This window comes from Halorubrum sp. GN12_10-3_MGM (genome assembly GCF_005435235.1).
In the GTDB taxonomy this organism is placed as follows: domain Archaea; phylum Halobacteriota; class Halobacteria; order Halobacteriales; family Haloferacaceae; genus Halorubrum; species Halorubrum ezzemoulense.
On the sequence record NZ_SGUB01000022.1, the window covers coordinates 1 to 53,016 of the forward strand.

Here is a 53,016-nt window from a genome sequence, read left to right on the forward strand (position 1 = left end):
GCTCTCGGCGTCGTCGATCACGTCCGCGTCCGATCGGAAGGCGGCCACGTTCACGTCGCCCAGCTCCCGGACCCGGCCGACGTCCCCCTCGTCGACGAGCACCCAGTCCGCGCCGGCCTCGATGGCGGCGGTGACCCGTCGCTTGCGCGCCTCCCAGTCGCCGACGGTGCCGTCGGCTTTGACCCAGACCGTGCGTGTCATTGTCGGAACCTCACGGCGCGGCGGCTTGAAAACTGCGAAAGGAACAGGGAGTCCGACCGGATCTCGCACGGTCGACCGCGGGCGCTCGGCCCGCCCTCAGGCCTCGACGAACCCGCCCGCCCGCAGCGCCTCGTCGACGCCGGCGTCGTCGTGGACGACCGCCGACACCGCTCTCGCGATCCCCTCCGGGTCGTCGTGCTGGAAGATCGACCGCCCCATCGACACCCCGGCGGCGGCGCCGTCCATCGCGCCGCGTACCATCTCGACCGTCTCCCGGTCGGTGCCCTTCGAGCCGCCGGCGATGACGACGGGGAGCCGCGTCGACTCCGTCACGCGGGCGAACGAGTCGCCGTCGCCCGAATACCCGGTCTTCACCACGTCGGCGCCGAGCTCCTCGGCGAGCCTGACGGCGTGTCCGAGGGCCTCCGGGTCGGACTCGTCGACGCCCGGGCCCCGGGCGTACGCCATCGCGAGGACGGGGAGCCCCAGCCGCTCCGCGTCGGCGGTCAGCTCCGCGAGGTCCTCGATCTGGTTCGGCTCGTACTCCGAGCCGACGTTGATGTGGAAGGAGACGGCGTCGGCGCCGGCCCGGACCGCGTCCGCCGCCGTGCCGGTGACGCGCTTGTCGCTCTCGTCGGGGCCGATCGTCGTCGAGCCGTTGAGGTGGACGATGTACCCCGCGTCGTTCTTGTTCGGGTGGACGCGCTCCGCGATCCCGCGCTGGGTGAGCACCGCGTCCGCCCCGCCGCTGGTGACGCCGTCGATCGTCGACTCGATGTCGACGAGCCCCTCGACGGCGCCCATCGTGATCCCGTGGTCCATCGGGACGATCAGGTAGCGGTCGTTCGTGGAGATGCGGTCGAGTCGTGCCGAGAGTCCTGCTGTCATAGTGGGGTGGGTCGTTGTGTGAGAGTGTGGCAATCGTAGGTAAGTGGGTTTCGTTCGGGGACGTATTGGCTCCGAGGCGCCGGGATCAGACCGACTCTGTCGCCTCGGCCCGCGAGCGGCGGCCGCGCTCCGCGCCCTCGGTCAGTTCGCGGGAGAGCGCCTCCAGCCGGTCGGCGACCGCCGCGGTCGGGAGGTCCTCCGCGACGCCCTCGGCGACGATGTCGACCAGCGCGGAGCCGACGATGATCCCGTCGGCGCCGCCAGCGACGATCCGCTCGGCGTGCTCGCCGGACGAGATGCCGAACCCGACCGCCTTCGGCACGTCGTACTCGCGGAGCCGGTCGAGGCTCGCCGTGGTCTGGTCTGAGACGTCGTCTCGGGCGCCGGTCGTCCCGAGCCGGGCCTGGACGTACACGTAGCCCGAGACGCGCTCCATGAGCCGGTCGAGGCGGTCCGCGCGCGTCGTCGGCGCGACGATGAAGACGAGGTCGAGCCCGAACTCGTCGCAGGCCTCGCGCAACGGGTCCGCCTCCTCGGCCGGCAGGTCGGGGACGACGAGGCCCTGAATCCCGGCCGCGGCGGCGCGCTCGACGAAGGGCCGCGGTCCCTCGCCCTCACCGTACTGGTAAATGAGATTGTAGTACGTCATACAGACTAACGCGGCGTCCACGTCGAGGTCCTCCGCGAACGCGAAGAACCGCTCCGGCGTCATCCCCGCGTCGAGCGAGCGGACGAGCGCCTCCTGTATCGTCGACCCCTCCGCGATCGGCTCGGAGAAGGGGAGGCCGAGCTCGATCACGTCCGCGCCGCCGCGGTCGAGCGCCTCGACGTACGCCTTCGACGACTCGTAGTCCGGATCGCCGACGACGAGGTACGGGACGTAGGCCGGGCCGTCCGCGAACGCCGCGGCGATCGCCGAGGAGTTGGCGGGCTCCCCCATTCAGATTCCCTCCGTGAACATCGACATGTCCGGCGCGTTCGGCACGTCCCGCTGGTCGGTCTCCTCGATGGCGGCGTCGAGGTCCTTGTCGCCGCGCCCCGAGACGTTCACGATCACGCGCTCGCCGAGGTCCTCGTGGTGCTCCTCGAGGTAGCCGAACGCGTGCGCCGTCTCCAGCGCCGGGATGATCCCCTCCGTGTTCGAGAGCCGGTGGAACCCCTCCAAGGCGGCGTCGTCGTCGACCGCGACCGGGTCGACGCGGCCCTCGTCGACGAGGTACGCGAGCTCCGGACCGACGCCGGCGTAGTCGAGCCCGGAGGAGACGGAGTGGCTCTCCATGATCTGCCCGTCCGAGTCCTGGAGCAGCTTCGTCCGCGCCCCGTGGAGGACGCCCTCGTCGCCCGCGTACAGCGACGCGGAGTTCGGCGCGACGCCCTCCTCCTCGTCGACTTCGAGGGTGGAGCCGCCCGCCTCGACCGCGTGGAGGGCGACGGACTCGTCGTCGACGAAGTCGGCGAACGTGCCCATCGTGTTCGACCCGCCGCCCGCGCAGGCGACCACGTCGGTCGGGAGCCCGCCCGTCTTTTCGATCGCTTGCTCGCGCGCCTCCTCGGAGATGACCGCCTGGAAGTCGCGGACCATGACCGGGAACGGGTGCGGGCCGACGATCGACCCGATCACGTAGTGGGTGTCCTCGACGGTCTCCGCCCAGTCGCGCATCGTCTCGGAGATGGCCTCCTTGAGGGTGCCGCGCCCGGTGGTGACGGGCTTGACCTCCGACCCGTTGAGCTTCATCCGGAACACGTTGGGGCGCTGGCGGTTGATGTCGCGCTCGCCCATGTAGATCGTACAGGGCATGTCCAGGTGCGCGGCCGCCATGGCCGTCGCGGTGCCGTGCTGGCCGGCGCCCGTCTCCGCGATGATGCGCTCTTTGCCCATGTACTTCGCCAAGAGGACCTGCCCGAGCGCGTTGTTCAGCTTGTGGGCGCCGCCGTGGAGGAGGTCCTCGCGCTTGAGGAACACCTCCGTGTCGTAGCGCTCCGAGAGCCGGTCGGCGCGCTGGAGCGGCGTCGGCCGCCCGCCGAACGCCGCGAGCCGCTCGCGGAACTCGTCCATGAACCCGTCCTCGTTGTTCAGGACGTAGCGCTCGTACGCGTCGGCCAGCTCCTCGATGGCGGGCATCAGCGCCTCCGGGACGTACTGGCCGCCGTACCGGCCGAACTTCCCGTCGTCGCGCCCGCGCTCGCGGCCCGGTCGCCGCGAGGGCACCGCGCCGTCCGTTGCTTCCGTCGTCCGCGTGTCGGTCTCGCTCATGTGGGTGTCTCCGTTGTCTCCGTCGCGTCGTCGTCCGCGGCCGCCGCGTCATCGCCGTCCGCGGTCGCCTCGTCGCCGCCGGCCTCCGTCCGCACCAGTTCGCGGGTGTTCGCCGCCACGTCGCCGTCCATGATCGCGCTCCCGACGAGCAGCGCGTCGGCGCCCGCGGCCCGCATCCGGCGGACGTCGGCGGGCGATCCGATGCCGCTCTCGGCGATCAGCGTGACCTCGTCCGGGACGTGGGGCGCCACGGACTCGAAGGTTCCGAGGTCGACGACTAGCTCCGCGAGGTCGCGGTTGTTCACGCCGATCGTCGTCGCGCCCGCGTCGAGCGCGCGCTCCAGCTCCTCCCGGTCGTGGACCTCGACGAGGACCTGGAATCCCCGGTCTCGGGCGGCCTCGAGCAGTGTCGGGAGGTCGTCGCCGACGAAGCGGGCGATGAGCAGGACCACGTCGCTCTCGACGGCGTCGAGCTGCGCCTCCTCGACGACGAAGTCCTTCCGGAGGACCGGTACGTCTACCGCGTCGCGCACGCGTTCGAGGGTGTCGACGCTCCCGCCGAAGTGCCCCGGCTCGGTGAGCACGCTCAGCGCGGCCGCCCCGCCGGCGACCATCCCCTCCGCGAGCGCGACGGGGTCGTCCTCGCGGCTTCCCTCGGTCGTCGGGCTCGTGGGCTTCACCTCGGCGATAAGCGGGACGCGGTCCTCGGCGTCGGCCCGTTCGAACGCGGCCGAGAGGTCGCGCGGCGAGACCGAGATGTCCCCGTCGGCTCCCCGGGCCGCGCTCGCCCGCTCCCGGGCGCCGGACAGGATCGACCTGACCGCCGGCGCCAGCTCGTCTGGATCGTCCATTACTATACACTAATGTACGTATCTGTTCATAAGGCTTGCGGGGGCGGCCGGGACGCCGTAGCTTCTCACAGAGAAGCCGAACACGTTCCCGTGCCGATGACTTAAGTGATTCACCCTTCCAACGAAGGGTATGAGCCTGTCCGGTACGTCCGGCGTCTTCGCCCGGCAGTTCGACGAGATCGGTCGGACCGTCCAGATCGGGTTCGCCGGCGGTCGCGTCATCTCGGTGTCGTTCCCCGCCGAGCACCCCGGCGACGCCGACGGCGACCACGACCTGTTAGACAGGATCGACGCGTACCTCGGCGGCGAGCGCGACGAGTTCGCCGAGGTCGCGCTCGGCCTCACGGTCCCGACGGACCGGCGCGAGGCGCTGGAGGCGCTCCGGAGCGTCCCGTACGGCGAGGAGGTCTCCGTGAGCCGACTCGCGCGGCTCGGCGGGTTCGACCCCGACGACCCGGACGACCTGGAGGTCGTGACGGGAGCGCTCGCCGACAACCCGATCCCGGTCCTGCTGCCGGACCACCGGGTGAGCGGCGGGCCGTACGCGACGCCGAGCGACGTGCGGAGCGAGCTCCGGCGCGTCGAGGGAGTCTCTCGGTAACGGCACCCCGGCGTCAGCGCGCGCGACCGGCGTATCGCGTATAAGAATTCTTTGTTATCGTTCATTATAGATACACGACCGAGTCAGCTCTAATACCGCCGCGCCCGGGCCGTTACAACTGTCGTTGGTGATTCGATATGAACGGTGAGAAGCGAACGGGAGCGGAGACGGACGGACCGATGACTGCGATGTCGCGTCGGGGGGCGCTCGGCTTCCTCGGAGTTGCCGGGTTCGCCGGGTTGTCGAGCACGACCGCGAGCGCGAAGCAGAGGAAGGGTAACGGAAACGGCGGGAACGGAAACGGCGGGGGCGGCAACGGTGCCAGCGCGGAGATCAACGTCTTACCGAACCCGAACTTCATCACGAACGCAGCCGGGGAGGTCCCGCCGTTCGACCCGGACGTTGAACTGTTCGATCCGGCGCCGGTCTCGATCCCGCTCGACGAGATCATCGAGGGAAGCGAGGAGTACGACTCGACGCTCGGTCGCTCGCTGAACGACGGGAAGCATCAGGTCGTCCGACCGCCGGCGGGATACGACCGCGAGGAAGGGTACGACGGCTCGTGGGTCCCGGTGACGTGGGGCGAATACGGCGCGGTCGGCGGAACGGCGACCGTCGGCGGCGTGAAGCCGGACAACGGGAACGGCGGGAACGGCAATGGGAACGGCGGCGCGACCGGAACGCGCGTCAACATCAACGTCGAGAACGCGCTGCCGAACGGTCAGTACACGATCTGGGTCGTCAAGTTCGCCGCGCTCGCGGACGACGGCGACCTCGGCCCGAGCGACCCGTTCGTGACGCCCGCCGGGAACGGGCTGGTCGGCTTCCACAACCTCGGCCAGAAGTTCGGCGGCGACGGCGACTCGGAGAACGACTTCACGGTCGACGAGAACGGCGACGGCGGGATTCGCGTCTTCAACGAGGGCGGCGACCTGACCGGGATCCCCGGGTTCAACGAGCCGGGATACCCGTTCGTCGGCGAGGCCGACGACTACGGGCAGAGCGCGGACCGACTCAGCGAGATCGCGAACGACCTGCGAGAGGAGGACGAGATCCACTTCGTCGGCGCGTTCCACTACGACGACCAGGTGTGGGGCGTCTACCCAGGCCCCTGGCACGTGAACCAGTTCAGCGCGGTCTTCCAGTTCTGACCGCGACGGCAGCCCGGCCGACCGGCCGGCTCAGATCTCGAAGTCGGGCGTGTCGAACGCGCCCTCGTCGGCGTCGACGTCGTAGCGCTCGATCCCGGTGAGCGCGACGTCGAGCGTCGCCTCGGCGTCCCACCGCCCCGTGTTGATCGCGAGGTCGTAGATAGAGCGGTCGGACAGATCGATCCCGTAGTAGGACTTGTACCGCTGCTCCTCGATTACCTCTCGGACCTGCATCTCCGAGGTCATCTCCTCACGGTCGGCCGTGCGGTCCGCGCGGACCTCGTCGGGCGCGTCGAGCCAGATCCGGATGTCGGCGCGGTTGCCGGCGAGCCAGCCCGCCAGCCGCGACTCCAGCACGAACGCCTTGTTCGCGGTTCCCCACTTCTCGGCGATGCGACGGAGCCGCTGGTCGAGCGCCCGGTCGATCTCCTCGGACTCGCCGGTCTCGGCGATGAGCTGCGAGAGGCTCATGTCCCGCTCGGCCGCGATTTCGCGGAACAGCTCGCCCCCGGAGACGTAGCCGCAGTCGAGCGCGTCGGCGATCCCCTCGACGAGCGTCGTCGCCCCGCAGCCCGGCGGGCCGGAGACGGTGACGAACAGGTTCCGGTCGATCCGTCTGTCGGGCTCCGGCGAGGTGCCGCTCATGCGTGTTGCGCCACGGAAGGCCGTCGGATAAACGGGTCGGTTGCGGGAACGCCCGCCGGACCGGCCGGGCGGGCCGTCTCGCCGCCGGGCGGGCGACGCGGTTCGACGCAACCGATTTCCCGTCCGGAGCCCTCGTGATCGCCGTGAGCGAAACCACGGACCGCGGCGACGAGGCCGCCGCGCGGGCGCTCCTCCGCGACGCGGTCGAGCGCGGCGCGATCGCCGACCCCGACTTCGACCCGGAGTCGGTCCCGATCGCGGACGCCGACGTGCTCGCCCGGCTCTCGCCGCCGGTCCGCCGCTGGTGGGTCGAACGCTTCGGCGGGTACGTCGGCGAGAACGGCGGCTTCTTCACGCCGCCGCAGCGCGAGGCGATCCCCCACGTCGACGACGGCCGGAACTGCCTCGTCGCCGCCCCGACCGGCAGCGGGAAGACGCTCGCCTCCTTCCTCGCGGTCCTCGACGACCTCTTCGCCCGCGACCGCGACGGCGAACTCGAGAACTCCGTCTACTGCCTCTACGTCTCGCCGCTGAAGTCGCTCGCGAACGACATCGAGCGCAACCTCGAAACCCCGCTGGCGGGGATCGGCGAGGCGGTCGCCGCCGCGGAGGCGGAGAGCGCGACCCGCGACGGCGACGACGGGGCGGCCTCGGACGGCGCCTACGACCCCGGCGTCAGGCAGGCGATCCGCCACGGCGACACCTCGAAGGCGGACCGACAGGCGATGCTCTCGGAGACGCCGCACGTCCTCAACACCACGCCGGAGACGCTGGCGATCCTGCTCAACTCGCCGAAGTTCAAGGAGAAGCTCCGGACCGTCGAGTACGTGATCGTCGACGAGATCCACTCGCTGGCGGCGAACAAGCGCGGTACCCACCTCGCGGTGTCGCTGGAGCGACTGACGGAACTGGCGCGCAACGAGGGTTCGGACGCAGGGGAATCGGCCGGCGGCCCGGCGCCGCACGCGCCCGGCGACATCACCCGGATCGGCTGCTCGGCGACGGTCGAGCCGCTCGACGGGATCGCCTCGTTCCTCGTGGGGCGCGAGCGCGCCGCGGGCGCTGTCGGCGAGTTCGAGGGGTTCGAGACGCGCCCCTGCGAGGTGGTCGACGCGCGGTTCGCCCGCGAGTTCGACCTCGAACTCCGGACGCCGGCGGCCGACCTCATCCACACGCCGCGGTCGGCGGTGACCGACCGCTTCTACGAGTCGCTTCACGACCTCGTCGAGGCCCACAAGAACACGCTCGTGTTCACGAACTCACGGTCTGGCGCCGAGCGAACCCTTCAGGAGCTCCGCCAGCGGTTCGACTACGACGAGTCGGACTCGGGCGTCCACCACGGGAGCCTCGGCGAGACGCAGCGAACGCGGGTCGAGGAGGGGCTGAAGTCGGGCGATCTCGACGTGGTCACCACCTCGACGAGCCTCGAGCTCGGCATCGACATGCCGCACCTCGACCTCGTGGTTCAGGTCGGCTCGCCGAAGTCGGTCGCGGCGCTGCTCCAGCGCGTCGGCCGGGCGGGCCACAGCCCGGGCGAGACCGTCGAGGGACGGGTGTTCGCCCTCGACCGGGACGAGCTGATCGAGTGCGCGACGCTGCTCGCGCGCGCTGAGGAGGGGTTCGTGGACCGGGTGTTCCCGCCCGAGGGCGCCTACGACGTTGCCGCCCAGCACGTGTACGGGATGGCCATCAACCGGATCCGCCCCGACCGCGAGGTCCGGGAGGTGCTGCGCCGCGCGCACCCGTACCGCGGCTTCGACGACGAGGCGTACGATCGGCTGTTCCGGTACCTCACCGGCGACTACGACGGACTGGAGGAGAAGAACGTCTACCCGAAGGTGTGGCGCGACGGCAACGACCCGCCCGACGGCGAGCACCACTACCCCGAGTACCCGGTCGGCGAGACGCTCGTCGGGAAGCGCGGGCGGCTCGCGCGGGTCATCTACATGACGAACGTAGGGACGATCCCCGACTCGTTCACCTGCGACGTGTTCACGCGCGACGACGAGTGGGTCGGCACGCTCGACGAGTCGTATCTCGACACGCTGGAGTCCGGCGACGTGTTCGCGCTTGGCGGCGAGCGGTTCGCGTTCCGCTACCGCCGCGGCTCGAAGGTGTACGCCGACCGGACGAGCGAGCGCCCGACCGTCCCCTCGTGGTTCGCCGAGCGACTTCCCCTCTCGGCGGACCTCGCCCGCGAGGTGTTGGCGTTCCAGGCCGAACTCCTCGACCGGCTGGCCGGCGATGACCCGAGCGCCGGCCCCGCCGCGGTCCGAGCGTGGCTCCGCGAGTTCCCCCTCGACGGGAACGCCGTCCGCGCGCTCGCCCGGATGTACGACGAGCAGGTCCGGTACGCCGGCGCCGAGGCCGTCTCGACGCCCGACCGCCTCGTCGTCGAGGAGGAGCTCGACCGGAGCGAGTACAAGCGCCGCTTCTACGTCCACTCGACGTGCGGGCGCCGGTTCAACGACGGCCTCTCGCGGCTCGTCGCGGCGGCGGTGGCGAACCGGACCGACGCCAACGTCGCGGTCGCGGTCGCGGATCGCGGGTTCAGCCTCGCGCTCCCGCTCAACCGCAAGGTCGACGTGGCGGGTATCCTCGCCGACCTCGACCCGGAGACGGTCCGGGAGGACCTCCGCGAGGCCGTTCAGGGGACCGACCTGCTCCAGCGCTACTTCCGGATCAACGCCGGGCGCGCGCTGCTCATCCTGAAGCGGTACAAGGGGTACGAGAAGTCGGCGGCCGAACAGCAGGTCTCCGCCGAAATGTTGCTGTCGTTCGCGGCCGATCTGGAGGAGTTCGCCGTGTTGGAGGAGACGTACCGCGAACTGCTGGAGGACCGCCTCGACGTGGGGGGGATCCGTGAGGCCGTCGGCCGGATCGCGGGCGGCAACCTCGCGGTCGAACACCGCGTCGTCGACTCGCCGAGCCCGCTCGCGTTCGGGCTGGCGACGCTCGTCGACTCCGACACGGTCATCGCTGACGACGAGTCCGCGGTCCTGCGGGAGTTCCACGCCCGCGTCATGGAGGAAATCGGCGACGGGCCGCGGAGCGCCGACCGCGACGCCGAACCGCCCGGGGACCGGGAGGGCGACTGAGATGGCGGAGCCCGCGCCGTCGACGGCGTCGCCGCGCTCCCGGCTCCGGCTCCGGTTCGCCGGCGCGGTGACGCTCGGCGCGCTCGGGCTCGCCGCGCTGTGGCGCACGTTCGGGACCGCGTGGGTCCTCGCCGCGGCCGGACCGGGCGCGTACCTGGCGGCGTACGCGTGGACCCACCTCGGTGCGAACCACCGACCCGGCGTCGACGGGCCGCGCCCGCGGCTCGGCCCGGCGAACGCGATCACGCTGTTCCGCGGCTGGCTCGCGTCGGTCCTCGCCGGCGCGCTGGCGGCCGCCCCGCCGCACCCGTGGATCCCCGCCGCGCTGTTCGCGGGCGCGGTCAGCCTCGACGCGGTCGACGGGGCGGTCGCCCGCCGGACACGGGAGACGATCCTCGGCGCTCGCCTCGACGGCGCGACCGACGCGCTGGCCGTCCTCGTCGGGGCCGCGGTCGCCGTCGCGCTCGGGGCGCTCCCGGCGTGGTACCTCCTCGCCGGCGGCGTCTGGTACGCCTACGCAGGGTCATTGTGGTGGCGGCGGCGGACCGGCGCGCCGGTGTACGAGCTCCCGCCGAGCCGGGTCCGCCCGTTCGTCGGCACCGCGCAGTTCGCCGCCGTCGCGGTCGCGCTCGTGCCGGGCGTCGGGGGCGCTCGGGCGGCCTCCCCGCTCGCCGCGTTCGCGGGCGTCGCGCTCGCGGCGCTGCTGGCGAGTTTCGCTCGCGATTGGGCGGCCGCGACGGGACGGCTCGGCCGCGACGACCCGCCGACCGCGAACCGCGAGTGACCGAAACGCTCCCGCCGTCTGCGCGCGGAGAGCCTCAGGACTCTCGGGACAACAGGACCGCGAGGACGGCGATCAGCGCGACCTGCGCGACCTTGTCGACGGCGCCGTAGACGCCGACGTCGGCCGGGAACGAGTACGTCCCGAAGACGAAGTTGATGACGTACCACAGGACGATCTGTCCGGCGGTGAACGGGATTCCGAGCGCGTACACCAGCCGGCGGCGGTACCCCGAGACGATCGCCGTCACGCCCGCGCCGAAGCCCAGAGTCGCGAAGAAGAACGAGATCCCCAACGCCCCCCCGACCAGGAAGCCGAGCGCGACGTGGACGATCCCGGACACGGTCGCGGCGAGGATTCCGATCCAGTGGAGGGGGGTCAACGATTCGACGTCGACGCCGGTGTCGGTGCGTGTCATGAATGTGCGACCCACGGACTCGGTCGGCTTATGTCTACTCCCGCCCCCGAATCGACGGCCGACGAGGGGGCGCCGACCGTCGCCGCCGTGGGTTTATGACGGATCGGTCCGTGTGATCGCCAATGCCACATCGTCTCAGTCGTCGACCGCGGACGGGTGAGTCCGCGTGAGCGACGGCGACGCCGGACGGGCCGTAGAGTTCGTCGGTCCGGAGCGCGTCGAGGTCGTCCCGACGGAGGCGCCCGTCCCCGGTCCCAACGAAGTGGTCGTCGACGCCACCGTCTCCGCGGTGAGCGCCGGATCGGAGCTGCTCGCGTACCGCGGCGAACTCGACCCGGAGACGGTCGCGGACGAGGAGCTGCCCGCGCTCGACGGCGACCTCTCGTACCCGCTCCGTTACGGCTACGCGGTCGTCGGGAGCGTGACCGCTGTCGGCGACGCGGTCGACCCCGCGTGGCGCGGTCGCACCGTCTTCGCGTTCAACCCCCACGAGACCCGGTTCGCCGTCGCCCCGGACGCCCTGCGTCCGGTCCCCGACGGGATCGACCCGGAGACGGCGACGCTGTTCGCGAACGCCGAGACCGCGGTCACGCTGACGCTCGACGCCGCTCCCCGGATCGGCGAGCGCGTCGCGGTGTTCGGCGAGGGCGTCGTGGGGCTGCTCACGACAGCGCTGCTCGCGCGGAGCGGCGCCGAGACCGTCGTCGCGGTCGAGCCGAAGGACCGCCGCCGGTCGCTCGCGGCCGAGTTCGGCGCCGACGCCGTCGTCGACCCGAGCCGATACGGCGGGCGGGGGGGCGTCGTCGACGCCGTGCGCGAGCACACGGGCGGCGTCGACCTCGCGGTCGAGGTGTCGGGCCGGCCCGAGACGCTCGAAACGGCCGTCGAGACGACGCGGTTCGACGGCCGGGTCCTCGTCGGATCGTGGTACGGGACCAAGCGCGCCGACCTCGGCTTCGGCGACCACTTCCACCGCGGGCGCGTCACCGTCCGCAGCAGTCAGGTCACCACCATCGCGCCGGAGCTCCGCGGGCGCTGGGACCGCGACCGCCGCCGCGAGACCGCCTGGCGCGAGCTCCGCCGACTCGACGACGACCTCGACGTGACGGACCGCCTCGTCACCGACCGCGTCCCGGTCGGCCGGGCGGCGAGCGCGTACCGCCGGCTCGCCGACGAGACCGAGCCGACCCTCCAACTCCTCTTCACTTACCCATGTACGAACTGACCGTCACCGAGTCGTTCGTCGCACAGCACTACCTCACCGTCCCCAACCCGCCAGCCGACGAGGCGGCGCTTCACTCTCACGTGTTCACCGCGGAGGCGACGTTCCGCGGCCCGGAACTGGGCGAGTACGGCTACCTGCTCGATATCGACCTCGCGCTCGACGCCCTGAGCGACGCCGCGGAGCGCTACCGCGACGAGACGCTCAACGACCACCTAGAGGGCAACCCGAGCGCCGAGCGTCTGGCCCGGGCGCTGTTCGACGCGCTCGCGACCGTCGACGCCCCGGCCGCGACGGAGCTGACGGTGACCGTCCGCGAGGACGACGTGGCGAGCGTCTCGTTCACCGGCGACCTGCGGTGACCGTCCGATGCGCGTCACGCTCGTCCTCGCCGGCGACATCGAGTCCGAGTCCGGCGGGTTCTACTACGACCGGCGGCTCCGCGACCGGCTCCGCGAGCGCGGGCACGCGGTCGAGGTCGTCTCGCTCCCGCGGGGCTCGTACCGGGAGCGACTCGCGCCGAACCTCCGCGCCCGCCGGCTCGCCGACCGGCTCTCGGAGTTCGACGTCGTCGTTGAGGACGGGCTGGCGCACCCCTCCGTGCTGTGCGCCAACCGACGGCTCGACGCGCCGTCGGTCGCGCTCGTCCACATGATCGCGTGGCGTGCGCGGGCGGCTGAAGGGGTGCGATCGAGCGGGACGGGAGCCGGTGAGCGGGTCCGCGCCGGACTCGGTCGGCGCGGGGTCGCGGCGATCGAGCGCCGATTCCTCCGCGGGGTCGACGCCGCGGTGTACAACGCCGAGACGACCCGCCGGGACGCGGCCGGGCTCGGCGGGCCGGCGCGCAGCGTGGTCGCGCCGCCGGCCGGCGACCGCTTCGAACCGGTGGTCTCCGCCTCGGAGATCCGCGAGCGAGCGCGATCCGGCCCGCTGGAGGTGACGTTCCTCGGCAACGTCGTCCCGCGGAAGGGGCTCGATACGCTCGTCGAGGGAGTCGCCAGGCTCGACCGCGCCGCGGTCGACTGGCGGCTGACCGTCGTCGGCGATCGGACGATCGCGCCCGAGCACGTCGAGCGCGTGGAGGGCATGACCGCCGAGGCCGGGATCGGCGACCGGGTCCGGTTCGCCGGCCGACTCGACGACGCGACCGTCGCGGCGCGGCTGCGCGAGAGCCACGTCCTCGCGGTGCCCTCGCAGTACGAGCCGTTCGGAATGGTGTACCTGGAAGCGATGGGGTTCGGCTGCGTTCCGCTGGCGACGACCGCGGGCGGGGCGAGCGAGTTCGTCCGCGACGGCGACTCCGGGGTCCTCGTTCCGCCTGGCGACCCCCGCGCCGTGTCCCGGGCGCTCCGGGACCTCGACGACCGCGACCGGCTGGCGGAGATGGGGATCGCCGCGCGCCGCGACTACGAGGCGCGCCCGGGGTGGCCCGAGACGCTCGACCGCGTCGTCGACTTCCTGGCGGCGACCGGTAGCGAGAGGCCGCGGGGTGACGCCGCGTGACCGACCACGCGACGTACCTCGACGCGAAGCGGGCGCTCGACGACCGCTCTCTGAACCGCGAGGTCCTCGATCGGTTCGCCGCCGAACTCCCGCCGGAGCCGGAGATACTCGAAGTCGGCGCCGGGACGGCGACGATGGTCGAGCGCCTCGTCGACTGGGGCGTGATCGAGGGGGGCCGGTGGGTGGCGGTCGACGCCCACGAGGCCGCGCTCGCCGCGGGCGAGGCCCGGGTCGGGGAGGCGGTGGGCGACGTGGCCGTCGAGTACCGCGTCGCCGACGCCTTCGACGCTGTGAGCAAGGCGGTGGCCGCGGGAGACCGGTTCGACGCCGTCGTCGGCTGCGCGTTCTTCGACGTGGTCGACGCGGCGCCCGCGGTCGCCGCCCTCGCGGACGTGGCCCCCGTCGCGTACGCGCCGATAACCTACGACGGCGAGACGCGCTTCGCGCCAGCGGACCCCGACGACGACGCCGTCCTCGACCGCTACCACCGACACATGCGGGAGTTCAGGGCCGGGGGCCCGGACGGCGCGGCGGCCTTGGCTCGGGAGGCGACCGTGATCGCGGAGGGGCCGTCTCCGTGGCGGATCGAGCCCCCCTACGAGTCCGGCGAGCGGACGGTCCTCGCGCACCTGCTCGATACGGTCGAAGAGGCGGTCGGAGAGACCGGATACGACGCGAGCGACTGGGCGGAGCGGCGGCGAGCGGCGCTCAAGGACGGGCGGCTCCGCTACGAGGCCGCGAACCGGGACCTGCTGGTCCGCCTCGACTGACGCCCTCGATCGACGGAGGAGTCCGGCCCGGTCTATCCTTGTCAGGGGACGAACTATGGGCCGATCGGCTCGGTCGGAATCGGCTCCGGGAGCCCCTCGAGCACGAGCGTCGTGTAGTGGAGGAACACGGCCAGCGCCGCGATCGACAGCAGCAGCAGGAAAAGCAGAATCATGCGCTCGTCGCTGCGGACGACCCCGGCGGTGTCCGCGAGAAACGCCGTCAGCGCGCGACACTCGGGCATTGGACTCAGTTGCGCACGCGCTTAGTTAAAACTGCCCTGCGGACCGTTCGGACGGCGCCGATCGGGCCGACCCGCCGGTCCGGCTCGGTCGCGGTCGCTCAGTCGTCAGACGGTGACGGCGGCGATCGGCCGAGCGGTTCGCCGTCGACCGGCTCGTCCGGGTTCGCGTTCACCGCGGCGTCGCTCAGCCCGAGTTGGGCGTCGACATCGACGTCTTCGCGGACGTGGACGGTGCCGCGGTGAACCGCGATGGCGTCCGCGAGGTGGAGCCGGACAGCGTCGAGCAGGACCTCGGCCTCGAGTGGCTGCCCGCGCCGCTTGATCTCGTCGACCTCGGCCCCCGGCGGCACGTCGAAGGCGCGCTGGGCGATCACCGGGCCCTGATCGAGGTCCGTCGTGACGTAGTGGGCGGTGACGCCAGCGATTCGGACGCCCGCGTCCTTCGCCTGTCGGTACGCCTCGGCACCGGGGAACGCCGGGAGCAGCGAGGGGTGGACGTTGATAATCCGGCCCTCGTACCGGAAGACGACCTCCGGCGAGAGGATGCGCATGTAGCGCGCCAGCGCGATGAGGTCCACGTCGTACTCGGCGAGCAGGTCGAGGAGCCGGCCCTCGTCGGTGTTGCCGTTGCCGTCGCCCACGTCGTAGAACGGCTTGTCGTAGCGCTCCGCGAGCGACCGCAGGTCGCCGCGGTTGCCGATGACCACCGGGATCTCAGCCTCGCCGTCGTCCGCGAGTTCGCCGCGCTCCTCCGCCTCTAACAGAGCCTCGGGGGCGTGCGTCTCCTTCGTGACGAGCAGCGCGACGCGGCGCGCGTCGCGGTCGCTCGGGAACCGGACTTGGATGTCGACGTCGAGCTCGCGGCCGAGCTCGGCGAGCGCGCGCCGGAGCTCGCCGCGCGAGGTCTCCATCTCGGCGGTGTCGACGCGAGTCGTCATCCGGAAGACGCCCTCGCGGACCGCCTGGTCGAGGTCCTCGATGTTGATTCCCCGCTCGAACAGCAGGGAGGTGACCCGCGCGATGAGTCCGGTCTTGTCTCCTCCGACGACCGTGATCTCGGTCAGTTCGCGGGTCATGCGACGATCACCTCCGCGGGTTCGAGCGGCTGCATACACCCTGTGGAGAAGGCGGAGGGGTTTGCCCCTTTCGTTCCGCGCCGTTTCTGCTTCCCGCACGAAAGACCGGCATGTATCCACAAATGTGCGTATAAACGGCGTTCCAAAACGGTTTTTACACACGACTCCGCACCAACGACCATGACAGCATACACGGCGACGGTGACGGTCCGGCTGAAGCGGGGCGTCCTCGACCCGGAGGCCGAGACGACCCAGCAGGCGCTCGAACGGCTCGGGTTCGAGCTGTCGGACCTCCGCTCGGCCGACCGGTTCGAGGTCGACCTTGACGCCGCCGACGCCGACGAGGCCGCCGACCGCGCCGACGAGATGGCCGAGCGGCTGCTCGCGAACCCCACGATCCACGACTACGACGTGGCGGTCGCGGAGCGATGACGGTCGCCGTCGTCGAGACGACGCCGATCGTCACCGGCGCGACCCGCGCCGACCCGACGGTCACGGCCGCCCAGGCGAGGTGGGCGGCGTGACGGTCGCCGTCGTCCAGTTCGGCGGCTCCAACTGTGACCGCGACGCGGTCCGCGCGCTGGACCACCTCGGCGTCGACGCCGAGCGCGTCTGGCACGCGGACGGCCTCCCCGACGACCCCGACGGGATCGTCCTCCCCGGCGGGTTCTCCTACGGCGACTACCTCCGCGCCGGCGCGATGGCGGCGCGCGATCCGATCATGGCGGAGGTCCGCGAGGCGGCCGACGAGGGCGTCCCCGTGATCGGGGTCTGTAACGGCGCGCAGATCGGCTCGGAGTCCGGGTTGACGCCCGGCGCGTTCACCACAAACGCCTCCGCGCGCTTCCAGTGTGAGCCGGTCCACCTGCGCGTCGAGCGCGCTGACACGCCGTGGACCGCCGCCTACGACGAGGGCGACGTGATCGAGGTCCCGATCGCCCACGGCGAGGGGCGCTTCGAGATAAGCGCGGACGCCCACGCCGACCTCGTCGGCGACGACCGCGTCCTCTTCCGGTACTGCGACGCCGACGGGAACGTCACCGACGCCGCGAACCCGAACGGCTCGACCGACAACGTCGCCGGGGTCCTCGGCGAGCGCGAGACCGTCGCCGTGCTGATGCCGCACCCGGAACGCGCCACGCTCCCGGACCTCGGCCGCAGCACGGACGGCGCGGGGATCCTCGAAGCGTTCACCTGACCGCGCCCCGACACTACCGCGCCCGCTTCGCTTCCCGCGCCGGGTCCGGTTCGCCGACCGGCCCCGCCCCGGCTTCGGTCGTCCCGTCGCTCCCCAGTTCGCGCTCCAGCGCCCGCTCGAACTCCGCCTCCGTGAGTTCGCCCTCCGCGTACCGTCGCTGGAGGCGTTCGACCGCAGTTTCGTCCGCTCCGTCCGACTTCGATTCTCCGTCGGCGTCACGAGCCAACGCCCGGACGCCGACGACGCTCGCCCCGAGCAGCGCCGCGACCGCGAGGACGGCGACGAGCGAAACGAGCCCCGTCGCGCCGCCCATACCGCCCATGAGCAGTGTCGCCGCGGGGAGTTCGAGGACTGACATGCGCGATGTTTACATGACTGTGTATAAGTGTGCCGCGGACGTTCGCAGTTCGCAGGACCGCCCCGCCGTCGCCGACCGCCACGTCTCCGGCCGGACGCGGACCGGCAGTACCCGGCCCGACGACTTTTGCGCCCGGACGCCGAACACTCCCCCGTGAAGGCACGCAATATCGACCACGTCAACCTCCGCATCCCGGAAGGCGGTGCCGACGCGGCCCGCGAGTTCTACGGCGAGGCGCTCGGCTTCGGCATCGAGGACGCGCTGTACGCGGCCGGAGAGAAGCCCTTCTTCGACGTGCGGCTCTCCGCGACCGCGGTGATCCACCTGTGGCCGACCGCCGAGTTCGAGCGGCCGGCGAGGACGAACTACGACCACGTCGCGGTCGTCGTCGAGGAGTCGGTCGAGGAGATCGAAGCGGAGCTGGCCGACGCCGGCGTCGAGGTCGAAAAGCGGCTCGACTCCCCGCTCGGCGCGACCGGCGAGGCCGGCGCGGTGTACGTCAGGGACCCGTTCGGCTACCGAGTGGAGCTGAAAGCGCGGGTGTGAGCCGCCGGAGCCCGGCGACGCGTTCGCCGGTGCGGTCATCGCCGCGAGGGGCCGGGCGCCTCGGATCTCGGGGAACTGGTGGCGACGGGCAACGCGGCCGGCGCGGCCGCGGTGTCGACGGTCTGGTCGTTCGACTCCGACGCCGTCGCGGCGGAAGCAGGTCCGTGACCGACGTGTCGGGGAGTTGACGGGGCGGCGCCACGGATCCCATCGGCTCGTCCCGGGCGTCGTCTGAGGAAGAGACTTAGGTGGGTAGGCGGTCTGACCTGCGGTATGGTCTCACGCATCCTCGTCCCGATGGACGACTCCGACCACTCGGTGGAGGCCCTCGCGTACGCGCTCGACAGCTTTCCGGAGGCCGACGTCACCGTGTTACACGTCGTCGGTGTCCCTTCCTCGATGTTCGGCGAAGCGACGGACCTCGCCCTTGCGGACGACATCGACGAGGCCGCCGCCGAACGCGCCGAGCCCGCCTTTGAGCGGGCGCGCGCGGCGGCCGCCGAGCGGGGGCGAGAGATAGACACGGTCGTGGGTATCGGCCACCCGGCCCGGAACATCATCAATCGGGCGGGCGACTACGACACGGTCGTGATCGGCGCTCACGGGGCGGACCGCCGCCGCATGACGCGCCGGTTCCTCGTGGGGAACGTGGCCGAAACGGTTGCCAGGCGGTCGCCGGTTCCGGTCACGATCGTTCGGTGACCAGAGCGGCTCCGTCGAACGTTACCATGGCGACGGCGGTGTCCGCGATCAGCGCGAGCAGATACCCCGTGGTTCGTGGCGACGACGGTACGACGCGCGACCGCACGCGCAGTCCGGGGTCGTCGTACGTGCCGACCCCGAGCGCCGCGAGCCGCCGCGCCTGGTCGACCGCTGTCACCACGAGCACGAACCACAGCGCGGCCGCGAGCCCGAACCGGACGAACGAGGACGGCAGACAGAGGGCCGTGTTGCCGAACGCCTCGAAGACGGGCGGTGTCACGCGATCGACGAGGATGTAGAACAGGAGGTAGCCGAGGCATGCCTCAACCGGCCCGTGCGCAGGGAACTGGCTGTCATCCTCGTCGACGCGACGGGCCGCGCTTGCGACGGACATGCTGATACGCGACCGACGACGAGGGGCGAGTTCAATACGTTACCGTCTGTCGAATAACGGGTGTCGAGCCCCGCTTCCGGAAGCCGACTCCGTGCGGGGGGAACCGCGATCCCCGCCGAGCAACCCTCGCCCCGACGCGGCGGTTTAAGACCCCCGAGCGACAGGGTCGGGTATGAGCGAACAGCAGTCGAGATCGGACGACGGCGAGCGGCGTCGTCGCCGGGAGGACGCGGACCGATTCGCCGGGACGAAAGACGAGGACCTGCCGAGCCGCGAGGTGACAGAGGGGCCGGACAAGGCGCCGCACCGCGCCATGTTCCGCGCGATGGGGTTCGACGACGAGGACCTCTCGTCGCCGATCGTCGGCGTGCCGAACCCGGCCGCCGACATCACGCCGTGTAACGTCCACCTCGACGACGTGGCGGACGCCGCGCTCGACGGCATCGACGCGGCGGGGGGGATGCCGATCGAGTTCGGCACGATCACCATCTCCGACGCCATCTCGATGGGGACGGAGGGGATGAAGGCGAGCCTGATCTCGCGGGAGGTGATCGCCGACTCCGTCGAGCTCGTCTCCTTCGGCGAGCGCATGGACGCCCTCGTGACGGTCGCGGGCTGCGACAAGAACCTCCCCGGCATGATGATGGCCGCGATCCGGACGGACCTCCCCAGCGTCTTCCTCTACGGCGGCTCGATCATGCCCGGGCAACACGACGGCCGCGACGTGACGATCGTCCAGGTGTTCGAGGGCGTCGGCACGTACGCGCAGGGCGACATGGACGCCGACGAACTCGACGAGTTAGAGCGGCACGCCTGCCCCGGCGCGGGCTCCTGTGGCGGGATGTTCACCGCGAACACGATGGCGTCGCTGTCGGAGGCGCTCGGGCTGGCGCCGCTCGGATCGGCCTCGCCGCCGGCGGAGGACGAGGAGCGCTACGCGGTCGCCGAGCGCGCCGGCGAGCTGGCGATGGACTGTATCGAGAACGACCGCCGCCCCTCCGACATCCTCTCGCGCGAGTCGTTCGAGAACGCGATCGCGGCCCAGACCGCGATGGGCGGCTCGACGAACGCGGTCCTCCACCTGCTCGCGCTCGCGGGCGAGGCCGACGTCGACCTCTCTATCGAGGACTTCGACGAGATCTCCCGGCGCACGCCGAAGATCGCGAACCTCCAGCCCGGCGGGAGCCGCGTCATGAACGACCTCCACGAGGTCGGCGGCGTGCCGGTCGTGCTCCGCCGCCTACTTGAGGCCGACCTGCTCCACGGCGACGCGATGACCGTGACGGGCCGGACGCTCGCCGAGGAGATCGCGGCCCTGGAGGAGCGCGGCGAACTCCCGGCCGACGACGATATCGAGGCCGACTTCCTCTACCCCGTCGAGGACCCGAAGGAGGAGGAGGGCGCCATCAAGATCCTCGACGGCAACCTCGCGCCGGACGGCTCGGTGCTGAAGGTGACTGGCGACGACGAGTTCTACCACGAGGGCCCCGCCCGCGTGTTCGAGAACGAGGAGGACGCGATGGAGTACGTCCAGTCGGGGGCGATCGAGTCCGGCGACGTGATCGTCATCCGCAACGAGGGGCCCCGCGGCGGCCCCGGCATGCGCGAGATGCTCGGCGTCACCGCCGCCGTCGTCGGCGCGGGCCACGAGGACGACGTGGCGCTGCTCACCGACGGCCGCTTCTCGGGCGGCACCCGCGGTCCGATGATCGGCCACGTCGCGCCCGAGGCCGCCGTCGGCGGTCCGATCGGGCTCATCGAGGACGGCGACCACGTCACGGTCGACATCCCCGAGCGCGACCTGACCGTGGACCTCTCCGACGAGGAGCTCGACGAGCGCCGCGAGGCGTGGGACGCGCCCGAACCGCCCTACGAGGGCGGCATCCTCGCGAAGTACGGCCGCGACTTCGCCTCGGCCGCGGAGGGCGCGGTGACGAACCCGCGGCTCACGCGGGACTGAACGGGCGGTTCGCGCGCCGTCAGGCGACGCCCGGAACGAGGACGAAGAACCCGTAGGCCAGCAGGGTCGACACGGACGGGCCGATGATCCACATCGAGATGTACTTCAGCACCGCTCGGGGGTTGAACAGGTCGCCGGCCTCCAACACCGCCTCCGGTTCCGCCTCGCCGATCGGCGCCGACCGCTCCTCTTCGTCCTCCGAGACGGTTATCGCGCCGGGGACGATCTCGTTGTCCCCGGTGTTCCGGGTGACCGCCTCCTGAACGGTGACCGGCCGCGTCGCGCGTCCCCACCCGATGCCGACGATCGTCATCACCGTGCCCATGACGAGGCTGATCGGGATCCCGAGGTACGAGAGGACCGTCGTGATCGTCGAGGCCGTCGTCATCACGAAGAGGGCCGCGAGCAGGGGGATGTCGCTCAGTTCGCCGCCGACCGACTCCATCGTGCGGCGGGCGATCGTGAAGCCGCCGAGTCCGATCGCGAGCGTGGCGATCCCGATAGCGGTGTTTTCCGGAAGCCCTCCGACGCCGCTGACCAGCGGCGCGGCGGCGTTCGGTACGTTGCTCGCGCCGGCGCTGAACGACATGTAACAGCCGATGAGGAGGACGACGACCGTGCTGATGAGCTCCGTCACCGTCGTGTTCGGGCCGAGTTCCGGCTTCGGTACCCCGCCCTCCCGGTCGAGTCGCAGCAGCGGGCCGGGGGACTTCTCGATGTGGACCCGCCGGTTCACCGCCGGGTAGACGTACCGACCGATCACGACGCCGACCCAGAACCCGATGATCGGGGTCACGATCCACCACGAGATGATCCGCGAGACCGTCGCGTAGTCGAGCGTGTCGGTCGCCAGTCCGAGGCCGGCGATCGCTCCGACGGTCGTCATCGAGGTCGGCACGGGGACCCCGAAGATGTTCGCGATGAGGATCCCGAGTCCGATGAAGAACAACACGGCGACACCCGCCGAGAGCGAGAGCTCCGTCGTGATGATCCCGCCGCTCAGCGTGTCCATCACGTTTCGCCCCACGGTCCAGCCGCCGAGGAAGACGAACGCCGTCATGAGTCCCGCGGCGGTCGTCTTCTTCAGGATGCCGGCCCCGACGGGAGGTCCCCACGCGATGCCGGTCGAGGAGCCGCCGATGTTGAAGCCGACGAACGCCGACGCGACGACCCCGACCGCCAGGAGCGTTTCCACCATCGAATCGTGGTACCGCCATACGAGGCATATAAGTGTCGTAATCGGTCACGATTCGGGCTCGAAACTGCGGCGTTGCGGCCGCGGTTCCGGTGCGGCCGCCGGTCCGGCGTCAGCGGGACTCGCCGCCGTCGGTCTGCGCGGTCTTGACCGACTCGGCGCGCCAGACGTTGCTCCGACGCCCGGCGCGGGAGAGTTCCATCTTCACGACCGACCCTACCGGCAGGTCGGCGACGCGCTCGCGGGCGTCCTCGTCGGCGTAGTCGACGACGTGGAACGTCTCGTTGCGTGGATGGGCACGTACAGTGGTACAATCGTGATCGTTCTGTGCGGAAATAACGGTGTACGCGTTTGATTGAGACATCTTATCTCGCTATTATTGGACATCCTATTTCAAGTCTCCGTATATTCACTACGGACGTGAGGCAGGTCGTAATACGGATATAAGGTGTTGAAGCGCCAAGTCGGTCGGACGAATTGCCGGGGATAACTGGGCAGACGACACACCGAGACCGGGCGGGAGGCGCTCGTCGAGAGCGCTCGCGAATCAGCATACCTATTTCCGGCCGCGGCGAAGCCCGCTCATGGACCGAGGCGACGGGCCCGAGGGCGAGACGACCGCTGACGGCGAGGCGGGCCGCAGCGATGGGACGACCGGCGAGCGCGCGACGGACGCGAACACCGACGGCGTGGCGCTGTTCGTCGACGGCCCGAACGTGTTGCGCGAGGAGTTCGACGTGGACCTCGACGACGTGCGGCTGGCCGCCGAGGCCGAGGGCCCGCTGGTGACGACCCGGCTCTACCTCGACGAGCACGCGACGCCGGGGCTGATTCAGGCCGCGGAGGCCCGTGGTTTCGAGGTCGTGATCACGAGCGGCGACGTGGACGTGAAGCTCGCGGTCGACGCCGCGCGGTTCGCGGCCGAGAACCGAATGGACACCCTCGCGATCGCCTCGCGCGACACGGACTTCAAGCCGGTCGTCGAGACCGCCAACGGCTACGGGATCCGGACGCTCGCCATCGCGCCCGGGGAGTTCGGGCGCTCGGACGCGCTCCGCAACGCCGCCAACGGCTCCGTGACGCTCGACGGCGACGAGAGCGACGCCGCCGGGAGCGACGACGACGAGACGGACGCCGGATCGCCCTCGACGCGATAGCGGTCGGGCGACGCCGGCGGCCGCGTATAGCTGAACGCCGACCTCGCGGTTCGCTCGGGGCTCCCCGCGGTCGCCCCTCCCTCACCGCTACCTCCCACGCGCTCCTCGCGCCGGCCGCACCGAATTGTATGAAAGACGGCTACCGGCGGTCGCGAGTTTTCATGAGAGAATCGCTCCCGCCGAGACAACTCACCGCCGCCGTCCCCGACCGAGCCGTCCCAAGAGCAGCGCGCCGAGTCCGCCGGCCAGTCCCGCGAGACCGACGAGGACCACTCCGGTCGCGACCCCGCCGTACCGCGCGGCCGCCGCGTCGATCGCCACCCGTGTCCAGCCGAGGTTCGGCACCGCGAACAGCGCCTTGCCGGCGATCCACTCCTCGGGGACGACCGGGGCGATGCCCGCGCTCTGGTCGTACAGCCCGTTCGCGTCCCCGCGCGTGACGTACCCGTCGTACGGCGCCGGACAGGTTGAGAGCTCCCCGCAGTCGCCGGAGAGCAGGTCCGGGTCGGCCCGCTCCGTCCAGTCCTCGCCCGCCTCCACGGGGAACGCCAAGCGGTGGAACACCGGGCGACCCCCGGCGCCCGGAACGGCGTAAACGACCACGTCTCCCGGTCCGCCGAGCCGCGTCGGCGCGTCCGCGTCGGCGGCGCTCGAGAGGTCGCCCCACGGCGTTCGGTCGGCGGCCGTGACGACGACGAGGTCGCCGCGCTCGACGCCGGGAGTCATGCTGCCGCTCTCGACCGCGACGAACGGCGGCCACGTGCCCACGACGGCGCCGAGCAGGACCGCGACGAGGAGGACGGCGACCGCGGGCGCCACCGCGGCGGCGGTGTCGGGACGGGAACTGCTCACGGTCGGGAGACGGCACGGCGACCGCTTGAGGCTGTCGCTCGAGGTGGTGGGGGCCACGCGGCCGGGCCCGCCGCGGACGCGCGGACCGCCGCTGTCACAACACCTTAGGCTCGCCCGGGAGAGGGTGCGCGTATGACCGACCGTCTCCCTCCGCTCCACGACGCCAACGACGCGCGCGGTGCGAAGTTCACCGACTTCGGCGGCTGGCAGATGCCCGTCGAGTTCGACTCGATCCGGACCGAACACGCGGCGGTCCGCGAGTCGGTCGGCGTCTTCGATGTCTCCCACATGGGCGAGATCGAGGTGGCCGGCCCGGACGCGACCGAACTGATGAACCGACTCACGACCAACGACGTGCGCGCGCTCGACCCCGGGGACTCCCAGTACGCCGCGATCACGAACGGGGAGGGCGTGATGCTCGACGACACGGTCGTCTACCGGCTCCCCGACGGGACTCCGGCCGGGGAAGGGGCGGCGTCGCTCGCGGCGTTGGAGAGCGACCACGGCGGCGACCTCGACGCGCCGAGCGGCGACCCGGCGTACCTCTTCGTACCGAACGCGGGCCACGACGGACAGATGGCCGACCGCTGGACCGCGCACCGCGACGAGTGGGGGCTCGACGCGACCGTCGCGAACGCCACGGGGGACTGGGCGATGCTCGCGGTCCAGGGCCCCGACGCGGCCGACGCCCTCGACCAGGCCACGCCCCGCGACCGCGTCGTCGACCTCTCGAAGTTCGAGGCGGCGGTGGCGGCGGTGGCGGGGGTCGAGAGCTGGGTCGCGCGCACCGGTTACACCGGCGAGGACGGCTTCGAGGTGATGTGCCCGGCCGCTGACGCCGGCGCCGTCTGGGAGGCGTTCGTCGACGCGCCCCGCGAGGCGCAGCCGTGCGGCCTCGGCGCGCGCGACACGCTCCGCACCGAGATGGGGTTCCTGCTGTCCGGACAGGACTTCGATCCCGAGGGTGAGCCCCGGACCCCGTACGAGGCGCGGATCGGCTTCGTCGTGAAGCTCGACACGGAGTTCGTCGGCCGCGACGCGCTGGAGGTCCAGAAGGAGCAGGGCGTCGACGAGAAGTTCGTCGGCGTCAGGCTCTCGGAGCGCGGCGTGCCCCGCGGCGGGTACGCCGTCACCGACGGGGACCTCACCAGAGTCGGGAAGCTCACCTCCGGGACGATGAGCCCGACGCTCGACGAGCCGATCGGGCTGGGGTACCTCCACGAGTCGTACGCCGACGCCGGCACCGAGGTGAGCGTCGTCGTGCGCGGCGACGAGAAGCGTGCCGAAGTCGTGGTCCCGCCGTTCCTCGACCGCTGAGGCGAACCGCGGCGGCCTCCCGGGCCGCGGCTACGCGTCGACCGTCTCCTTCCGTTTGTCGACCACTTTCACGTCCGCGATCCGCGTGTCGGGGTACTGGCCGTCGGCGTCCTTCTCCGCGGCCTTCACCATGTCCCAGACGGTGTTGAGCCCGGTCGTGACGCCCTCCAGCGCCTCCATCTCACAGCCCGTCTTGCCGGTGGTCTCGACCGCGACCGTCAGCTCGATCCGGTCGTCGCCGACCGCGAACTCGGCGTCGACGTTCGTGATCGGGATCTGGTGGCACATCGGGATCGTCTCCCAGGTGTGTTTCACCGCCTGAACGGCGCCGATCCGGGCGGTCGCGAGCACGTCGCCCTTCTCGACCGCGTCGGCCTCGACCGCCGCGATCGTCCCCGGCGTCAGCCGGATCTCCCCGCGGGCGACCGCTCGCCGGCTGCTGTCGGGCTTCGCGCCCACGTCGACCATCTGGACGTCGCCGGCGTCGTCGGTGTGTGTCAGGTCGTCCGGGCTGCCGTCGCCTCCGTTGCTTCCGTCGCCGGACCGGACCGCGTCCTCCTCACTCATCACGCATCGCCTCCGGCAGCCGATCGGGTAAGTCCGTCGCCACCAACCCCGCGCCGTTCGCCTCCGCGGCCGCGTCGCCGGCCCGGCCGACGGCGTACGCGCCGACCGCGGCCGCCCGGAACGGCTCCGTCACGGCCGCCAGCGCGCCGACCGTCCCCGCGAGCACGTCGCCCGTCCCGCCGACCGTCATGCCGGGGTTCCCGGTGCGGTTGAGCCGTGTCTCGTCGCCGTCGGCGACCACGTCGACAGCGCCCTTCACGAGCAGCGTGTGGCCCAGCCCGCCCGCGAACTCGTCGACCAGTTCCGCGCGCTCGTCCGGGTCTGACGCCCTCTCTCCGCCCATGTCGACGAGTTCGCCCTGGTGCGGCGTACAGATCAGGTCGGCGTCGGTGTCGACCTCGGGGACGACCCGGAGCGCGTCGGCGTCGACGACGCCGCGTCCGTCGTAGCCCGTCAGGAACTCGCGGACGAACTCCCGAGCCCCGTCGCCGCCGCCGAGGCCCGGGCCGAGGACAGTGACATCGCTTTCGGCCGCGAGCGACGCGACCCGGTCGACGTGGGCGGGCCCGACGCGGTCGCCGGGCAGCGCGCGGACGATGAGGTTCGGCGAGAACCCCTGGACCGCGCCGGCGACCGACTCGGGGCACGCCACGCGGACGAGGTCGGCGCCCGCGCGGAGCGCGGCCAGCGCGGACAGCGTCGGCGCCCCGGTGTACGGTCCGCCCCCGACCACCAGCACCTCGCCGTTGTCCCCCTTGTGCGAGTCCGGATCGCGGTCGAGCCCGAGGAGATCGCCGGGGCCGGTGAACCGCTCCGCGGCGGCCGGGATCCCGATGTCCGCGACCGTGACGCCGGCGGCGTCGAGTCCGGGCTTCTCGTCGTGGAACGTCACCACGCGGTCGGCGTCGACGGCGACTGGGTCGGCCGGACCGTCGGTCGCCGCCTCGCCGGTCGGTTCGCCGGTGTCGGCGTCGATCCCGGAGGGCACGTCGACCGCGATCACCGTCGCGTCGGTCGCGTTGATCGCCGCGGCGGCGGTTCGTTCCGGCTCGCGGAGGCCGCCGGAGACCCCGGAGCCGAGCATCGCGTCGACGACGACGTCCGGGCCGTCGCCGTCGGGAGCGGCGAGGGAGAAGTCGCGGGAGTCGGTGACCGTCTCGGTCGTGATCTCCGTCGCTTCAACCGCCGCCCAGTTCTCCCGCGCGATGTCGGTCCGGATCGTCGCGGGGCGTCCGAGCAGGTGGACCGTCACGTCGTACCGCTTCAGGAACCGCGCCGCGACGAGGGCGTCGCCGCCGTTGTTCCCGCGGCCGCAGACGAGCGCGACGGCGGCACCCGGGTCCGCGACGGCCCGCACTTCGCGGGCGACGGCGTTGCCGGACGACTCCATCAGCTGTTTGCGCGGGACGCCGAGCGCGGCCGCGTTGGCGTCGACGGCCGCCATGCGGTCGGTCGTGATCATGCTCGGCGGTTCGAGCGCCCGGGGATTAAGCGGTCGGGGTCAGAGCCACCTCGACAGCGCTGCGCCCGCCGCGCTTCGGAAATGAAAATGTTGAAGCGGTCAGGTGGAGAACTCGGCGAATAACTGTGGCATCGGTACCCCTCGTCGGCCCGGCCGCCCCGGCAACCCCCTCCGCGGCCGACGTACCCGGCTCGTCCCCTCCGCGCCGAGTCCGCCCCGGCGGCCGCGGCCGACCGCGACCGCACGACCGACAGACGCCACCATGAACATCGGCTTCTTCACAGACAGCTACTTCCCCGGGATCGACGGCGTCACCTACACCATACAGGCGTGGCGCGAGCGCCTCGAAGCGCGGGGCCACGACGTGTACGTCGTCTACCCCGCGAGCAGCCACGAGCCCGACGACGGCGAGATCCCGGTCCGCTCGCTGCCGAACCCGTTCTACCGGCAGTACCGTTTCCCCACCTACCGCCGCCTCTCGACGCTCCCCGACCTCGACGTCGTCCACTGTCACGGCCCGGCGTCGACTGGGTTGATGGGGCTCCGGTACGCGAAGCGGTACGGCGCCACCTCGGTGTACACCCATCACACCCCCGTGGAGGACTACTTCGTCCAGGGGCTCAAGTCCGAACGGCTCGCCGCGCTCGCGGGACGGGCGTACGTCGCCTACGAGAACCGCTTTTTGAACGCGTTCGACTGCGTCACCGCCTCGACCTCGCGGATCCGCCGCGACGTGAAGCCGTACCGGCTCCCGGTCGGCATCGAGATGGACCGGTTCCGCCCCCGCGAGAACGCCGGCGCGGACTCGCTGGCGGCCGACGGGGGACCGAACGGAGACGACCGGCCCGTCGTCGGGTACAGCGGTCGGATGACCCGCAAGAAGAACGTCGACGAGATTCTCCGGCTCGCGGCGCGGCTCCCCGAGGCGCGGTTCGAACTCGTCGGCGAAGGGCCGGTCCGGGCGGAGCTGGAGGCGGACGCCCCGGCGAACGTCCGGTTCCACGACTTCCTCCCGCGGGAGGAACTCCCCGACTTCTACGCCGCGCTCGACGTCTTCGTCACGGCCTCGACCTGCGACACGCTCGGGCTCTCGACGCTGGAGGCGAACGCTTGCGGCACCCCGGTCGCGGCCGCCGACGTGGCGCCGTTCGACGAGACGATCGGTCCGGAGAACGGCGCGCGGTTCGCGCTGGACGACCTCGACGACATGGAGCGCGCGGTCCGCGACTGCCTCGACGGCGACAGGGACACCCGCGCGGCGGTCGAGCGGTTCTCGGTGGAGCAGACCGTCGACGAGCTCGAATCGATCTACGGGGTGACCGGCTAGATGGGCGCGGACAACGTCGACGCCTTCCAGCGGCTCGTGTTCTCGGTGCCGCGGCTCCGGGTTCAGGCCGCCGCGCTCGTCCTTCTGAGCGGGGTGTACGGCGTCGCCACGGTCGCGGCGATAACGGTCTTCACGCCGTTCGCTCTGGACCCGTCGCGGATCGTGCCGGTGGCGGTCCTCATCTTCCTCGTCCCGTTCGTCGTCGCCGCGGAGCTGTTCCCCCGCGTCCTCGACGGCTACCCGCGGCCGTGGAGCTACTTCCTCGCGCTCACCTCGCAGTTCGTCCTGTTCGTGTACGCGCTCGTGCTCTCCGGCGCGGACAACGTCGGGAACGCGTGGAGCATCATCTGGCTGAGCTTCATCACGCTGTACCTGCTCAACATCCTAGTGCTCGTCGTCTCGACGGGGATCGACCGCTCCGACCGGATCCTCCTCGCGTCGCTCGCCGAGCCGGCCCTGCTCATCGCCGCCTTCTACGCGCTGGGCGGGAGCGAGCTCGGCTTCTCGACGTACCGCCACGTGTTCGCGTTCGCGTCGCTGCTCATCGCGGCCGGGTTCCTCGTGTTGGTGCTCCTCGTCGTCGACTACCTGATCCGGAGCAACACCGACGTCTCCGCGTTCGCGCTCACCTCCGGACTGCTCCGGAACGACCGCGAGTCGCTCGACTTGGGCGTCGAGGCCCGCCCCGCGGTCGAGACGTTCGCGGTCGACAACGGGGACCGGCTCACCGTCGCGGCGCCGTGGGTCCACCCCGGTCCGCTCGGCGGGTTCGGCGGCGGCCAGCTAAGCGGGAACCTGATCGACGCGCTGAACGGCGCTCGGGAGGGCGAGGACGGCGCGACCGACCGCGCCGCGGTCGCGGCCGACGGCGGAGCCGCCGCGGACGGCGACGCCGGCTTCTTCTTCCACGTCCCGTGTACCCACAAGGAGGACCTCTCGGACCCGGCGGACGCGGAGCGGATCCTCGACGCGGTCGCGGACCCGGACCGGACGGAGCGAGTCTCGCGGCTCGTCACCGAGTCGTACGGCGAGCGGGAGGGGTACGCGGACGTCAGGTTCCACGGCCGACGGATCGGCGACCGGCAGGTGATCGTCCTCCACGGCGAGGGGATCGACGACTACGACACCGGCGTGTTCATGCGCGACGTGGACCACGACGAGGTGCTGCTGATCGACCAGCACAGACACGACATCCAGAACGGCCCCGAGGTGGAGATACAGTACGGCTCCGCCGAGGCCGACCGGCTGAAGCGCGCGTTCGACGACTTCCGCGACCGGCTCGCGACGGCCGACCTCGCCGACGGCTACGCCGCCGGTTTCGCGGTGACGCGGACCGCACAGAACGCGCTGGCGATGGTCGAGTCCGTCGACGGACAGGAGGTGCTCTGGATCGGCGTCGACACGAACGGCCTCACCCCGGACGTGCGGGCGACCGCCGACGCGTACCGCGACGAGTTCGACGCCGTGATCCCCTTCTCGACGGACACCCACGCGTCGATCCACGAGCTGGCCAACATGCGCGAGTCCGACCTCGACGCCATCGAGCGCGCGGTCGACCGCGCCGTCGACGACGTCGCGCCCGCGACCGTGGGGTTCGCGAGCCGACGGACGGAGCCGGTGAAGCTGCTGAAAAATGACTACAACGGGCTCGTGTTCAGCGTCAACATCCTCATCCGCCTGACGATCATCGCCCTGGTGACGCTGTACGTGCTGCTCGTGCTGTGGCTCTTCTTCTGAGACTGGGGTACTCCGGGCGAAGCCGCACCCGCCGTTTTTGTGCGCTCGCTCCGAGACCCCGATATGGTCTCCCGGACCCTCCTCCTCAGCACCGATCGGACGCCGAAACGCGCCCTCGGCGTCGTCGCGGCCGCGTTCGTCGCCGCCTCGCTCCTCGTCGTCCTCCCGTGGGAGCCGACGGGAGCCGCCGGACGCTATCCCCTCTGGGCGGCCCTCATCGCCGTCGCGGTCGGCGCAGCCGGGGACGCCGGACGACGTCGCGGCGGCCTCCTCGTGGGCTGGGGAGCCGTCTTCCTCGCGACCTGGGTCTTCGTCGTCCCGCCGCTCGCTGCGCTCGCCCGCGGCGATACGCTCGGCGACGGCGGGTACGCGGTCCCGCGTCCGTCCGTCGTCGCTCTGCGTCCCCGCGCCGAACTGCTGACCGGGCTCCGGATCGGCCCGGTCGTCGCTCTCGTGGTCGCTCTCACGCTCGGGAGCGCGGCATTCGTCGCCGGCGCGGCAGTGCGCAGACGAACGGATCGGCCGTGACGACCCGCGCTACTCGAACGCCTTGACCCCGAGGGCGGAGGCCGACGCGCCGCCGATCACCATCGGGAGCCAGTAGACCGCGCCGCGGAAGACCAGGACCGCGGCGGTGATCGCGGACGCGGCGACCCCGGTCGTGGGCACGAGGAGGCCGACGAGCGCGGCCTCGATGCCGCCGAGTCCGCCCGGGAGCGGCGTCGCGCCCGCGACGTACGACAGCGGGACGACGAAGACGGGGATCAACGGCGAGACCGGGTGCCCGACCGCGGCAAACGCGACGGTGAGCGCGGCCGCCTGAAACAGCCACCCGACGAGCGAGAGGGCGACGATGCCGAGGAGCCGCCGCCGGTCCGTGCCGACGCGCTCGATGTCGGCGAAGAAGTTCCCCAGCCGGTCGGCGAGCCCCGCCTCGATCGTTTCGGCGTCGAAACGCTCGAACCGCCCGAGGAACGGCCCGACGGCGCCGGGGACGCGGTCGACGACGGCGGTGCGGTAGCGCCAGATGAAGGCGATCGCCGTGACGATCGCGGCGATCAGGCCGACCGCGCTCGCGACGGCGAACCCGACGCGGTCGCCGACCGCGGTGGTGGCCGCGTACGACCCGACGCCGAGGAACACGAGCGAGACGGAGGGGACGACGTTGAGCACGTCGACGCTCGCGATGCCGACGAGCCCCGTCTCGTAGCGCGCCTCGCCCACCTTCGAGATGAGCGCGGCGGCGACCGGCTCGCCCCCGGCCTGCCCGAACGGGGTGACGTTGTTGGCGAACGCGGCGCCGCTGTACACGAGGAACGCGGTCGGGACGGACATCTCGACGTCGAGCGCGCCCAACACCGCGCGCAGCATGAGGCTCCACGCGGCGAGCCAGCAGAGTCCCAGTCCGGCGGCCGCGGCAACGAGCGCCGGGTCGGCGCGGGCGAGCGCGTCGACGACGCGATCGACCCCGACGACGACGAAAAGCACCGCGAGGAGGAGGACCGCGCCGCCAGCCCCCAAGATTAGCGCGCGCCGTTGTGGGCCTTCCATAGACGGGGTGGGTCGGTAGCGAACTTGAAACGTCTGCTTCGCGGCCGCCGCGCGGCCCTCTCGACCCCGGAGGCGCCGAATGGGAATACATACGTACCGGCGGGCCGACGACTCACCCAATGGAAGATCAGCGGTTCCTCGAGTCGGACTGGGACTACTGTCTGGTGCTCGACGCGTGCCGGTACGACGTGTTCGCCGACGTGTACGACGAGTACCTCGACGGGACGCTCGAAAAGCGCGAGAGCGTCGGGTCGTCGACGCCGGAGTGGGCCTACCGCACGTTCACGGGCGAACACGACATCGCGTACTTCTCCGGGAACCCGTTCATCAACGACCTCGGGATCCCGCTGAACGAGCTCAAGTGGGGCGCCAGCTGTGACTACGAGTGGACCGCCTCCGAGCACATCAGCGACATCCACGACGTCTGGAAGACCCAGTGGGACGACGATCTCGGCACCGTCCCGCCGGAGGGGCTCACCCGGGCGTACCGGAACAACCTCGACGCGGTCGAGCGCGCCGACCGCACCGTCCTCCACTACATGCAGCCGCACGCTCCCTACCTCTCCCGCGGGAAGGGGCAGAAGCTCAAGCAGATCCAGAAGGGGATCAGAGAGCAGGGGGAAGAGGAGGCGAGCGACGGCGGCGACGACGACGGCGGACTGCTCTCCTCGCTCAGCGACACAGTCCGGCCGAAGATCGAGAGCCGGCTGGACGACAGCGAGTTCGCCCAGAAGGCGGGGCTGTGGCTCGAACTCGACCCGAAGGACCTCGTGACGGACGGCACGCGCGTGACCGCGCTGTCGATGTACGAGGAGAACCTCCGGATCGCCTTGGAGAGCGTCTCGGAGCTCGTCGAGGAACTCGACGGCGACGTCGTCGTCACCGCCGACCACGGCGAGGCGTTCGGCGAGGAGGGCGTCTGGGAACACCACATCGAGACGTACATCCCCGCGCTGATGGAGGTCCCGTGGCTGGAAGTCGAGTGATCGGCTCCAACCGGGTCCACCGCCGGTGTCTCCGATGAAGGTCAGCCACTACTTCGAGTTCGAGGAGCACGTCACCGGCGGGATGGCCGCGTCCGTCGACCACCAGCGCAAGATGTTCGACCGGGTCGGGATCGAGTACACCACGGAGCCGACGCTGGACGCCGACGTACTCCACCTCAATCTGATGGGCCCGCGCTCGGTCTGGTACGCGCGGCGCGCCCGGAAGGCGGGCGTGCCCGTCGTCGCGCACACCCACGTCACCGCCGAGGACTTCGGCGACAGCTTCCGGTTCACGAACGCGCTCGCGCGACCGCTGAAGCCGTACCTCCGGCGCGCGTACGGGCTCGCAGACCGGCTCGTCTGTCCCTCCGAGTACAACCGCGACGTGATCCGCGGGTACGCGGACGTGCCGACGACGGTCGTCTCGAACGGGGTCGACCGCGAGAAGCTCGACGGCTTCGAGTCGCTGGAAGCGGAGTACCGCGAGCGCTACGACCTCGACCCGCCGACGGTGTTCATGGTCGGCCACGTGATCAAGCGGAAGGGGTTAGAGACGTTCGTCGAGACGGCCCATCGGATGCCGGACGTCGACTTCGCGTGGTTCGGCCACGTCGACCGATCGCTGAAGGGCCGCGAGACGAAGCGGCTCATCGACGAGGCGCCGTCGAACTGTACGTTCACGGGGTTCGTCGACGACATCCGAGGCGCGTACGCCGCGGGCGACGTGTTCTGTTTCCCGACCCACGAGGAGAACGAGGGGATCGCGCTGCTGGAGGCGATGGCGGCCGGGAAACCCCTCGTCGTGCGCGACATCGAGACGTTCTCGTGGCTGGAAGACGGCGAGGAATGTCTGAAGGTGGGCAGCGAGGGCGGTGGAGACGGCGCCGCGAGCGCGGACGTCACTGACGCCCCCGGAGACAACGTCGAGGGCTTCGTCGACGCGCTAGACGAGCTCCGCGACGCCGACCGTCGGGCGGGACTCGGTGCCAACGCCGCGGCGCGAAGTGAGGAGTTCTCGCTCGACGCGATCGCCGACCGGTACCGCTCGCTGTACGCGGATCTCGTTTGAGCGGTCCGGAGCGGCCGATCGGCGGCCGTTCGCGGAAACTTGCGAAAACCGCAGTTGGTATGTCCTCCGGTCGACTCCGTAGAGCCAAATGACTCGTGTGAGCGTTATCGGCTGCGGGAACATGGGCGGCGCCCTGCTCAGGGGGCTTGCCCGCGCGGAGGGGTACCACCTCACGGCGATCGACCTCGACCCCGAGGCGCTCGCCGCGATCGAAGACGCCGTCGACGAGACGACCGAGGACGTGGCGGCGGCGCGCGACGCCGACATCGTCGTCCTCGCGGTGAAGCCCGACGTGGCGCCGGCGGTTCTCGACGACCTCGACCTCCGGGCGGACCAGCAGCTCGTGACGCTGGCGGCGGGGCTCCCCCGCGAGTTCGTCGCCGAGCGCACGGACGCGCCGGTCGTCAGGATCATGCCCAACCTCGCCGCCGAGACGGGTGACATGGCCGCGGCGGCGACGAACGCGGGCCTCACCGACGAGGTCCGCGAGATGCTCGACGCGGTCGGGGAGTTCGTCGAGGTCGACGAGTCGCTGATGCACGTCTCGACCGCCGTCAACGGCAGCGGCCCCGCGTTCGCTTTCTACCTGATCGACGCGATGAAGCAGGGCGGGATCGACAGCGGACTCGACCCCGAGCAGGCGGAGACGCTGGCCGCCCAGACGTTCAAGGGCGCCGCGGAGACGGTGTTGCGCGACGACCGCAGCGTCGACGAGCTGATCGACGCGGTCTGCTCGCCCAACGGGACGACGATCGAGGGGATGGACGTGCTCTGGGACAGCGACGCCGACGAGGCGGTCGAGGACGCCGTCGCGGCCGCGGAGCGTCGCTCTCGAGAGCTCGCCGAGGCCTTCGACGATGCCTGAGGACGCGAGCGTCGAGCGAGTCGGCACGGCAGACCCCGAGCGCGTTGAGGCCGCTCGGCGGGAGGCGGCCGGCGCGGACCGGGTGATCGTCAAGGCCGGAACGAACTCCCTGACCGACGCGGACTCCCGGCTCGACCGCGTGAAGCTCGACAAGCTCGTCGCCGACGTGATGGACCTCCGCGAGCGCGGCACCGAGGTCGTGTTGGTCTCCTCGGGGGCGGTCGGCGCCGGCACCGGACGGCTCGACGTGGGACCGGAGTCGCGCGACGGGGTCGACTCGATCGCCGAGAGCCAGGCGCTCTCGACGGTCGGACAGGGGCTGTTGATGCGCCACTACACGCAGAGCTTCGAGCGGTTCGACCAGGACGTGGCGCAGATCCTCGTGACGGGCACGGACCTCGACGCGCCGGAGCGGTTCGACAACTTCACCAACACCGTCGAGAAGCTGCTGTCGTGGGGCGTCGTCCCCGTGGTCAACGAGAACGACGCGGTGGCGACCGACGAGCTCCGGATCGGCGACAACGACATGCTGTCGGCGTCGATCGCGATCGGTCTCGACGCCGACCTCCTCGTGACGCTCACCGACGTCGACGGCGTCTACACCGGGAACCCGAAGCGCGACGCGGACGCCGAGCTGATCGAGGCGGTCGACGACGGCTACGAGCGGCTCCGCGAGATCGTCGGCGACGGCACCGCGACCGACTTCGGCGGGATCCGGACGAAAGTGGAGGGCGCCCACGACGTGAGCCGCAACGGGATCCCAGCGATCATCGCGGGCTCCGCCGAGCGCGACGTGTTAGCGCGGATCGTAGCGGGTAAGCCGACGGGCACGCTATTCGTGCCAGAGACTGGTGACGACGATGAGTGACACCGACACGGAACCGGACACCGACGTGGAGGCCGACACCGACGAGCTGGCCCGGCGGGCCGAACGCGCCGCGCTCCGGCTCGCGAACGCCGACGAGGCGACGCGGAACGAGGCGCTCCGGTCGATCGCCGACGCGATCCGCGAGCGCGAGTCCGAGATACTCGACGCGAACGCGGTCGACGTCGAGGAGGCGGAGCGGATGCTCGCCGAGGGGGAGTACACGCAGGCCTTAGTCGACCGCCTGAAGCTCGACGAGACGAAGATCGAGGAGATCGCCTCGATGGTCGAGTCGGTCGCCGCACAGGACGACCCGCTCGGGGAGACGCTCGCGGCGCGCGAGCTCGACGAGGACCTGGAGCTGTACCGGGTCGCCGTGCCGATCGGCCTCGTCGCGACCGTGTTCGAGTCGCGGCCCGACGCCCTGGTCCAGATCGCGGCGCTCGCGTTGAAGTCCGGCAACGCCGTCGTCCTCAAAGGAGGCAGCGAGGCCAGCGAGTCGAACCGCGTGCTGTACGAGGCGATCGCTGAGGCGACCGCCGACCTGCCCGACGGCTGGGCCGCGCTCATCGAGGCGCACGAGGAGGTCGACCGCCTGCTCGAACTCGACGACCGCGTCGACCTCGTCATGCCGCGCGGCTCCTCGGAGTTCGTCTCCTACATTCAGGAGAACACCCAGATCCCCGTGTTGGGACACACCGAGGGGATCTGCCACGTCTACGTCGACGAGGCGGCCGACTTGGAGATGGCCGAAGCCGTCGCCTTCGACGCGAAGGTCCAGTACCCGGCGGTGTGTAACGCCGTCGAGACGCTGCTCGTCCACGAGTCCGTCGCCGACGCGTTCCTCCCCGGTCTCGTCGAGCGGTACGAGGCGGCCGGCGTCGAGCTGCGCGGCGACCGGCGGACCCGCGAGGTCGTCGACATCGAGCCCGCGACCGACGACGACTGGGACACCGAGTACGGCGACCTCGAACTGTCGATCGCCGTCGTCGACGACGTGTACGCCGCGGTCGAACACGCCAACGACCACGGATCGAAACACACCGAGTCGGTCCTCACCGAGGACGCCGAGACGGCCGAGACGTTCATGACCGGCGTCGACGCCGCGAGCGTGTTCCACAACGCGTCGACGCGGTTCGCGGACGGCTACCGCTACGGGCTCGGCGCCGAGGTCGGCATCTCGACCGGCAAGATCCACGCCCGCGGGCCGGTCGGACTGGCGGGGCTCACCACGTACAAGTACTACCTCGAGGGCGACGGCCACCTCGTCGCGAGCTACAGCGGCGAGGACGCGGTCCCGTTCACGCACCGCGAGCTCGACGGTGCCGAGTGGACGCCGGGCTCGCTGTCGACGCGATAGCGACGGCGCCGATACCCCGTCGGTCCGATCGCCGCCAGTCGGTCGGCCCGTGACTGCGCGGACCGCGAGGGGCGGGCAGCCGACCCGTGCCAGTCGCTCACTCGCCCGTCGCGCCGGGGACGATCGTCACCGGCACCGATGCTCCCTCGGCGACGGCGAACGCGGTGTTCCCCTCTCGGAGCGACGCCAACTGGCCCTTCGACCGGTGCCCGATCACGATGTGCTCGACGGCGACGTCGTCCGACATATCGACGAGCTGTTTCCCGACCGCCGTTCCGGACCGAAGCCCGCTCCGGTCGAGATGTTCGAGCGTGACCGTCGTCCCCACGCCGATATCCTCGACGAACGACTCGATCTCGTCGCGGAAGCTCCGCTCCGCCCCAGACGCGCTCGCGTTGCTGATGACGTGGGCGACCGTCAGCGACTGACCGGTCGCCTGGGCCAGCCGCGCCGCGGTCTCGATCACCGCCTCGTAGCGGTCGTCGTCGCTGATGGCAGCGAGAATAGCCATACGCCTCTCACGTGTCAGATAATATTAACCGTTGCTCCGGTCGAGGTCGGTCGTCCGTTCGCCCCGCTCGTCGCCCGCCGGAGGCGCGGGCGCCACCGTGACGGGCCGGAGTCCTCCCAGTCAGGCGTCGAACTCCGGCAGTCGCCCGCCGTCGACGGCGACGTTCTCGCCGCTGACGTACGCGGCGGCGTCGCTCAGGAAGAACCGGAGCGGCGCGGCGACGTCCTCGAAGCCCGCCGGGCGGCCGCGGGGGAAGTCCTCGACGCCGGCCTCGGTGTTCGAGACGGCGAACGGCGAGACGGCGTTGACCGTGATCCCGTCGTCGCTGGTGTCCGCCGCCAGCATCCGCGTGAACATGAGCACGCCCGTCTTCGCGACGAAGTAGGGGAAGTTCACGGGGTGGGCGTGCATCCGGTCGCTGTCGGCGAAGCCGAGGTTCACGATTCGGCCCCACCCCTGGTCGCGCATGGCGGGCAGGGCCCGACGCGAGCAGAGCACCGTGCCGTAGAACGTCGTCTCGACCACGTTCCGCCACGACTCCCACTCGATGTCGCTCCAGTGGCGAGCGTCGAAGTCGCCGACGTTGTTGACGAGGATGTCGACCGACCCGACCTCGGCCTCCACCGTGTCGAACAGCTCGTCGACGGCGTCCGGGTCGGTGATGTCGGCTTGAGCGGTGACTGCGGTCCCGCCTCGCTCGCGGACCTCCTCGGCGGTGGCGGTCGCCGCCGCCTCGCTCTCGTTGTAGTGTACCACGACGTCGGCGCCGCAGTCGGCGATCGAAAGCAATAGCTCGCGGCCGACGCGCTTCGCGCTGCCGGTCACGAGGGCGGTCCGTCCGCTCAGGTCGGGGCGTAGCTCCATGCGGGATCCATGTACCGGATCGCTCCTAAGCGTTCCTCACGGATCGCGGCGTCGGCGGTCGGTGGTCGGCATCGCCTCGAAAAAGCAGTGGCGCGACGGCGACCGGCGAGTCGACCGCCGGGTTACTCGTCGTCGCCGCCGTCCGTGAGGATCTCGACGTCCGTCGCCTCGTCGGGTTCGGACAGCGACGGGTCTTCGGCGGTCTCCTCGGTCGTCGCCTCTTCGTCTCGCGTCCACTCTCGCGGAGTGCGTCCGTGACACATGGTACAGTATAGCATACTAATTGCGGAGGATTAAATCCTCGGTCGCGATCGGCCCGTATCGACCGCGAAAGGCCCTCGCAGCCGGCCGACCGCTCGTTACGCGACCGGTGCCGACGCGGGTCCGGCGGAGTGGCCGCTAGGGGGAGACCGGCGGTGGGAGGTCGACGAGCAGCGACACCGCGACGGCGACCGCCACTGGGGGCACGAGCAGGAGCGACGCGACCGTCTGCCACCACCGTCCCGGCGCGCGAAACCGACCCGCGTTCCGCGCCGCCACCGGGTTCGCCGCGACGGCCACGTCCCCGCCCGAGAGCGTGGCCCAGTACGCGATCAGCGGAAACAACGCGACCGCGAGCGGGGAGTCCGCCGGCAGCGCGGTCCCCACTCCGACGGCGACGGCGAGGTTGATCGGGAGCGGCGCGAGCGCGCAGACCCGAATGACGCTCGTCGACGTCGACGGCGGAATCGTCGCGTCGAACTGCCCCAAGGGAATCCCGCTCGCGTGTTCCGGGAGAAGCGTGATCTCGGGGGGCATGCCGGCCAGTCGCGCCACCGCCGCGTGCGCGAGCTCGTGCGGTCCGACGAGGATAGCGACGAGAGAACGTAGCGCACGGACTGCCATCGGACGCTCACTCGGCGTCCCGAACGGTCGTGTGACGGGCAGGTTCGGCCGGGTCGGTCGCGGCGTCGGCGGCCGCTCCGCCTGCTCCGAGGTCGTCGTCACGCATACAGCTTAGCAACGGTCAGACGGCGCTTCAATCCGTCGCCCACGCTGACAGCGACCCGAGAGGGCCGTCGCCGCAACGACACACGCGCCGCCCGAACGTCCCCGTGGAGAGAGTGTCACTGGGAGCCGGCGTACACGTCGGTCCTGCTCACCCCTGAAGGAGGTTCATCACCTCGTCGGCCACGCCGGGCTCGACGGCGACGACGTAGCGCTTCCCCGGCGTGAGCGTCGTGTCGGGACGGGCGACCTGTTGGGCGTCCGCGGCGGAGACGACCAGGGTACCGTCCGGAAACCGGACCTGCGTGAGCGACTTCCCGGCGGCCGGCGCTCCCTCCGCGATGCGGACGAGCATGATGTCGAGGTCGCCCGTCACGTCCGTCAGCGCTTGGACGTCGTCACCGACGATCTCGTTCGCCGCCACGCGGGCACCTGCTCGCTCCGGGAACAACACCGCGTCGACGAACCGCGTGTACGCCTCGCCGGCGGCCCGGTCGATGCGAGCCACCGTCCGAGTCCCCGGAGAGAGCTCCCTGGCGGCCAGACAGACCGCGAGGTTGAGCCCCGTCTCCCCGGTGAGCGCCGCGACGACGTCCGCCCGTTCGACGCCGGCCTGCTCGATGATGTCGGGGTTCGTCGCGTCGCCGCGGATCACCGTGGCGACGTACTCGTCTGCGATCTCGGAGACGACGTCTTCGTCCCGCTCGACGATCGTCACCTCGTGGCCGTGGTCTGCGAGTAGCTCAGCCGTTTGGAAGCCGACACGTCCGCCGCCCGCGATCACGATGTCGAGTGAACTCGTCATGGATTCAGTCCTCCGTCTCCGGAATGGCTGTCGCGTCTGCCGCCGCCGAGTCCGCGTCCGGTTCCGCCCGCAGTCTGTTGAGCGCGAGATACGCGGCGCCGCCGAGCAGGATCCACGCCGCGCTGAGCGCTAGCGCCAACGGGTCCGTCCGCAGCAGGTACTCCACGAGCACCCCGGTCAAGACCAGGTTGAGCGCGATGCCGATCAGCGGCGGGGCCGGATAGAACGGCATCTCGTATGGACGGTTCATGTCGGGTCGCTCGCGTCGCAGCCTGATCGCGGCGACGTTGACGATGACGAACGAGAGCAGGAAGAAGAGGCTCGACATGTTCCCCGCGCTCTGCGTCGGCAGCGCGACGGAGCCCAACATGACCACGGCGCTCGCGAGGATCGCGACGAACGGCGTCCCGTATCGGTGGTGGATCTGGCCGAACGAGGGGAGCAACTGCCCCTCGCGTCCCATCGAGAACGCGACCCGCGAAGAGGCGATCACGACTGCGTTTAGCGCCGTCAGCGTCGAGAACACGGCGCCGAAGACGACCAGCGCGCCGCCGTTCCGGATGATCGGGAGCCCGGTCGGCATGAACGAGGTCGCCGCCGTGGCGATCCCGGCCTCCCCCGCCTCCGCGAGCCCCTCTGCCCCGAGCGTTCCGACGGCGACGGTGACCACGGCCAGGTAGACGACCACGGTCACGGCGAGGCTCACAAAGATCGCCTTCGGAATGTTCTCCCGGGGATTCTTGACCTCCTCCGTGACGGTCGTGATGAGGTCGTACCCCTCGAAGGCGATGAACGTGAGCCCCATCGCCGGTAGGACCGCTCCCGCTCCGCCGCCCGCGGGGAACAGCGGCTGGAACTCGGCGCCCGAGAACATCGGCGACGCCAGCCCGAAGGCGACGAACACCACGAGGATGCTCACCTTGATTATCGTGAACACCGTCTCTGCCTTCCCGCTGGCGGCCGTTGAGACGGCGTTGAGCGCAACCAACACGAAGACGGCGACGAACGCCAGCAGGAAGCCCGGGCTGACCTGCGCGCCGACGACGGGAAGGATGACGTCACCGACCTCCTCCGGCGGAGCGACGGCCCCGTAGACGTGGAGCAGTTCGAGGAAGTTCGGAGCGAATCCCAGCGCGTAGAGTGCCCCGGCGATCATGTACGCGAACCAGAGCATCCAGCCCATGATGAACGACGAGAGGTCGTCGAATATCTCCCGGACGAACGCGTACCCGCCGCCGCTCTTCGGGATCGAGCTGGCGAGTTCGGCGTACGACAGGCCGGTGAACGCGGTGACGACCCCGTTGAGCGCGAAGACGACGATCGCCGCCGGACCGGCGATTTCCGCGGCCAGTCCGGTCAGTACGAAGATGCCGGCACCGATCATCGCCCCCATGCCGATCATCGTCGCGTCGAGCAGTCCGAGCTCGGCTTCCGGAGAACGAGTCTCGCTTCCGCTCATCGGTCGTGAAAGCCGATTCCCGTATCGTCCATCGTACGCCCCGAAACTGGTACTCTCGTCACTTTATACCCCGGGTGAATTCGGGAGTCGCGGAATCGTGGCGGGGCCTGATACGCCCGCCCGGCGGCAGCGCGCTGGTAGTTGTTCCAGAGGGCCGGAATCCGGCCCGGATTAAAGCCGTCGGAAGCCGAGGGACGACACGATGACCCAGTCAAAGCGATTCGTCATCGCCGGCGGCGGGCGAGTCGGACTCCAGACTGCGGAGAACCTCACCGAACAGGGCCACGAGGTGCTGCTGATCGAGGTGGACGCGGACCGCGTCGAGAAGCTGTCCGACGCGTACCTTGGCCCCGTGATCCACGGCGACGCCACCGAACAGTCGATCCTCAGGCAGGCGGATCTCCGAAACGCCGACGCTATCGCGGCGCTGACCGACGAGACGGAGACGAACACGGAGATCTGTATGACCGCGCACCACCTCGCGCCGGCTATCCGGACCCTGGCCAGGTCGGAGTCGCGGACCGAACAGGAACACGGCGAGGTCGTCGACGCCACGCTGCTACCGCAGTCGCTCGGCGGCGACCACGCGGCCGATATGCTCACCGGCGAAGAGATCCGAACGCTCGTGTTCCCCACCGCCGACCTCGACATCATCGAGGTGACCGTCTCCGAGTCCGCCCCCGTCGCGGGACGCCGGCTCGACGAGATCGCCCTTCCGGCCGGGAGTCTCCTCATCTCCACGTCGGACCGAGAGTCGCTCGCCGGTCCCGACACGCTGCTGGAACCGTCACAACAGTATATCCTCGCCGTCGAGTCGGACGTCGTCGACGAGGTCGTCAAACTCTTTCGCGGGTGACCTCGCCCGACGGCCGCGACCGCCGTCGCGACCGCTCAGGGCCCGTTCGTGACTGGGTGTTTCTCGTCGCTCGTCGCCCAGATTTGATATAGCGATATACGATTCACGAGTTCCGTCTCAAACGACATTCCGGCTTCGCGCGTCCGACAAATTTGGACGCACCCGAGCGAATCCGACCCACTCCGGAATTATTACCCCCGGCGCTCACGCAGCACGGGGTATGACCGACTCCGACTGGGGCGACTGGCTGCCGCGCGCGGTCGCGGACGCCGACCCCGACACGGTGGCGCTGTGGTACCTGGGCTGTAACGGCTTCGCGATCAAGGGGAGCGAGGGGACCGTCCTCTGGATCGACCCGTACGTGGGCACGGGCGACCCGCCGCGGACGGTACGGATGATCCCGATTCCCTTCGACCCCGAGGACGTCGAAGTCGCGGACGCGGTGTTGGCCACCCACGAGCACACGGATCACGTTCACGGGCCCTCGCAGGCGCCGATCCTCGCCAACGCGGACGCTGACCTCGTCGCGCCCGACGACTCGCTCGCGGTCGCGCGCGAAGAGGAGCGGTGGACCGACGAGTACGCGGTCGACGACGCCCAGTTCACCGAGGTGACGGAGGGCGACGAGCTGCGGATCGGCGAGTTCACCGTTCACGTCGTCGAGACCCGCGACGCGGACGCCACGCATCCGGTGGGTTACGTGATCGAACACGACGCCGGGACGGTGTTCCACGCCGGGGACAGCAAGCCGTCGCCGACGTTCGAGGGGCTCGCGGAGCGGTTCGACATCGACCTCGGCATCCTGGCGTTCGGCTCGGAGGGCACGATACCGGACAAGGAGACGGGCGAACCGGTTCAGACGAAGTGGTACAGCGACGAGAACGAGATCGCGACGGCCGCGAACGACCTCGGCCTCGACCGCCTCGTCCCGACCCATTGGGACATGTGGAAGGGGCTGACCGCCGACCCGACCGCGCTCCACGACCACGTGCGGAGCTACGAGTCTCCGGATCGGCTGGAGATCGTGGAGATCGGCGATCGAATAGACCTGTAGACGGGAGCTGAGCGGCCGTTTTCGCGGCGTATCGGTTATCACCGGCGAAACCCGGCCCGTGGAATTTAAGCCCCTGCTCCGGGACCGTGGAGTATGAGCGAACGGACGGCGGAGGCGGCCACGACCGTCGACGAGGACGGCATCCGCGTCGAGAAATCCTTCACGGACGACGCGTTCCCCGTGCCGGCGGTGATGTACACCCTCTCCTCACACCGTGAGGACCCCGTACGGGTGCGTATCGTCGACCGGATCCCGGAGTCGTTCCCGATGGACCGAGTGGGGTTCCACCCGGAGTACGAGAGCGAGAACTGGACCGCGTACAAGGACCACCGCGTGGAGTTCGAACGGGTGATAGACCCCGACGAGACCGTCGAGACGGTGTTCGGGATCCGCGACGACGACCCCGACCTCGACGGGTTCCTCGGCACGCCGGTGATCGAACACGTGCCGGTCGGCGAGGAGATCGAAGACGTCCTCGGCGCCGGCGACACGGACGCCGTCCGAGAGGTGCTCTCCGGCGACCGCGCGACGCTCCCCGGAATGGCGGAAGAGGACGAACTGTTGGCGGGAGACCCCGCGGAGTCCGGTGAGGGCGCCTCGGCCCGCGATCCCGGCCCGGAACCCGCGGCGGAACCGGAACCTGAACCGGAACCGGAGGCAGAGAGCGCCACGGAAGCCGCCGCCGGCCCCGAAACCGAGGCCGATCCTGAGCCCGACACCCCCGAGCCGCGAACGGTCGCCGACGACGGGACGGCCGCGGTGTCCCCACATGAGGGGGAATCGGTCGGCGCCGCGGTCGAACCCGAGGCCGGAGCCAAAGAGACAACCCCTGCCGATGAGCCCGACGAAACGCCCGAAACAGACGACACAGCCGCCGAGTCGGCCGTCGAAGACGAGCCGGAAGTCGCCGACGAAGACGGAACGGAAGCCGACGAACTCGACGAAACCGACGAAGCCGACGAGACGGACGAGGCGAGTCTTCCGGGCGAAGGCGGCCTCGCGGCCGCGTTAGCGGCCGAGATCCGCACCGGAGCGGCCGACGAGGAGGACATCGAGACCATCGAGAGGGCGTTCGACGCGAGCGTGCCGCGCAGCGTCGACGTGCGGATCGCTCGACTCCAGTCGAGCGTGGCCGACATCGAGGCGTACGCCGACGCGCTCGCGGAGTTCATCGACGGCGAGGGGACCGCCCGAGAGATCCTCGACGGGATCGACGAGCGTGTGGACGCCGTCGAGTCCGAGGTCGACGCCCTCGACGATCGCCTCGACGACGCGGAAGACGATCGCGAGGAGATCGAGTCGGACGTCGCCCGCGTCGACTCCGCGGTCGCGTCGACCTCCGACGCGGTCGATGCGGTCGACGAGCGCGTGGAGACCGTCGAGACCGACCTCGATGCGGTCGAAGACGACGTGCGCGGCGTGGAAGACGACGTACAGGCGGTCGAAGACGACGTGCGCGGCGTGGAAGACGACGTACAGGCGGTCGAAGACGACGTTCGCAGCGTGGAAGGTGACGTGCGCGGCGTGGAGGACGAGGTCGCGTCCGTCGAGGAAACCGTCGAGTCGGTCCGAGACGGCGTCGCGGCCGTCGAGAGCGACGTCGAGGACCTCGCCGACGACGTCGACCGGGTGGAGGGGACGGCGGACGCCGCCGCGGAGACGGTCGACGACCTGGGCGACGACGTGGAGACGCTGTACGAGGAGGTCGACAGGGCGGCCGAACGGGCCGAGAACGCCGAAGAGCGGGCCGAAAGCGCCGAGGACCGCGCGGCCGGCGTCGCGGAGCGCGTCGACGACGTGGAGTCCGGACTCGACCGCTTCGACGAGGAATTCGACGACCTGTGGGACGACCTCGCGGAGGTGGACAGCCGGCTCACCGACATCGAGGACCGGCTCGGAGAGGACCTCGACGACGTTGCCGCCGAGCTAGATGAGATCAACGACCACCTCGACGAGCTCGACGAGTTCCGTACCCGGCTCAACGAGGCGTTCGGCCCGTAGTCGCTCCGTTTCGACGATCGAGCGGCGACACCGAACGCCGTCGGCGGCACCCCGGTTGAAAAACGCAACCCGTTTTACGCGCGCGGTCGCAGATGGGGCAATGACAGACCCGGTCCCGGTCGCCGTGCCCCGGAAGGGGCGCCCGCTCGAAGCGGTCTTAGAGCGGATCGCGACCGTCGCGAGCGACGACCGCCTCGACCGGCTCGCGGACGGCGTGAGCAACACGCTCCGATACGAGAAGGCCGTCACGAAGGGGTCGGTCGACGCCGACGAGGGCCCGTACGAGCGGCTCGCGGAGTACTCTGACCCGACGACGGCGGCCGAACCGGAGTACACGCTGCTGCGCGACGACCGGGACGGCAAGCCGCGGCGAATCGTGTTCGACGCCGCCACAGTGGATCTCGGCGACGTGACGGTCAAGCTCGTCGGCCGCGAGGAACCGTTCCGTGCGCTCCGAACCCACGAGTTCGCGCTCGGATTCGACTCCGCCGACCTCGTCTTAGAGGAGGTCGTCGGGATCCGAGGGGGCGGACTCGGCGACATCTCGGACATCAACGACCGGATCGACCCGGTCGACACCGACGTGCGCGTGGTGACCGGTCTCGGTGACACGGTGTACCACACGCTGATGGGACGCGAGGACCGACGCAGACCGGGAGAGACGTACGACCGCGCGTATCTGGCCGACTACGAGGGGTCACTGTGTATCTCGCCGCGGTACGAGCGCCTCGTCACTGCCGTGTTAGGGACCGACGCGCTCGACGGGGTGGAGTTCGTCTACCCGGAGGCCGACGAGGAGGAGGAGGCGGCGATAGCCAGGGTCGGTCTCGGCGTCTACCTCACCGTCACCGGCTCGACGGCGCGCGAACACGGACTCGCCGTCGGGGAACACCTCTTCCCGAGCGAGACGGTCCTGATGCGTAACGCGGCCGAGACCGACGATTCGGTCTCCCGCGTCCTCCGGGCGCTCGAACGAGAGGCGGCCGACTCGGAGATCCGCGTCTGATACCAGAGATAGTATAGCGGCATGAGATGTACGCGTTCGAGTCGCGACGACGTCCGGCGCCGATGTGTGCCGTTTCGAACCCGCACCCGCCGAGTACTATCGCCAGTTACCCCAGCGTTCTCGCACTACGACTCTCGTCGCCGCACCGAACGGCTCGCGCAGAGCGGGGAAAGCGATTGGGCCGACGGACGACATCCGGGGCCGATCAGATTCACATTGCCGTCCGTTGGGAATCGCGTGTCCCAATCGAATATCTTGGATTGTATAACTAGTGGTTGGAACTAATGGTGCTAGAGAGTTGGATAATAAACTCAACCCGGCCAAAATGTGGTCCTGCTCACTGAGATAAAGTCACTTATCCAGAAATCTAGGATAGATTGAAGTCACGGCAGCGAGAACGGTCGTCCGAGAACGATGGGAGGCGATCGACAGTCGGTGAAGACGTACGTGCCGACGGAACAGAAGGACGTGTGGCGCGACCACGCCGACGAGCTCGACATGTCGCTGAGCGAGTTCGTCAGGACGATGGTTCAGGCCGGGCGGAGGGGGTTCGCGCCGACCGGATCGGAAGGTCGGGAGGAGCCCCCTTCCGAGCCCGCCGACCCCGGGGGTAGCGACCTCGAAAAGCGCGTCCACGCGGCTCTCGAATCGGGGCCCCGCTCGTGGGACGAACTCGTCCAAGCGGTGGTCGGCGACGTGGAGGACGAACTGGAGGAGACCCTCGACGAGCTACAGGAGCGCAATCGGATCCGGTACAGCGGCCGAGAAGGGGGGTACGTGTTGACCGATGAGTAGCGCGAGAGCGTCTCCGGACCCCGACGACCCCGTCGGCTACTTCCTCGAAGACCTCACCTACCACGGAAAGACGGACCGGACCAGGGCGGCGTACGAGCGCGTCCTCCGGCGGTTCGAGGCGTTCCTGGACGACGTTGATCCGGAGGCCGCGACGCACCGCGACTGTATGGCGTTCGTCCACTCGCTGCGGGGTGACGTCGCCGACAGCACGGTCGCGACGTACGCGGCGTACCTCCACCGGTTTTACGGGTACATGACGGAGGTAAAGGCCTTCGACGGTAACCCGATGACGCTGGTGATGGAGGAAATGGACGAGACCGTCGATAAGGACCCGGCCCGCCGCGACGTCTCGGTCCCTGCGATGCGCTCGTTCGTCGCCGGAATCCGGCACCCGCTCCACCGCGCGCTGGTGGTGACGCTCCTCAAGACCGGCATGCGGGTCGGCGAGCTGTGTAACCTCGACCTGCGAGACCTGTCGGTCAGCGACCCGGACCTCCTCAACGCGGCGTACTCGCTCGGGGGACGCCCGGCGCTGTCCGAACGGCCGGACTCGATTTTCGTGACCGCCGAGGCGACCGTCGGCGAGGAGCTGAACGGGGAGGTGCGAACGGCCGCGAACAAACGGAAGCGCGGGACGGTGATCCCGGTCGACGACGAACTCCGCAGAGCGCTGAAGGCGTGGCTCGCGGTGCGTCCGGACTCGCCGTCGCCGGCTGAGCCGCTGTTCGTCGGCACCGCGGAGGGATGGGGGGAACGATTGGAACCGCAGGCGGTCAGACACGTCGTCGAGCGGCACGCCCGCGAGGAGGGGTGGTACCGGACCGGCGGCGGCGCCGACGAGAACGTCACGCCCCACTACTTCCGCCACTTCTTCACGACGCACCTCCGCGACAGAACCGGCGACCGCGGAGTGGTGAAGTACCTCCGCGGCGATGTCGCCGACGACGTGATCGACACGTACACGCACAACTGGGGGGATCAGGTCCGGGAGGTTTACGAGGCGAACGTCTACCGACTCTTCGCGTGAGAGTGGTTCCAATTTCGTCGTCCCAGTAGCGACTCGTTTCGTTCGAGCGCAGCCACGTAAATCGTATATGGCTATATCCAAACTGTGGGGCCGGTCGCGAAGATACCGGGGTGGTCGCACACGAGCACGGTGGGCTGAACCCTTCCGAAAATAGTCGACGGCGCGGCCCGCCGCTCGAACGGTCCGCGTGTCGACTGACGGCGAAGCACCGCGTCACTCACATGTCGGGAGACGGTGAAGCAACGGCGATGGCGCTCCTGAGAGTGCCGCCCTCACCGGCCTGTCCGTCCTCGCCGGGACGGCGGTCACCGCCATCCTCTGTGTCGGACCCCGGGGCTGTCCCGCGCGGCGAACGGCTTCGGCGACCGCTCTCGCGACGTAGCCCCGTACCTCGCGGCGGCGCCGGCGGACCGCGAGCCGGTACCCGGTTCCGGCGAGCGGTACGGCTGGGCGCTCGCGGAAGGGACCGGCGCGGCCGCGGCGCTCGGGGAGCGCGCCCGCGACCGGGGCGGCGACGTAGCCGCCGAGCGATTCCGCGAGCGGCGCAACCGGTTCGTCGACTGCGTCGACACGTACCGCGGCCCAGCCGGGCCTTGGTACGAGAAGCTCTCGCCCGCGGGGAGCGACGGCGGCCCCGTACCGCCGGAGCCGCCGGGCGTCGAACCAGACTACCACCCCGCGAGCGCCCACTTCGAGAGCTGGCGCTCCGGGTGCGGTGAGCGCGGAGAACGGCTCAGGCGACCGAAAGGAAAGAGTGGGCGCGGTCCGCCCGACGGTCACTCCTCGTCGAGGAGGCTCTCGACGAGAGCCTCAGGGTCGAATCGCGTGATGTCGTCGTACCCCTGCCCGGTTCCGAGGAAGAGGATCGGTTTCCCGGTGACGTACGCGACCGAAATGGCGGCGCCACCGGAGGAGTCGGCGTCGGCCTTCGTCAAGATTGCGCCGTCGATCGCGGCGGCGTCGTTGAACTCTTTCGCGCGGTTGACCGCGTCCTGCCCCGCGACGGCCTCGTCGACGAACAGCGTCATGTCCGGGTCGACGACGCGGTCAATCTTCTCCAGTTGCGCCATTAGGTCGTCGCTCGTGTGGAGCCGCCCCGCCGTGTCGCCGAGGACGACGTCGACGTCGTTCGCCTCGGCGTACTCGACGCCGTCGTAGATGACGGCCGCCGGGTCGCCGCCCTGGTCGTGGCTGATCAGGTCGCGGCCGAGCCGGTCGGCGTGTTCGCGGATCTGCTCGTTCGCGCCCGCGCGGTACGTGTCGCCGTTCGCGAGGACGGATGAGTAGCCTCGGTCACCGAGCCACTCGGAGAGCTTCGCGATGCTCGTCGTCTTCCCGACGCCGTTGACGCCGGTGAAGACGATGGTGACGGGTTTGTCGGCCTCGGCGATCCGCTCTTCGAAGTCGAACTGTCCGACGGCGATGACGTCGAGGAGGGCGTCGTGGAGCGCAGACTCGACGAGTTCGCCGGTCGTCTCGACCTGCTTGCGGGACTCGCCGAGCATGCTCTCGCGGACGCTGTCGAGGATCTGCTCGGCGACGCTCATCTCCACGTCGCTCTCGAGCAGCGCCATCTCGAGGTTCCACAGCGGCTCCTCGAGGTCCTCCTCCTCGATGATGATGCGCCCTGTCGCGAACGCCTTCGCGCGCTGGAAGGTACTCGGCTCGTCGTCGTTCGACGACTCGTCCGAACCGCCCGCGTCGCCGTCGACCGCCGAACGGGATTCCGCGGTCGCGTCGGCGCCGCTCTCGGCGGTCGTCGCTTCCTCGGGCGGGGCCTCGTCCTCCTCGGCCTCCGTCGACTCCTCGACGTCCTCGCGGAAGCCGGAGAGCTTGTCTTTCAGTCCGTCGAACACGGTATAGTCTCCGTCTTACTCCCCGTCGCCTTCCTCGGCCTGCTGCATCTGCTGCATCTGCTGTTGCTGCATCTGCTGTTGCATCTGCTGGGCCTGCTGTTCGAGCTCGTCGCTCTCGGACTCCAGCTCGTCGACCTCCTCCTGCGTCTCCTCGATCCGGTCGTCGAGCGCCTCCTGCTTGCGCCGGAGGACGTCGATCGCGTCGCCCTGCTCCTGCTCCGCGGAGTAGTTCCCGCCGAGCGAGACGATGACCTCGTCGATGTCCTGGACCTCCGCGCGGAGGTAGGCGCCGCCGCCGAGCGGGACCTGAACGGTCGCGCCCGTGTCGAGGGTCTTGATGGCCTCGACGGCGTCGTCGATGTCGGCCTTCTCCTCGCGGTAGTCGGCGATTTCGCCTTCGAGGGCCTCGATCTCCTCGTCGAGCGCCTGGATCTCCTGTGAGAGCTGCTGGAGCTGCTGTTGTCCGCCGCCCATCATGCCTCGGACACCTCCTCGATCTCGATCTGGGTGCGCTTCCGGTTGTGCTGGCTCCCGACCGTGGTGTAGATCCGCTCGCGGGCGAGGTCCTCGTTCTCCGCCTCGATGTCCTTCGTGAACGGCTGGTCGCCGTCTCGGCTCTGGAACCGTCCACTCACCGTGTAGGTACTCATGTTCCCCGATCCGGCAGGGACAGGGAAGTATCTTCCTAAAAGGCGACAGGCGGCCGCGTCATCGCGGACCGCCCGCGACGACGGCCGTCACGGCGTCGCGTCACGGAAATCGTGTGCCGAGGGAGGTCATCCCGAGAGGTCCGCGCGGCGGAATCGGACGATAGCGATCGCGAGGAGGACGGCCGTCGCGGCGAGCAGGACTGCGGCGCCCGTGAGGTCGTACTCGCCCAACACCAACACCGCGGAGGGGTCGTAGTGGGCCGTCGGGCTGACGTTCCCGGCCGCGGCGTAGTCGGTGCTGGCGACGAGGGAGTCGAACATGAACAGCGCGAACAGTCCCCCGAGCGCGACCCGCTGAGCGACCCCCGGCCGCGAGAGCAGCGTCGAGACGGCGATACCCGCCGCGACGCACGCCACGTGATACGGCACCGCGAGCGCGTGGACCGCCGCGAGGCGTTCGACCGCGATCGTCTCGCCGACCGCGACGACGCCGACGTACGCGACGACCGGCAGCACGACATTGAGGAGGACGACGAGCGGAACCAGTCCGAGAAACCGACCGATCACGACGTCACGTCGCGCGACGGGCGCCGACAGCGTCAGGTCCATGCGACCGGAGGCGACGTCCCCCGCTATCGTCCCGCCGGCGAGGTACGCCAGGTACAGCCCGACCAGCAGGAGCCAGGCGAACTGGTAGAACTCAACCGCGAGGAAGCCCTCGATAGATGAGATGGCGATGATCCCGAACGCCTCCCGGACCGCGGGCGGGAACGCCTCGACGTACGCGTCGAGGTCGACGTCCGCGGTCGCCAGGGACGGGAAGAACGCGAGGAACACCAACAGGAACGAGGAGAGCAGGCCAGTCAGCACGACCGTTCCGCGGGCCCGGCCGGCGGCGTCGTACCGTGCGATCGCGAGCCACGGGGTCGCGCGGTCGCTCATCGCTCGTCACCCCCCGATTCGGCGGTCGGATCCGCGTGCGCTCCGCGGTTGGTCGACGCCTCGGCCTCCTGACGCTCGCCGCCGCCGATCGGTCCCGGAACGTCGCCGTCGTAGAACGTCATGAACGCCTCTTCGAGCGGCGCATCGACGACGTCGAGGTCGAGGACGGTGTACCTCGAGAGCAGGTCGACCAGCGCGTCGTACTCGCCGGTCCACGTGAACGAGACGGTCTCCCCGACGCGCAGATTCATGATCCCGCGGAGCTCGAAGTCGCCGCGATCGACGTCTTCGGCGACGCGGATCCGCACCTGCTTGCCGCCGCGAGAGCGGAGGTCCGCGACCGACTCGACCGCGACGAGGTGCCCCTCTCGGAGGACGCCGACGCGATCGCACAACGCCGCCACCTCGCCCAGCACGTGGGACGAGAGGAGGACGCTCGCCCCGTCGCCGACGCGCTCGCGGACGAGGCCCGCGAACTCCTCTTGAAGCAGCGGATCGAGTCCGGAGGTCGGCTCGTCGAGCAACAGGAGTTCCGGGTCGTGCATGAACGCGGCCACCAGCGCGACCTTCTGCCGGTTTCCCCGGGAGAGGTCGCCGATGCGGCGCGACTCGTCGAGCCCGAAGCGTTCGACGAGGCGGTCGCGACTCGACTCCCCGCGGAGCGCCGCTTGGTGGTCTAAGAACGCGCCGGCCGTACGGTCGCGGTCGAGCCCCGGATCCCCGGGGAGGTACCCGATCCGCTCGCGTGCGCGACGCGACGCGACCGGGTCCGTGGCGTCGCGCCCGAGGAGCGTCGCGCCGCCGTCCGTCGGCGACAGGAACCCCAACAGCGTGCGGATCGCGGTCGTCTTCCCCGCGCCGTTCGGGCCGAGGAAGCCGAACACCTCGCCGTCCTCGACGGTGAAGGAGACGTCTTCGATCCCCCGGACGTCGCCGTAGTACTTGGAGAGGCCGCGGCACTCGATAGCGGGCATACCGTCCTCAACTCCGCTGTAGCTCTTAAATGTGGGAGTGAGGTTCGCGAAGCGAAGCGG

At 70.4% G+C, this 53,016-nt stretch carries 57 protein-coding genes; 29 read left to right on the forward strand and 28 right to left on the reverse strand.

The window, feature by feature from the left end:
- From EXE47_RS14195 to trpC, 5 genes are all read right to left on the reverse strand, one after another.
- Nucleotides 1-201, reverse strand: a 201-nt coding sequence (locus EXE47_RS14195) for a 3-dehydroquinate synthase II (RefSeq protein ID WP_275543992.1), incomplete at its 3' end; no start/stop codon positions are given.
- A 96-nt stretch (nucleotides 202-297) separates the two neighbouring features.
- Nucleotides 298-1,089 carry a 2-amino-3,7-dideoxy-D-threo-hept-6-ulosonate synthase gene (locus EXE47_RS14200; RefSeq protein WP_049929569.1) on the reverse strand — a complete coding sequence of 264 codons (792 nt, stop codon included), beginning with the start codon at nucleotides 1,087-1,089 and terminating at the stop codon, nucleotides 298-300.
- Between the two features lie 85 nt (nucleotides 1,090-1,174).
- Nucleotides 1,175-2,029, reverse strand: coding sequence for a tryptophan synthase subunit alpha (trpA, locus tag EXE47_RS14205; RefSeq protein ID WP_086216587.1), 855 nt, complete (start codon nucleotides 2,027-2,029; stop codon nucleotides 1,175-1,177).
- Nucleotides 2,030-3,343 carry a tryptophan synthase subunit beta gene (trpB, locus tag EXE47_RS14210; RefSeq protein WP_049929566.1) on the reverse strand — a complete coding sequence of 438 codons (1,314 nt, stop codon included), beginning with the start codon at nucleotides 3,341-3,343 and terminating at the stop codon, nucleotides 2,030-2,032.
- Nucleotides 3,340-4,194 (reverse strand): indole-3-glycerol phosphate synthase, encoded by an 855-nt coding sequence (trpC, locus tag EXE47_RS14215; RefSeq protein WP_089307652.1) that lies wholly within the window; start codon nucleotides 4,192-4,194, stop codon nucleotides 3,340-3,342. Before trpC ends, trpB begins: the two co-directional genes overlap by 4 nt.
- A gap of 130 nt (nucleotides 4,195-4,324) precedes the next feature.
- Between trpC and EXE47_RS14220 the strand changes: the two genes are divergently transcribed.
- Nucleotides 4,325-4,795: an MGMT family protein gene (locus tag EXE47_RS14220; protein ID WP_089307651.1), complete on the forward strand. Its 471-nt coding sequence runs from the start codon at nucleotides 4,325-4,327 to the stop codon at nucleotides 4,793-4,795.
- A gap of 137 nt (nucleotides 4,796-4,932) precedes the next feature.
- On the forward strand, nucleotides 4,933-5,946 hold the full coding sequence (locus tag EXE47_RS14225) for a hypothetical protein (protein WP_089307650.1): 1,014 nt from the start codon (nucleotides 4,933-4,935) through the stop codon (nucleotides 5,944-5,946).
- 30 nt (nucleotides 5,947-5,976) lie between these two features.
- Here EXE47_RS14225 and cmk read toward each other — a convergent pair whose 3' ends face one another.
- Nucleotides 5,977-6,591 (reverse strand): (d)CMP kinase, encoded by a 615-nt coding sequence (cmk, locus tag EXE47_RS14230; RefSeq protein WP_049929561.1) that lies wholly within the window; start codon nucleotides 6,589-6,591, stop codon nucleotides 5,977-5,979.
- Between the two features lie 134 nt (nucleotides 6,592-6,725).
- On the opposite strand from cmk, the gene EXE47_RS14235 reads away from it, so the two are divergent.
- Nucleotides 6,726-9,689 carry an ATP-dependent helicase gene (locus EXE47_RS14235; protein ID WP_089307649.1) on the forward strand — a complete coding sequence of 988 codons (2,964 nt, stop codon included), beginning with the start codon at nucleotides 6,726-6,728 and terminating at the stop codon, nucleotides 9,687-9,689.
- Between the two features lies 1 nt (nucleotide 9,690).
- Entirely contained in the window at nucleotides 9,691-10,473 is a 783-nt protein-coding gene (locus EXE47_RS14240) for a CDP-alcohol phosphatidyltransferase family protein (RefSeq protein WP_089307648.1), read from the forward strand.
- A 34-nt stretch (nucleotides 10,474-10,507) separates the two neighbouring features.
- Here EXE47_RS14240 and EXE47_RS14245 read toward each other — a convergent pair whose 3' ends face one another.
- Nucleotides 10,508-10,888 carry a hypothetical protein gene (locus EXE47_RS14245; RefSeq protein ID WP_086216580.1) on the reverse strand — a complete coding sequence of 127 codons (381 nt, stop codon included), beginning with the start codon at nucleotides 10,886-10,888 and terminating at the stop codon, nucleotides 10,508-10,510.
- A gap of 166 nt (nucleotides 10,889-11,054) precedes the next feature.
- On the opposite strand from EXE47_RS14245, the gene EXE47_RS14250 reads away from it, so the two are divergent.
- The 4 genes from EXE47_RS14250 to EXE47_RS14265 are packed head-to-tail and all read left to right on the forward strand — an operon-like array spanning nucleotide 11,055 to nucleotide 14,383.
- A complete protein-coding gene (locus EXE47_RS14250; protein ID WP_089307647.1) occupies nucleotides 11,055-12,113 on the forward strand; it encodes a zinc-binding alcohol dehydrogenase in 1,059 nt (352 codons plus the stop codon).
- Entirely contained in the window at nucleotides 12,101-12,472 is a 372-nt protein-coding gene (locus tag EXE47_RS14255; RefSeq protein WP_049929556.1) for a 6-carboxytetrahydropterin synthase, read from the forward strand. The genes EXE47_RS14250 and EXE47_RS14255 overlap by 13 nt, the downstream gene beginning before the upstream one ends.
- 7 nt (nucleotides 12,473-12,479) lie before the next feature.
- Nucleotides 12,480-13,613 carry a glycosyltransferase family 4 protein gene (locus EXE47_RS14260; protein ID WP_089307646.1) on the forward strand — a complete coding sequence of 378 codons (1,134 nt, stop codon included), beginning with the start codon at nucleotides 12,480-12,482 and terminating at the stop codon, nucleotides 13,611-13,613.
- Nucleotides 13,610-14,383, forward strand: coding sequence for a class I SAM-dependent methyltransferase (locus tag EXE47_RS14265; RefSeq protein WP_089307645.1), 774 nt, complete (start codon nucleotides 13,610-13,612; stop codon nucleotides 14,381-14,383). Before EXE47_RS14260 ends, EXE47_RS14265 begins: the two co-directional genes overlap by 4 nt.
- A 53-nt stretch (nucleotides 14,384-14,436) precedes the next feature.
- Here EXE47_RS14265 and EXE47_RS14270 read toward each other — a convergent pair whose 3' ends face one another.
- Nucleotides 14,437-14,625 carry a hypothetical protein gene (locus tag EXE47_RS14270; RefSeq protein WP_049929553.1) on the reverse strand — a complete coding sequence of 63 codons (189 nt, stop codon included), beginning with the start codon at nucleotides 14,623-14,625 and terminating at the stop codon, nucleotides 14,437-14,439.
- A gap of 98 nt (nucleotides 14,626-14,723) precedes the next feature.
- Entirely contained in the window at nucleotides 14,724-15,701 is a 978-nt protein-coding gene (locus EXE47_RS14275; protein WP_049929552.1) for a formyltransferase family protein, read from the reverse strand.
- Between the two features lie 180 nt (nucleotides 15,702-15,881).
- Here EXE47_RS14275 and purS point away from each other — a divergent pair, with 180 nt between their 5' ends.
- Together purS and purQ are read left to right on the forward strand one after the other, a co-directional pair.
- A complete protein-coding gene (gene purS, locus EXE47_RS14280) occupies nucleotides 15,882-16,133 on the forward strand; it encodes a phosphoribosylformylglycinamidine synthase subunit PurS (protein ID WP_004595793.1) in 252 nt (83 codons plus the stop codon).
- An 88-nt stretch (nucleotides 16,134-16,221) separates the two neighbouring features.
- Nucleotides 16,222-16,899: a phosphoribosylformylglycinamidine synthase I gene (purQ, locus tag EXE47_RS14285; protein ID WP_089307644.1), complete on the forward strand. Its 678-nt coding sequence runs from the start codon at nucleotides 16,222-16,224 to the stop codon at nucleotides 16,897-16,899.
- Between the two features lie 13 nt (nucleotides 16,900-16,912).
- Here purQ and EXE47_RS14290 read toward each other — a convergent pair whose 3' ends face one another.
- Complete coding sequence (locus tag EXE47_RS14290) at nucleotides 16,913-17,257, reverse strand: SHOCT domain-containing protein (protein ID WP_137708471.1); 345 nt, start codon at nucleotides 17,255-17,257, stop codon at nucleotides 16,913-16,915.
- Between the two features lie 153 nt (nucleotides 17,258-17,410).
- Between EXE47_RS14290 and EXE47_RS14295 the strand changes: the two genes are divergently transcribed.
- Nucleotides 17,411-17,803, forward strand: coding sequence for a VOC family protein (locus EXE47_RS14295; protein WP_089307642.1), 393 nt, complete (start codon nucleotides 17,411-17,413; stop codon nucleotides 17,801-17,803).
- Nucleotides 17,804-18,076: 273 nt separating this feature from the next.
- Complete coding sequence (locus EXE47_RS14305; protein ID WP_049929548.1) at nucleotides 18,077-18,505, forward strand: universal stress protein; 429 nt, start codon at nucleotides 18,077-18,079, stop codon at nucleotides 18,503-18,505.
- Here the strand turns inward: EXE47_RS14305 and EXE47_RS14310 are convergent.
- Nucleotides 18,489-18,899: a hypothetical protein gene (locus EXE47_RS14310; protein ID WP_089307641.1), complete on the reverse strand. Its 411-nt coding sequence runs from the start codon at nucleotides 18,897-18,899 to the stop codon at nucleotides 18,489-18,491. The genes EXE47_RS14305 and EXE47_RS14310 overlap by 17 nt on opposite strands.
- Before the next feature lie 172 nt (nucleotides 18,900-19,071).
- Between EXE47_RS14310 and ilvD the strand changes: the two genes are divergently transcribed.
- Nucleotides 19,072-20,859: a dihydroxy-acid dehydratase gene (gene ilvD / locus EXE47_RS14315; RefSeq protein WP_086216832.1), complete on the forward strand. Its 1,788-nt coding sequence runs from the start codon at nucleotides 19,072-19,074 to the stop codon at nucleotides 20,857-20,859.
- Between the two features lie 19 nt (nucleotides 20,860-20,878).
- Here ilvD and EXE47_RS14320 read toward each other — a convergent pair whose 3' ends face one another.
- Complete coding sequence (locus EXE47_RS14320) at nucleotides 20,879-22,057, reverse strand: inorganic phosphate transporter (protein ID WP_049929545.1); 1,179 nt, start codon at nucleotides 22,055-22,057, stop codon at nucleotides 20,879-20,881.
- A gap of 109 nt (nucleotides 22,058-22,166) precedes the next feature.
- Nucleotides 22,167-22,418, reverse strand: coding sequence for a hypothetical protein (locus tag EXE47_RS14325; RefSeq protein ID WP_049929544.1), 252 nt, complete (start codon nucleotides 22,416-22,418; stop codon nucleotides 22,167-22,169).
- Between the two features lie 220 nt (nucleotides 22,419-22,638).
- On the opposite strand from EXE47_RS14325, the gene EXE47_RS14330 reads away from it, so the two are divergent.
- Nucleotides 22,639-23,211: an NYN domain-containing protein gene (locus EXE47_RS14330; protein WP_049929543.1), complete on the forward strand. Its 573-nt coding sequence runs from the start codon at nucleotides 22,639-22,641 to the stop codon at nucleotides 23,209-23,211.
- A gap of 189 nt (nucleotides 23,212-23,400) precedes the next feature.
- Here the strand turns inward: EXE47_RS14330 and EXE47_RS14335 are convergent, their stop codons facing one another.
- On the reverse strand, nucleotides 23,401-24,063 hold the full coding sequence (locus tag EXE47_RS14335; RefSeq protein ID WP_049929542.1) for a S26 family signal peptidase: 663 nt from the start codon (nucleotides 24,061-24,063) through the stop codon (nucleotides 23,401-23,403).
- A gap of 132 nt (nucleotides 24,064-24,195) precedes the next feature.
- On the opposite strand from EXE47_RS14335, the gene gcvT reads away from it, so the two are divergent.
- Entirely contained in the window at nucleotides 24,196-25,380 is a 1,185-nt protein-coding gene (gene gcvT, locus EXE47_RS14340) for a glycine cleavage system aminomethyltransferase GcvT (protein WP_137708472.1), read from the forward strand.
- A gap of 30 nt (nucleotides 25,381-25,410) precedes the next feature.
- On the opposite strand, the gene moaC is transcribed toward gcvT, so the two are convergent.
- Both moaC and EXE47_RS14350 read right to left on the reverse strand, forming a co-directional pair.
- Entirely contained in the window at nucleotides 25,411-25,947 is a 537-nt protein-coding gene (moaC, locus tag EXE47_RS14345) for a cyclic pyranopterin monophosphate synthase MoaC (RefSeq protein WP_089307640.1), read from the reverse strand.
- Nucleotides 25,940-27,409 (reverse strand): NAD(P)H-hydrate dehydratase, encoded by a 1,470-nt coding sequence (locus tag EXE47_RS14350; RefSeq protein WP_089307639.1) that lies wholly within the window; start codon nucleotides 27,407-27,409, stop codon nucleotides 25,940-25,942. Before EXE47_RS14350 ends, moaC begins: the two co-directional genes overlap by 8 nt.
- A gap of 262 nt (nucleotides 27,410-27,671) precedes the next feature.
- Here EXE47_RS14350 and EXE47_RS14355 point away from each other — a divergent pair, with 262 nt between their 5' ends.
- The 3 genes from EXE47_RS14355 (at nucleotide 27,672) to EXE47_RS14365 (ending at nucleotide 31,001) form a co-directional block, all read left to right on the forward strand.
- On the forward strand, nucleotides 27,672-28,736 hold the full coding sequence (locus EXE47_RS14355) for a glycosyltransferase (RefSeq protein ID WP_089307638.1): 1,065 nt from the start codon (nucleotides 27,672-27,674) through the stop codon (nucleotides 28,734-28,736).
- Nucleotides 28,737-30,473, forward strand: a complete 1,737-nt coding sequence (locus EXE47_RS14360; RefSeq protein ID WP_089307637.1) for a DUF2070 family protein — start codon at nucleotides 28,737-28,739, stop codon at nucleotides 30,471-30,473.
- 63 nt (nucleotides 30,474-30,536) lie between these two features.
- Nucleotides 30,537-31,001, forward strand: coding sequence for a hypothetical protein (locus EXE47_RS14365; RefSeq protein ID WP_089307636.1), 465 nt, complete (start codon nucleotides 30,537-30,539; stop codon nucleotides 30,999-31,001).
- A 9-nt stretch (nucleotides 31,002-31,010) separates the two neighbouring features.
- Here EXE47_RS14365 and EXE47_RS14370 read toward each other — a convergent pair whose 3' ends face one another.
- A complete protein-coding gene (locus tag EXE47_RS14370) occupies nucleotides 31,011-32,024 on the reverse strand; it encodes a lysylphosphatidylglycerol synthase transmembrane domain-containing protein (protein ID WP_089307635.1) in 1,014 nt (337 codons plus the stop codon).
- Between the two features lie 119 nt (nucleotides 32,025-32,143).
- Here EXE47_RS14370 and EXE47_RS14375 point away from each other — a divergent pair, with 119 nt between their 5' ends.
- From EXE47_RS14375 to EXE47_RS14395, 5 genes are all read left to right on the forward strand, one after another.
- Nucleotides 32,144-33,010 carry a hypothetical protein gene (locus EXE47_RS14375; protein WP_049929532.1) on the forward strand — a complete coding sequence of 289 codons (867 nt, stop codon included), beginning with the start codon at nucleotides 32,144-32,146 and terminating at the stop codon, nucleotides 33,008-33,010.
- 34 nt (nucleotides 33,011-33,044) lie between these two features.
- The gene (locus EXE47_RS14380; RefSeq protein WP_089307634.1) at nucleotides 33,045-34,079 is read left to right on the forward strand and encodes a glycosyltransferase family 4 protein; all 1,035 of its coding nucleotides are present in this window, start codon (nucleotides 33,045-33,047) and stop codon (nucleotides 34,077-34,079) included.
- Between the two features lie 88 nt (nucleotides 34,080-34,167).
- Nucleotides 34,168-34,944 (forward strand): pyrroline-5-carboxylate reductase, encoded by a 777-nt coding sequence (gene proC / locus EXE47_RS14385; RefSeq protein ID WP_080508529.1) that lies wholly within the window; start codon nucleotides 34,168-34,170, stop codon nucleotides 34,942-34,944.
- Nucleotides 34,937-35,812: a glutamate 5-kinase gene (proB, locus tag EXE47_RS14390; protein WP_086216369.1), complete on the forward strand. Its 876-nt coding sequence runs from the start codon at nucleotides 34,937-34,939 to the stop codon at nucleotides 35,810-35,812. Before proC ends, proB begins: the two co-directional genes overlap by 8 nt.
- Nucleotides 35,796-37,169 (forward strand): glutamate-5-semialdehyde dehydrogenase, encoded by a 1,374-nt coding sequence (locus tag EXE47_RS14395; RefSeq protein WP_137708473.1) that lies wholly within the window; start codon nucleotides 35,796-35,798, stop codon nucleotides 37,167-37,169. Before proB ends, EXE47_RS14395 begins: the two co-directional genes overlap by 17 nt.
- A gap of 97 nt (nucleotides 37,170-37,266) precedes the next feature.
- On the opposite strand, the gene EXE47_RS14400 is transcribed toward EXE47_RS14395, so the two are convergent.
- The 6 genes from EXE47_RS14400 to EXE47_RS14420 form a co-directional block, all read right to left on the reverse strand.
- Nucleotides 37,267-37,680 (reverse strand): universal stress protein, encoded by a 414-nt coding sequence (locus EXE47_RS14400; protein WP_086216367.1) that lies wholly within the window; start codon nucleotides 37,678-37,680, stop codon nucleotides 37,267-37,269.
- 120 nt (nucleotides 37,681-37,800) lie between these two features.
- Entirely contained in the window at nucleotides 37,801-38,544 is a 744-nt protein-coding gene (locus EXE47_RS14405; RefSeq protein ID WP_049929524.1) for an SDR family NAD(P)-dependent oxidoreductase, read from the reverse strand.
- 122 nt (nucleotides 38,545-38,666) lie between these two features.
- Nucleotides 38,667-38,807 carry a hypothetical protein gene (locus EXE47_RS18525; protein ID WP_155120025.1) on the reverse strand — a complete coding sequence of 47 codons (141 nt, stop codon included), beginning with the start codon at nucleotides 38,805-38,807 and terminating at the stop codon, nucleotides 38,667-38,669.
- Between the two features lie 136 nt (nucleotides 38,808-38,943).
- Nucleotides 38,944-39,429 (reverse strand): hypothetical protein, encoded by a 486-nt coding sequence (locus EXE47_RS14410; RefSeq protein ID WP_089307632.1) that lies wholly within the window; start codon nucleotides 39,427-39,429, stop codon nucleotides 38,944-38,946.
- A gap of 253 nt (nucleotides 39,430-39,682) precedes the next feature.
- The gene (locus EXE47_RS14415; protein ID WP_049929522.1) at nucleotides 39,683-40,336 is read right to left on the reverse strand and encodes a TrkA family potassium uptake protein; all 654 of its coding nucleotides are present in this window, start codon (nucleotides 40,334-40,336) and stop codon (nucleotides 39,683-39,685) included.
- A gap of 4 nt (nucleotides 40,337-40,340) precedes the next feature.
- Nucleotides 40,341-41,795, reverse strand: coding sequence for an APC family permease (locus tag EXE47_RS14420; protein WP_049929521.1), 1,455 nt, complete (start codon nucleotides 41,793-41,795; stop codon nucleotides 40,341-40,343).
- 202 nt (nucleotides 41,796-41,997) lie between these two features.
- Here EXE47_RS14420 and EXE47_RS14425 point away from each other — a divergent pair, with 202 nt between their 5' ends.
- The 6 genes from EXE47_RS14425 to EXE47_RS14450 all read left to right on the forward strand — a co-directional run bounded on the left by EXE47_RS14425 (nucleotide 41,998) and on the right by EXE47_RS14450 (nucleotide 48,534).
- Complete coding sequence (locus EXE47_RS14425; protein WP_086216363.1) at nucleotides 41,998-42,651, forward strand: TrkA family potassium uptake protein; 654 nt, start codon at nucleotides 41,998-42,000, stop codon at nucleotides 42,649-42,651.
- Nucleotides 42,652-42,871: 220 nt separating this feature from the next.
- A complete protein-coding gene (locus EXE47_RS14430; protein ID WP_089307631.1) occupies nucleotides 42,872-43,705 on the forward strand; it encodes an MBL fold metallo-hydrolase in 834 nt (277 codons plus the stop codon).
- Nucleotides 43,706-43,798: 93 nt separating this feature from the next.
- Nucleotides 43,799-45,706, forward strand: coding sequence for an alanine-zipper protein (locus EXE47_RS14435; RefSeq protein ID WP_089307630.1), 1,908 nt, complete (start codon nucleotides 43,799-43,801; stop codon nucleotides 45,704-45,706).
- A 100-nt stretch (nucleotides 45,707-45,806) separates the two neighbouring features.
- Nucleotides 45,807-46,712 carry a hypothetical protein gene (locus EXE47_RS14440; RefSeq protein ID WP_089307629.1) on the forward strand — a complete coding sequence of 302 codons (906 nt, stop codon included), beginning with the start codon at nucleotides 45,807-45,809 and terminating at the stop codon, nucleotides 46,710-46,712.
- A gap of 414 nt (nucleotides 46,713-47,126) precedes the next feature.
- Nucleotides 47,127-47,507, forward strand: a complete 381-nt coding sequence (locus EXE47_RS14445) for a DUF5805 domain-containing protein (RefSeq protein ID WP_049929516.1) — start codon at nucleotides 47,127-47,129, stop codon at nucleotides 47,505-47,507.
- Nucleotides 47,500-48,534 carry a tyrosine-type recombinase/integrase gene (locus EXE47_RS14450; protein WP_089307628.1) on the forward strand — a complete coding sequence of 345 codons (1,035 nt, stop codon included), beginning with the start codon at nucleotides 47,500-47,502 and terminating at the stop codon, nucleotides 48,532-48,534. Before EXE47_RS14445 ends, EXE47_RS14450 begins: the two co-directional genes overlap by 8 nt.
- Nucleotides 48,535-49,310: 776 nt before the next feature.
- On the opposite strand, the gene ftsY is transcribed toward EXE47_RS14450, so the two are convergent.
- From ftsY to EXE47_RS14485, 5 genes are all read right to left on the reverse strand, one after another.
- A complete protein-coding gene (ftsY, locus tag EXE47_RS14465; RefSeq protein ID WP_089307627.1) occupies nucleotides 49,311-50,390 on the reverse strand; it encodes a signal recognition particle-docking protein FtsY in 1,080 nt (359 codons plus the stop codon).
- 15 nt (nucleotides 50,391-50,405) lie between these two features.
- Nucleotides 50,406-50,864: a prefoldin subunit alpha gene (gene pfdA / locus EXE47_RS14470; protein WP_049929512.1), complete on the reverse strand. Its 459-nt coding sequence runs from the start codon at nucleotides 50,862-50,864 to the stop codon at nucleotides 50,406-50,408.
- Nucleotides 50,864-51,040 carry a 50S ribosomal protein L18Ae gene (gene rpl18a, locus EXE47_RS14475; protein WP_049929511.1) on the reverse strand — a complete coding sequence of 59 codons (177 nt, stop codon included), beginning with the start codon at nucleotides 51,038-51,040 and terminating at the stop codon, nucleotides 50,864-50,866. The genes pfdA and rpl18a overlap by 1 nt, the downstream gene beginning before the upstream one ends.
- Before the next feature lie 126 nt (nucleotides 51,041-51,166).
- A complete protein-coding gene (locus EXE47_RS14480; protein WP_086216356.1) occupies nucleotides 51,167-51,982 on the reverse strand; it encodes an ABC transporter permease subunit in 816 nt (271 codons plus the stop codon).
- Complete coding sequence (locus EXE47_RS14485; RefSeq protein ID WP_086219605.1) at nucleotides 51,979-52,956, reverse strand: ABC transporter ATP-binding protein; 978 nt, start codon at nucleotides 52,954-52,956, stop codon at nucleotides 51,979-51,981. The genes EXE47_RS14480 and EXE47_RS14485 overlap by 4 nt, the downstream gene beginning before the upstream one ends.
- Nucleotides 52,957-53,016: the final 60 nt, after the last annotated feature.

Excerpts from the sequence above, each read along its gene's own strand:
- EXE47_RS14350 (WP_089307639.1), bottom strand. The coding sequence starts at position 27,409 with ATGATCACGACCGACCGCATGGCGGCCGTCGACGCCAACGCGGCCGCG.
- pfdA (WP_049929512.1), bottom strand. The coding sequence starts at position 50,864 with ATGGGCGGCGGACAACAGCAGCTCCAGCAGCTCTCACAGGAGATCCAG.
- EXE47_RS14355 (WP_089307638.1), top strand. The coding sequence starts at position 27,672 with ATGAACATCGGCTTCTTCACAGACAGCTACTTCCCCGGGATCGACGGC.
- EXE47_RS14400 (WP_086216367.1), bottom strand. The coding sequence starts at position 37,680 with ATGGCTATTCTCGCTGCCATCAGCGACGACGACCGCTACGAGGCGGTG.
- EXE47_RS14245 (WP_086216580.1), bottom strand. The coding sequence starts at position 10,888 with ATGACACGCACCGACACCGGCGTCGACGTCGAATCGTTGACCCCCCTC.
- EXE47_RS14200 (WP_049929569.1), bottom strand. The coding sequence starts at position 1,089 with ATGACAGCAGGACTCTCGGCACGACTCGACCGCATCTCCACGAACGAC.
- EXE47_RS14410 (WP_089307632.1), bottom strand. The coding sequence starts at position 39,429 with ATGGCAGTCCGTGCGCTACGTTCTCTCGTCGCTATCCTCGTCGGACCG.
- trpA (WP_086216587.1), bottom strand. The coding sequence starts at position 2,029 with ATGGGGGAGCCCGCCAACTCCTCGGCGATCGCCGCGGCGTTCGCGGAC.
- EXE47_RS14415 (WP_049929522.1), bottom strand. The coding sequence starts at position 40,336 with ATGACGAGTTCACTCGACATCGTGATCGCGGGCGGCGGACGTGTCGGC.
- gcvT (WP_137708472.1), top strand. The coding sequence starts at position 24,196 with ATGACCGACCGTCTCCCTCCGCTCCACGACGCCAACGACGCGCGCGGT.
- rpl18a (WP_049929511.1), bottom strand. The coding sequence starts at position 51,040 with ATGAGTACCTACACGGTGAGTGGACGGTTCCAGAGCCGAGACGGCGAC.
- EXE47_RS14365 (WP_089307636.1), top strand. The coding sequence starts at position 30,537 with ATGGTCTCCCGGACCCTCCTCCTCAGCACCGATCGGACGCCGAAACGC.
- trpC (WP_089307652.1), bottom strand. The coding sequence starts at position 4,194 with ATGGACGATCCAGACGAGCTGGCGCCGGCGGTCAGGTCGATCCTGTCC.
- EXE47_RS14325 (WP_049929544.1), bottom strand. The coding sequence starts at position 22,418 with ATGTCTCAATCAAACGCGTACACCGTTATTTCCGCACAGAACGATCAC.
- moaC (WP_089307640.1), bottom strand. The coding sequence starts at position 25,947 with ATGAGTGAGGAGGACGCGGTCCGGTCCGGCGACGGAAGCAACGGAGGC.
- EXE47_RS14270 (WP_049929553.1), bottom strand. The coding sequence starts at position 14,625 with ATGCCCGAGTGTCGCGCGCTGACGGCGTTTCTCGCGGACACCGCCGGG.
- EXE47_RS14260 (WP_089307646.1), top strand. The coding sequence starts at position 12,480 with ATGCGCGTCACGCTCGTCCTCGCCGGCGACATCGAGTCCGAGTCCGGC.
- EXE47_RS14450 (WP_089307628.1), top strand. The coding sequence starts at position 47,500 with ATGAGTAGCGCGAGAGCGTCTCCGGACCCCGACGACCCCGTCGGCTAC.
- EXE47_RS14330 (WP_049929543.1), top strand. The coding sequence starts at position 22,639 with ATGGACCGAGGCGACGGGCCCGAGGGCGAGACGACCGCTGACGGCGAG.
- EXE47_RS14430 (WP_089307631.1), top strand. The coding sequence starts at position 42,872 with ATGACCGACTCCGACTGGGGCGACTGGCTGCCGCGCGCGGTCGCGGAC.
- EXE47_RS14220 (WP_089307651.1), top strand. The coding sequence starts at position 4,325 with ATGAGCCTGTCCGGTACGTCCGGCGTCTTCGCCCGGCAGTTCGACGAG.
- proC (WP_080508529.1), top strand. The coding sequence starts at position 34,168 with ATGACTCGTGTGAGCGTTATCGGCTGCGGGAACATGGGCGGCGCCCTG.
- EXE47_RS14320 (WP_049929545.1), bottom strand. The coding sequence starts at position 22,057 with ATGGTGGAAACGCTCCTGGCGGTCGGGGTCGTCGCGTCGGCGTTCGTC.
- cmk (WP_049929561.1), bottom strand. The coding sequence starts at position 6,591 with ATGAGCGGCACCTCGCCGGAGCCCGACAGACGGATCGACCGGAACCTG.
- EXE47_RS14310 (WP_089307641.1), bottom strand. The coding sequence starts at position 18,899 with ATGTCCGTCGCAAGCGCGGCCCGTCGCGTCGACGAGGATGACAGCCAG.
- EXE47_RS14370 (WP_089307635.1), bottom strand. The coding sequence starts at position 32,024 with ATGGAAGGCCCACAACGGCGCGCGCTAATCTTGGGGGCTGGCGGCGCG.
- EXE47_RS14435 (WP_089307630.1), top strand. The coding sequence starts at position 43,799 with ATGAGCGAACGGACGGCGGAGGCGGCCACGACCGTCGACGAGGACGGC.
- EXE47_RS14440 (WP_089307629.1), top strand. The coding sequence starts at position 45,807 with ATGACAGACCCGGTCCCGGTCGCCGTGCCCCGGAAGGGGCGCCCGCTC.
- purS (WP_004595793.1), top strand. The coding sequence starts at position 15,882 with ATGACAGCATACACGGCGACGGTGACGGTCCGGCTGAAGCGGGGCGTC.
- EXE47_RS14405 (WP_049929524.1), bottom strand. The coding sequence starts at position 38,544 with ATGGAGCTACGCCCCGACCTGAGCGGACGGACCGCCCTCGTGACCGGC.
- EXE47_RS14255 (WP_049929556.1), top strand. The coding sequence starts at position 12,101 with ATGTACGAACTGACCGTCACCGAGTCGTTCGTCGCACAGCACTACCTC.
- EXE47_RS14425 (WP_086216363.1), top strand. The coding sequence starts at position 41,998 with ATGACCCAGTCAAAGCGATTCGTCATCGCCGGCGGCGGGCGAGTCGGA.
- EXE47_RS18525 (WP_155120025.1), bottom strand. The coding sequence starts at position 38,807 with ATGTGTCACGGACGCACTCCGCGAGAGTGGACGCGAGACGAAGAGGCG.
- EXE47_RS14360 (WP_089307637.1), top strand. The coding sequence starts at position 28,737 with ATGGGCGCGGACAACGTCGACGCCTTCCAGCGGCTCGTGTTCTCGGTG.
- EXE47_RS14305 (WP_049929548.1), top strand. The coding sequence starts at position 18,077 with ATGGTCTCACGCATCCTCGTCCCGATGGACGACTCCGACCACTCGGTG.
- EXE47_RS14485 (WP_086219605.1), bottom strand. The coding sequence starts at position 52,956 with ATGCCCGCTATCGAGTGCCGCGGCCTCTCCAAGTACTACGGCGACGTC.
- EXE47_RS14480 (WP_086216356.1), bottom strand. The coding sequence starts at position 51,982 with ATGAGCGACCGCGCGACCCCGTGGCTCGCGATCGCACGGTACGACGCC.
- EXE47_RS14240 (WP_089307648.1), top strand. The coding sequence starts at position 9,691 with ATGGCGGAGCCCGCGCCGTCGACGGCGTCGCCGCGCTCCCGGCTCCGG.
- EXE47_RS14290 (WP_137708471.1), bottom strand. The coding sequence starts at position 17,257 with ATGTCAGTCCTCGAACTCCCCGCGGCGACACTGCTCATGGGCGGTATG.
- proB (WP_086216369.1), top strand. The coding sequence starts at position 34,937 with ATGCCTGAGGACGCGAGCGTCGAGCGAGTCGGCACGGCAGACCCCGAG.
- EXE47_RS14375 (WP_049929532.1), top strand. The coding sequence starts at position 32,144 with ATGGAAGATCAGCGGTTCCTCGAGTCGGACTGGGACTACTGTCTGGTG.
- EXE47_RS14380 (WP_089307634.1), top strand. The coding sequence starts at position 33,045 with ATGAAGGTCAGCCACTACTTCGAGTTCGAGGAGCACGTCACCGGCGGG.
- trpB (WP_049929566.1), bottom strand. The coding sequence starts at position 3,343 with ATGAGCGAGACCGACACGCGGACGACGGAAGCAACGGACGGCGCGGTG.
- EXE47_RS14420 (WP_049929521.1), bottom strand. The coding sequence starts at position 41,795 with ATGAGCGGAAGCGAGACTCGTTCTCCGGAAGCCGAGCTCGGACTGCTC.
- ilvD (WP_086216832.1), top strand. The coding sequence starts at position 19,072 with ATGAGCGAACAGCAGTCGAGATCGGACGACGGCGAGCGGCGTCGTCGC.
- EXE47_RS14275 (WP_049929552.1), bottom strand. The coding sequence starts at position 15,701 with ATGACCCGCGAACTGACCGAGATCACGGTCGTCGGAGGAGACAAGACC.
- EXE47_RS14225 (WP_089307650.1), top strand. The coding sequence starts at position 4,933 with ATGAACGGTGAGAAGCGAACGGGAGCGGAGACGGACGGACCGATGACT.
- EXE47_RS14445 (WP_049929516.1), top strand. The coding sequence starts at position 47,127 with ATGGGAGGCGATCGACAGTCGGTGAAGACGTACGTGCCGACGGAACAG.